The sequence below is a fragment of the Streptomyces sindenensis genome (genome assembly GCF_014649035.1).
Classification (GTDB): Bacteria; Actinomycetota; Actinomycetes; order Streptomycetales; family Streptomycetaceae; genus Streptomyces; species Streptomyces sindenensis.
Genome location: NZ_BMSG01000006.1, coordinates 113967 through 169384, shown reverse-complemented (window position 1 = coordinate 169384; position 55418 = coordinate 113967). Strand labels below are relative to the sequence as shown.

At 72.6% G+C, this 55418-nt stretch carries 51 protein-coding genes and 1 tRNA gene (2 of these 52 cut by a window edge); 22 read left to right on the top strand and 30 right to left on the bottom strand.

From position 1 onward, the window contains the following. Positions 1 to 1159, top strand: partial view of a bifunctional 3'-5' exonuclease/DNA polymerase gene (locus IE145_RS10325; protein ID WP_189520614.1) — the 3' portion only. The gene continues 533 nt to the left of window position 1, outside the view; 1159 of the gene's 1692 nt are visible here — the last part of the coding sequence; its start codon lies beyond the left edge, outside the window; the stop codon is at positions 1157 to 1159. A 107-nt stretch (positions 1160 to 1266) separates the two neighbouring features. On the opposite strand, the gene IE145_RS10320 is transcribed toward IE145_RS10325, so the two are convergent. The 4 genes from IE145_RS10320 to IE145_RS10305 all read right to left on the bottom strand — a co-directional run bounded on the left by IE145_RS10320 (position 1267) and on the right by IE145_RS10305 (position 5342). Further along, positions 1267 to 2184 (bottom strand): hypothetical protein, encoded by a 918-nt coding sequence (locus tag IE145_RS10320; protein WP_189520613.1) that lies wholly within the window; start codon positions 2182 to 2184, stop codon positions 1267 to 1269. Between the two features lie 89 nt (positions 2185 to 2273). Next, positions 2274 to 2783, bottom strand: a complete 510-nt coding sequence (locus IE145_RS10315) for a SigE family RNA polymerase sigma factor (RefSeq protein ID WP_189520612.1) — start codon at positions 2781 to 2783, stop codon at positions 2274 to 2276. A gap of 173 nt (positions 2784 to 2956) precedes the next feature. Next, positions 2957 to 3817, bottom strand: a complete 861-nt coding sequence (locus IE145_RS10310) for a dioxygenase family protein (protein ID WP_189520684.1) — start codon at positions 3815 to 3817, stop codon at positions 2957 to 2959. A gap of 145 nt (positions 3818 to 3962) precedes the next feature. Continuing rightward, the gene (locus IE145_RS10305; RefSeq protein WP_189520611.1) at positions 3963 to 5342 is read right to left on the bottom strand and encodes a carbohydrate-binding protein; all 1380 of its coding nucleotides are present in this window, start codon (positions 5340 to 5342) and stop codon (positions 3963 to 3965) included. 204 nt (positions 5343 to 5546) lie between these two features. Here IE145_RS10305 and IE145_RS10300 point away from each other — a divergent pair, with 204 nt between their 5' ends. Next, a complete protein-coding gene (locus tag IE145_RS10300) occupies positions 5547 to 6227 on the top strand; it encodes a phosphotransferase (RefSeq protein WP_189520610.1) in 681 nt (226 codons plus the stop codon). Between the two features lie 258 nt (positions 6228 to 6485). Here IE145_RS10300 and IE145_RS10295 read toward each other — a convergent pair whose 3' ends face one another. Both IE145_RS10295 and IE145_RS10290 read right to left on the bottom strand, forming a co-directional pair. Beyond that, positions 6486 to 6767: a DUF3263 domain-containing protein gene (locus IE145_RS10295; protein ID WP_030720653.1), complete on the bottom strand. Its 282-nt coding sequence runs from the start codon at positions 6765 to 6767 to the stop codon at positions 6486 to 6488. 104 nt (positions 6768 to 6871) lie between these two features. Further along, positions 6872 to 8152 carry an ABC transporter substrate-binding protein gene (locus tag IE145_RS10290; protein ID WP_189520609.1) on the bottom strand — a complete coding sequence of 427 codons (1281 nt, stop codon included), beginning with the start codon at positions 8150 to 8152 and terminating at the stop codon, positions 6872 to 6874. A gap of 433 nt (positions 8153 to 8585) precedes the next feature. Here IE145_RS10290 and IE145_RS10285 point away from each other — a divergent pair, with 433 nt between their 5' ends. The 3 genes from IE145_RS10285 to IE145_RS10275 all read left to right on the top strand — a co-directional run bounded on the left by IE145_RS10285 (position 8586) and on the right by IE145_RS10275 (position 11998). Next, positions 8586 to 9479 (top strand): ROK family protein, encoded by an 894-nt coding sequence (locus tag IE145_RS10285; RefSeq protein WP_229825494.1) that lies wholly within the window; start codon positions 8586 to 8588, stop codon positions 9477 to 9479. Then, positions 9479 to 10636, top strand: a complete 1158-nt coding sequence (gene nagA / locus IE145_RS10280; protein ID WP_189520607.1) for an N-acetylglucosamine-6-phosphate deacetylase — start codon at positions 9479 to 9481, stop codon at positions 10634 to 10636. Before IE145_RS10285 ends, nagA begins: the two co-directional genes overlap by 1 nt. Before the next feature lie 435 nt (positions 10637 to 11071). After that, a complete protein-coding gene (locus IE145_RS10275; RefSeq protein ID WP_189520606.1) occupies positions 11072 to 11998 on the top strand; it encodes a 1-phosphofructokinase family hexose kinase in 927 nt (308 codons plus the stop codon). A gap of 75 nt (positions 11999 to 12073) precedes the next feature. Here IE145_RS10275 and IE145_RS10270 read toward each other — a convergent pair whose 3' ends face one another. Together IE145_RS10270 and cdgB are read right to left on the bottom strand one after the other, a co-directional pair. Next, entirely contained in the window at positions 12074 to 13078 is a 1005-nt protein-coding gene (locus IE145_RS10270) for a carbohydrate-binding protein (protein ID WP_189520605.1), read from the bottom strand. A 144-nt stretch (positions 13079 to 13222) separates the two neighbouring features. Then, positions 13223 to 14881, bottom strand: coding sequence for a diguanylate cyclase CdgB (gene cdgB, locus IE145_RS10265; protein ID WP_189520604.1), 1659 nt, complete (start codon positions 14879 to 14881; stop codon positions 13223 to 13225). A 385-nt stretch (positions 14882 to 15266) separates the two neighbouring features. On the opposite strand from cdgB, the gene IE145_RS10260 reads away from it, so the two are divergent. Then, positions 15267 to 15773 (top strand): flavin reductase family protein, encoded by a 507-nt coding sequence (locus IE145_RS10260; RefSeq protein WP_189520603.1) that lies wholly within the window; start codon positions 15267 to 15269, stop codon positions 15771 to 15773. A gap of 84 nt (positions 15774 to 15857) precedes the next feature. Here the strand turns inward: IE145_RS10260 and arfB are convergent, their stop codons facing one another. Then, positions 15858 to 16292, bottom strand: a complete 435-nt coding sequence (arfB, locus tag IE145_RS10255) for an alternative ribosome rescue aminoacyl-tRNA hydrolase ArfB (protein WP_189520602.1) — start codon at positions 16290 to 16292, stop codon at positions 15858 to 15860. Positions 16293 to 16475: 183 nt separating this feature from the next. Here arfB and IE145_RS10250 point away from each other — a divergent pair, with 183 nt between their 5' ends. After that, positions 16476 to 17051: a TerD family protein gene (locus IE145_RS10250; RefSeq protein ID WP_006125579.1), complete on the top strand. Its 576-nt coding sequence runs from the start codon at positions 16476 to 16478 to the stop codon at positions 17049 to 17051. A gap of 331 nt (positions 17052 to 17382) precedes the next feature. Beyond that, positions 17383 to 18996, top strand: a complete 1614-nt coding sequence (locus IE145_RS10245) for a M4 family metallopeptidase (RefSeq protein WP_189520601.1) — start codon at positions 17383 to 17385, stop codon at positions 18994 to 18996. Positions 18997 to 19024: 28 nt separating this feature from the next. On the opposite strand, the gene IE145_RS10240 is transcribed toward IE145_RS10245, so the two are convergent. From IE145_RS10240 to IE145_RS10230, 3 genes are all read right to left on the bottom strand, one after another. Continuing rightward, entirely contained in the window at positions 19025 to 20425 is a 1401-nt protein-coding gene (locus tag IE145_RS10240) for a M1 family metallopeptidase (protein WP_189520600.1), read from the bottom strand. A 71-nt stretch (positions 20426 to 20496) separates the two neighbouring features. Beyond that, positions 20497 to 21819 carry a YncE family protein gene (locus IE145_RS10235; protein ID WP_229825473.1) on the bottom strand — a complete coding sequence of 441 codons (1323 nt, stop codon included), beginning with the start codon at positions 21817 to 21819 and terminating at the stop codon, positions 20497 to 20499. A 44-nt stretch (positions 21820 to 21863) separates the two neighbouring features. Beyond that, positions 21864 to 22418 (bottom strand): GlcG/HbpS family heme-binding protein, encoded by a 555-nt coding sequence (locus IE145_RS10230; RefSeq protein WP_189520599.1) that lies wholly within the window; start codon positions 22416 to 22418, stop codon positions 21864 to 21866. Positions 22419 to 22661: 243 nt separating this feature from the next. Here IE145_RS10230 and IE145_RS10225 point away from each other — a divergent pair, with 243 nt between their 5' ends. From IE145_RS10225 to IE145_RS10210, 4 genes are all read left to right on the top strand, one after another. Further along, positions 22662 to 24113, top strand: coding sequence for a sensor histidine kinase (locus IE145_RS10225; protein WP_229825472.1), 1452 nt, complete (start codon positions 22662 to 22664; stop codon positions 24111 to 24113). Further along, positions 24110 to 24754 (top strand): response regulator, encoded by a 645-nt coding sequence (locus tag IE145_RS10220; RefSeq protein ID WP_189520598.1) that lies wholly within the window; start codon positions 24110 to 24112, stop codon positions 24752 to 24754. Before IE145_RS10225 ends, IE145_RS10220 begins: the two co-directional genes overlap by 4 nt. Before the next feature lie 109 nt (positions 24755 to 24863). Beyond that, a complete protein-coding gene (locus IE145_RS10215) occupies positions 24864 to 25709 on the top strand; it encodes a hypothetical protein (RefSeq protein WP_189520597.1) in 846 nt (281 codons plus the stop codon). A 259-nt stretch (positions 25710 to 25968) separates the two neighbouring features. Then, positions 25969 to 26466 carry a hypothetical protein gene (locus IE145_RS10210; protein ID WP_189520596.1) on the top strand — a complete coding sequence of 166 codons (498 nt, stop codon included), beginning with the start codon at positions 25969 to 25971 and terminating at the stop codon, positions 26464 to 26466. A 21-nt stretch (positions 26467 to 26487) separates the two neighbouring features. On the opposite strand, the gene IE145_RS10205 is transcribed toward IE145_RS10210, so the two are convergent. Next, complete coding sequence (locus tag IE145_RS10205) at positions 26488 to 27171, bottom strand: pentapeptide repeat-containing protein (protein WP_189520595.1); 684 nt, start codon at positions 27169 to 27171, stop codon at positions 26488 to 26490. Between the two features lie 102 nt (positions 27172 to 27273). Between IE145_RS10205 and IE145_RS10200 the strand changes: the two genes are divergently transcribed. Next, complete coding sequence (locus IE145_RS10200) at positions 27274 to 28539, top strand: NAD(P)-binding protein (protein ID WP_229825471.1); 1266 nt, start codon at positions 27274 to 27276, stop codon at positions 28537 to 28539. Between the two features lie 107 nt (positions 28540 to 28646). After that, the gene (locus IE145_RS10195; protein ID WP_189520594.1) at positions 28647 to 29633 is read left to right on the top strand and encodes a zinc-binding dehydrogenase; all 987 of its coding nucleotides are present in this window, start codon (positions 28647 to 28649) and stop codon (positions 29631 to 29633) included. A 26-nt stretch (positions 29634 to 29659) separates the two neighbouring features. Here IE145_RS10195 and IE145_RS10190 read toward each other — a convergent pair whose 3' ends face one another. Beyond that, on the bottom strand, positions 29660 to 30580 hold the full coding sequence (locus IE145_RS10190) for an aminoglycoside phosphotransferase family protein (RefSeq protein WP_373296583.1): 921 nt from the start codon (positions 30578 to 30580) through the stop codon (positions 29660 to 29662). Positions 30581 to 30718: 138 nt separating this feature from the next. Between IE145_RS10190 and IE145_RS10185 the strand changes: the two genes are divergently transcribed. Next, positions 30719 to 32119 (top strand): NAD(P)/FAD-dependent oxidoreductase, encoded by a 1401-nt coding sequence (locus IE145_RS10185; protein ID WP_189520592.1) that lies wholly within the window; start codon positions 30719 to 30721, stop codon positions 32117 to 32119. Between the two features lie 116 nt (positions 32120 to 32235). Here IE145_RS10185 and IE145_RS10180 read toward each other — a convergent pair whose 3' ends face one another. Then, positions 32236 to 32682 (bottom strand): MarR family winged helix-turn-helix transcriptional regulator, encoded by a 447-nt coding sequence (locus tag IE145_RS10180; protein WP_010056729.1) that lies wholly within the window; start codon positions 32680 to 32682, stop codon positions 32236 to 32238. A 141-nt stretch (positions 32683 to 32823) separates the two neighbouring features. On the opposite strand from IE145_RS10180, the gene IE145_RS10175 reads away from it, so the two are divergent. Next, positions 32824 to 34290: an MFS transporter gene (locus tag IE145_RS10175; RefSeq protein WP_189520591.1), complete on the top strand. Its 1467-nt coding sequence runs from the start codon at positions 32824 to 32826 to the stop codon at positions 34288 to 34290. Positions 34291 to 34483: 193 nt separating this feature from the next. On the opposite strand, the gene IE145_RS10170 is transcribed toward IE145_RS10175, so the two are convergent. From IE145_RS10170 to IE145_RS10145, 6 genes are all read right to left on the bottom strand, one after another. Next, on the bottom strand, positions 34484 to 36139 hold the full coding sequence (locus IE145_RS10170) for an FAD-dependent oxidoreductase (RefSeq protein ID WP_189520590.1): 1656 nt from the start codon (positions 36137 to 36139) through the stop codon (positions 34484 to 34486). 9 nt (positions 36140 to 36148) lie between these two features. Beyond that, positions 36149 to 37063: an AurF N-oxygenase family protein gene (locus IE145_RS10165; protein ID WP_189520589.1), complete on the bottom strand. Its 915-nt coding sequence runs from the start codon at positions 37061 to 37063 to the stop codon at positions 36149 to 36151. 257 nt (positions 37064 to 37320) lie between these two features. Continuing rightward, a complete protein-coding gene (locus tag IE145_RS10160) occupies positions 37321 to 38112 on the bottom strand; it encodes an ABC transporter permease (protein ID WP_189520588.1) in 792 nt (263 codons plus the stop codon). Further along, positions 38109 to 39107: an ATP-binding cassette domain-containing protein gene (locus IE145_RS10155; RefSeq protein WP_189520587.1), complete on the bottom strand. Its 999-nt coding sequence runs from the start codon at positions 39105 to 39107 to the stop codon at positions 38109 to 38111. Before IE145_RS10155 ends, IE145_RS10160 begins: the two co-directional genes overlap by 4 nt. Positions 39108 to 39148: 41 nt before the next feature. Continuing rightward, a complete protein-coding gene (locus tag IE145_RS10150) occupies positions 39149 to 40039 on the bottom strand; it encodes a DUF4097 family beta strand repeat-containing protein (protein WP_189520586.1) in 891 nt (296 codons plus the stop codon). 286 nt (positions 40040 to 40325) lie between these two features. Beyond that, complete coding sequence (locus tag IE145_RS10145) at positions 40326 to 40850, bottom strand: toxin-antitoxin system HicB family antitoxin (RefSeq protein ID WP_189520585.1); 525 nt, start codon at positions 40848 to 40850, stop codon at positions 40326 to 40328. 332 nt (positions 40851 to 41182) lie between these two features. Here IE145_RS10145 and IE145_RS10140 point away from each other — a divergent pair, with 332 nt between their 5' ends. Together IE145_RS10140 and IE145_RS10135 are read left to right on the top strand one after the other, a co-directional pair. After that, positions 41183 to 41923, top strand: a complete 741-nt coding sequence (locus IE145_RS10140) for an FHA domain-containing protein (protein WP_189520584.1) — start codon at positions 41183 to 41185, stop codon at positions 41921 to 41923. Beyond that, positions 41920 to 42789: a protein kinase domain-containing protein gene (locus IE145_RS10135; RefSeq protein ID WP_189520583.1), complete on the top strand. Its 870-nt coding sequence runs from the start codon at positions 41920 to 41922 to the stop codon at positions 42787 to 42789. Before IE145_RS10140 ends, IE145_RS10135 begins: the two co-directional genes overlap by 4 nt. Before the next feature lie 200 nt (positions 42790 to 42989). Here IE145_RS10135 and IE145_RS10130 read toward each other — a convergent pair whose 3' ends face one another. Next, positions 42990 to 44024, bottom strand: coding sequence for a helix-turn-helix domain-containing protein (locus IE145_RS10130; protein WP_189520582.1), 1035 nt, complete (start codon positions 44022 to 44024; stop codon positions 42990 to 42992). 152 nt (positions 44025 to 44176) lie between these two features. After that, positions 44177 to 44250, bottom strand: a tRNA-Thr gene (locus IE145_RS10125). 175 nt (positions 44251 to 44425) lie between these two features. On the opposite strand from IE145_RS10125, the gene IE145_RS10120 reads away from it, so the two are divergent. The 3 genes from IE145_RS10120 (at position 44426) to IE145_RS10110 (ending at position 47008) form a co-directional block, all read left to right on the top strand. Continuing rightward, entirely contained in the window at positions 44426 to 45562 is a 1137-nt protein-coding gene (locus tag IE145_RS10120) for an ABC transporter ATP-binding protein (protein WP_189520581.1), read from the top strand. A 233-nt stretch (positions 45563 to 45795) separates the two neighbouring features. Next, positions 45796 to 46209 carry a hypothetical protein gene (locus IE145_RS10115; RefSeq protein ID WP_069739788.1) on the top strand — a complete coding sequence of 138 codons (414 nt, stop codon included), beginning with the start codon at positions 45796 to 45798 and terminating at the stop codon, positions 46207 to 46209. Positions 46210 to 46291: 82 nt separating this feature from the next. Then, positions 46292 to 47008, top strand: coding sequence for a nucleotidyltransferase family protein (locus IE145_RS10110; protein WP_189520580.1), 717 nt, complete (start codon positions 46292 to 46294; stop codon positions 47006 to 47008). Between the two features lie 138 nt (positions 47009 to 47146). Here the strand turns inward: IE145_RS10110 and IE145_RS10105 are convergent, their stop codons facing one another. The 7 genes from IE145_RS10105 to IE145_RS10075 form a co-directional block, all read right to left on the bottom strand. Continuing rightward, entirely contained in the window at positions 47147 to 48772 is a 1626-nt protein-coding gene (locus IE145_RS10105; RefSeq protein ID WP_229825470.1) for a DoxX family membrane protein, read from the bottom strand. A gap of 172 nt (positions 48773 to 48944) precedes the next feature. Then, a complete protein-coding gene (gene rlmB / locus IE145_RS10100; protein ID WP_189520579.1) occupies positions 48945 to 49901 on the bottom strand; it encodes a 23S rRNA (guanosine(2251)-2'-O)-methyltransferase RlmB in 957 nt (318 codons plus the stop codon). Between the two features lie 120 nt (positions 49902 to 50021). Next, the gene (gene cysS / locus IE145_RS10095; RefSeq protein WP_189520578.1) at positions 50022 to 51422 is read right to left on the bottom strand and encodes a cysteine--tRNA ligase; all 1401 of its coding nucleotides are present in this window, start codon (positions 51420 to 51422) and stop codon (positions 50022 to 50024) included. A 147-nt stretch (positions 51423 to 51569) separates the two neighbouring features. Beyond that, a complete protein-coding gene (locus IE145_RS10090; RefSeq protein ID WP_189520577.1) occupies positions 51570 to 51974 on the bottom strand; it encodes a PPOX class F420-dependent oxidoreductase in 405 nt (134 codons plus the stop codon). A 404-nt stretch (positions 51975 to 52378) separates the two neighbouring features. Beyond that, on the bottom strand, positions 52379 to 52903 hold the full coding sequence (gene ispF / locus IE145_RS10085; RefSeq protein WP_189520576.1) for a 2-C-methyl-D-erythritol 2,4-cyclodiphosphate synthase: 525 nt from the start codon (positions 52901 to 52903) through the stop codon (positions 52379 to 52381). Next, entirely contained in the window at positions 52893 to 53660 is a 768-nt protein-coding gene (ispD, locus tag IE145_RS10080; RefSeq protein WP_189520575.1) for a 2-C-methyl-D-erythritol 4-phosphate cytidylyltransferase, read from the bottom strand. The genes ispF and ispD overlap by 11 nt, the downstream gene beginning before the upstream one ends. A gap of 351 nt (positions 53661 to 54011) precedes the next feature. Beyond that, positions 54012 to 54494 (bottom strand): CarD family transcriptional regulator, encoded by a 483-nt coding sequence (locus IE145_RS10075; protein WP_003953493.1) that lies wholly within the window; start codon positions 54492 to 54494, stop codon positions 54012 to 54014. 723 nt (positions 54495 to 55217) lie between these two features. On the opposite strand from IE145_RS10075, the gene IE145_RS10070 reads away from it, so the two are divergent. Then, positions 55218 to 55418, top strand: the 5' portion of a protein-coding gene (locus IE145_RS10070) for a DUF461 domain-containing protein (protein ID WP_189520574.1). 522 nt of this gene lie beyond the right edge of the window; only the first 201 of its 723 coding nucleotides appear in the window; the start codon lies at positions 55218 to 55220; its stop codon lies off the right edge, out of view.

The following is a 55418-nucleotide window of genomic DNA, read 5'->3' as shown; positions in this document are numbered from 1 at the left end:
GCTGCCCTGGCGCGCCGACGTCCACCGGGAGCTGCTGATCGGGCTGCTGGGCGAGCGGTACGCGGGCGGCGGCGAGCCCCGCAGACTCGCCGAGCTGGCGGACGAGGTGTCGGCCGCGTTCGGCAGACGCGTGCGCCCGGATCTGCCCGCCGATGTGGTGAAGGCGTTCGCCCAGGCGGGGATGCCGGTGAAATCGACCCGGCGGTGGGAGCTGGCGGAGCTGGACCACCCGGCGGTCGAGCCGCTGATCGCGTACAAGAAGCTGTACCGGATCTGGACCGCGCACGGCTGGTCCTGGCTCCAGGACTGGGTGCGCGAGGGCCGCTTCCGCCCGGAGTACCAGCCGGGCGGCACGGTCAGCGGCCGCTGGACGACCAACGGCGGCGGGGCGCTCCAGATCCCCAAGGTGATCCGGCAGGCCGTGGTCGCCGATCCGGGGTGGCGGCTCGTCGTCGCGGACGCCGACCAGATGGAACCCCGGGTGCTGGCCGCGATCTCCCGCGACCGGGGGCTGATGGAGGTGGCCGGACATGACGGCGACCTCTACAAGGCCCTGTCCGACCGGGCGTTCTCCGGCGACCGCGAGCACGCCAAGCTGGCGCTGCTCGGGGCCATCTACGGCCAGACCTCCGGCGACGGGCTGAAGAACCTGGCCGCGCTGCGCCGCCGCTTCCCGCTGGCCGTCGCGTACGTCGACGACGCGGCGCGGGCGGGCGAGGAGGGGCGCGTGGTGCGGACCTGGCTGGGCCGCACCAGCCCGCCGGTCGTCTCGGCGGGCCAGGACGAGGAGGCGGGCATCCCCCAGGAGGGCCCGGAGGGCGCCGGTGACGCCGGAGGCCCCGCCGGGCCCGGGGGCGGCGCGGCCCGGGCCCGGGGGCGCTTCACCCGCAACTTCGTGGTGCAGGGCAGCGCGGCCGACTGGGCGCTCCTGCTCCTGGCCGGGCTGCGCCGGACCCTCTTCGAGCAGGGGCTGCGGGCGCAGCTGGTGTTCTTCCAGCACGACGAGGTGATCGTGCACTGCCCGGCCGAGGAGAGCGCCGCCGTCGCCGAGGCGATCCGCGCGGCGGGCGAGCTGGCCGGGCGGACCGCTTTCGGCCCGACGCCGGTGCGGTTCCCCTTCACGGTGGCGGTCGTGGAGCGGTACGCGGACGCGAAGTGACCGTCCGGACGAGGACGGCCGGGGCAGCGCCCCGGACACGTCCTGGGTCCTGCCGTCACACTGCCGTCTGCGCGCTCCGGGCGACGACGGCAGTGTGACGACAGGGCCTAGCGCTGCTGGAGCTTCGGCCACTCCGGGCTGAGGACCAGGGCGGTGAGCTGGTCCATGGTGAGCGCGGGCGCCTTGCGGGTGGCGGGGCTCGACTGCTCGCCGGAGTTGAAGGCGGAGACGACGACCCGCATGCCGTCCGGACGCATGCTGTCGGCCGTCCACATGACGACCCCCGGTCCGCCCTTCTCGCCGGGCTTCTTCGACGTGGCGAGCAGAGTGCCGTCGGGCAGCGTGGTCGCGTCGCCGTAGAGCTGGTGGGCGACGTCCCGCATGTCGGGCTGCACATTGATCTGCACGAGGGAGCGGCCCTTGCCGTCGTTCACGACGACCGAGGCGAACTCGCCCCCGCTGTCCGTCACGTCCGTCACGGTCAGCCCGTCCGGCAGCAGGGCGCGGAAGGTGGGCATCAGCAGCGTGTAGTCGATCGGCGGCGCCGGAATCCCGGCGTCGTGCGTCCCGCGCGAGCCGGGGCCCGGGTCCGGCGAGGGCTCACCGGTGCCCGCGCCCGCCGTGGGGGTGGCGGTGGCGCCGTCCGCCGGCGCGTCCGAGGGCGAGGGGGTGGCCTTCGTCGCGGTCTTCTCGGGCGGGCGCGTCGCCGTGGGCGTGACGGCGTCCGTGGCGGGTGCCGTCGTGGGCGTCGCGGTGTGCGCGGCCGGGGCGCTGCTCGCGACGTTCACCCCGTCGCCGGAGGTGCCCAACTGCCCGGTGGCGAAGGTGACCCCGCCGCCGACGAGGGCCAGGGTCAGCACGCTTCCGGCCACGGCGGCGACGCGGCGGCGGCGCACGGTGCGCCGCCCGTGTTCCAGGGCGCCGTCCACCAGGGCGGCCCGGCCGGACAGCTCGAAGGTCTCGCCGGCGCGGCGCAGTTCCGTACCGAGGCTGTCCTCGAACGGGAACTCGTCTTCGCTGGGCATGGGAAACCACCACTTCTCGTACTCGTATCGGATTGCTCGACAGTTTCGACGGCCCGCGGGGGCCTGAGGGCGGGGAGTGCGCGCGTGCGTCAGCGGGCGGCGAACTCCGCAATGCTGCCGCCCAGGTGTTCCCGCAGCCGTCCGAGCGCCCGCACACAGCGGGTCCGGACGGCGGCCGGGCTGGCCTGGAGGGCGGCGGCGGTCTCCTCGATGCTGCGGTCCTCCCAGTACCGCAGGACGACGACCGCGCGGTCCTTGGGGGCCAGTTGGGACAGGGCGCGCAGCAGCGTCAACCGCAGCGCCGGGTCGTCGCGGTCGCCCGACGCGCCCTCGGGCACGTCGGCCAGCGGGCGTTCGCTGGTGGAGCGGCGCCGCCGGTGGGTGAGGAACGTCCTCACCAGCACGGTCTGTGCGTACGCCGCCGGGTTGTCGATCCGGCGGGCGCGGCCCCACGTCACATACATCCGGCTCAGCGTCTCCTGCACCAGATCCTCGGCGAGGTGCACATCGCCGCTGGTCAACAGGCAGGCCGAGCGGAACAGATGGCCGGCCCGGCCGGCCGCGAACACTCTGAACTCGTCGGTACGCGCAACCTTCATGTTCTCCCCCGTAGACCCGCCGTTCCGCCCTTCCTCCCTTACGACGCGACGGGGCCGGGCAAATGTTTCAGGCGGTCCGCGAGAACTTTTCCGAGGCACGCGGAAGCGCCCCGTTCACGCGCCGGACGGCGTGAACGGGGCGCGGGCGGTGGTGCGCTCGCCGTCTCTGTCGTCTACCCGCGTTCCCACAGCGCGGGGACGCTCGGCGGCTCCCAGCCGGAGACGGCCTGGTGCGCCTGCAGACAGCGGTAGGCGACCCCGCCGTAGGTCACGCGGTCACCCGCGCGGTAGGAGGTGCCGGCGGCCCAGCTGGTCCCCGGCTCGGTGGGTGGATCGGTGGGCGGGTCGGTCGGCCCGGGCGTCTGGGCGACGTCCAGGACGAAGTCGAAGGTGCCCTGGCGCCCGTTGCCCACGTTGCGGACGTTCATCAGCAGCTCGGGGTCGAACAGGGCGTCGGTGTTGTTGCGCGGCTCGTTCGGGAAGTACAGCTGGGTGGTGAGGATGCGCCCGCCGGGCGCCTGCGCCTTCACGTGGATGTGGCGCGTACGGCCCGGGTAGAGGCCCGGCACGATCGTGGTGAGGCTGAACGAGCCGTCCGGGCCGGTGAACTGGTGCCCCCGGAAGTTGAACCGGGCCATGTCGTAGGCCCCGTTCGTGTCCGCCTGCCAGAAGTCGAGCAGGGCCCCGGAGATGGGCCGGCAGGCCCGGCCGAAGACGTAGCCGCTCACGGTGAGCGGTACGCCGGGGGTGCTCGGGGTCACCAGGCTGGTGCGGCGCGGCGAGTTGGGCTTGAAGTACGGGCCCTCCATCTGCGGCGGCGTCAGGTCGTCGCCGTCGTCGCACTCCGGGGTGAGGGCCAGGGGCCCGTCCCCGGTGGCGGCGGCGTCGCGGGCGAGGGCGACGCCTCCGCCGGCGAGCAGGGGCGCGGCGCTCGCGACCAGTGCGGCCTTCAGGAGACCTTTGCGGCTGATCCGCCGCCGGCCGCCGGACGCCTCGTCGGGCGCGTTGGGCTCTTGGGGGGTCGCGTTGTCCATGGGTGGGGTCATGACGTCTTCCTCGGAGTCCTCGGGGAGCCTCGACGCGGGGAGGCGGGAGGCGGGGAGGTTCAGGAGGTGCTGTTACGGGGGTGCCGGGCCAGGCCCGGGACGGCCGGATCGCGCCGGACCGGGCCCGGGGCGGTCAGACCCGCTGCCAGAGCGCCGGAACGGCGTCGGGGGTCCAGCCGGGCTGGGCCGTGTGGGCCTGGAGGCAGCGGTAGGTCGCCCCGCCGTACGTCACCGTGGCTCCGGCGGCGTACGCGGTGCCGGCCGCCCAGGTGCCGCCCGGCGGGTCGGTCGGCGGGTCGGTCGGCGGCGTGGTGGGCGGGTCGGTGGGCGTACCGCTGGTGACCAGGGTCAGCCCGTACGCCTGGAGCAGCGGGTTGAGCGGCTGGAAGTACGTCGTACCGCCCGACGAGCAGTTGCCCGAGCCGCCGGAGGTGACGCCCTGCGCCTGGTTGCCGGAGATGTACGAGCCGCCGGAGTCGCCGGGCTCGGCGCAGACGCTGGTGCGGGTCACGCCGGAGATGGTGCCCTCCGGGTAGGTGACGCTGGTGTTGAGCTGCTGGATGGTGCCGCAGTGCCAGCCGGTGGTCGAGCCGGAGCGGCAGACCGAGGCGCCGACGACGGCGGCGGTGGATCCGGCGACGGTGACGTCGCCCCGGCCGTAGCCGTTGACCGTCGGGCGCGGGGTCCAGTTGGCGTTGGTGGCGACCCAGGCGTAGTCGCGGCCGGGGAAGGTGGAGCCCTGGAAGGTGCCCTGGGCCTGCTGGTTGAAGCCGTTGGTGGTGGTGCCGACCCGGCCGCAGTGGCCCGCGGTGGCGAAGCCGTTCTGGGTGCCGCGCTTGACGGAGAAGCCGATGGAGCAGCGGCCGGAGCCGTTCATGTAGTACGCGTCGCCGCCCCGGAGGTCGGCGAAGGTGCGGGGCTTCTCGGCGGTGCGGGCGACGGTGACGAGGGCGCTGTCGACCCCGGCCGCCTTGAGGAACGCCGTTCCGGCCGCGGTGCTCGCGGCATTCACGACGACCCGGTTGGCCGCGATGTCGACGTACCAGACGGGCACGTCCTCGGGCGCCTTGCGCAGCGCGACCTTGTCGAGGGCCTTCTTGACGCCTTCGAGCCGGTCCAGGCTGTGGCCGACGACCTCGGCCCTCGCCCCGGCCTCGGTGATCCGGGCGGTCTGGGAGGCGTCGGTGGTGGCGACGGTCAGGGTCGCCTTCGCACCGCTGACCCGGGCTCCGGCGTAGCTGGCGCCGAGGGACTTCTCCAGCCCGGCGGCGACGGCGGCGGCGCGGTACTCGTTGGCTATCCGGCTGCGGGCGTCGTCCGCGTCCAGGCCGAGATCGCGCTCCATGGCGGCCAGCAGCCCGGGCGACAGGCTGTCGGCGGAGACCGGTGGGACGGTGGTGCCCGCGGGGTCGGCGGACGCCACGCCGGTCAGCCCGGCGAGGGCGAGCGCGCCCACGGCCACCGTGGCGGTGCCGGCGACGAGGGCGCGTCTGCGGAGCGTGGTTCTCTCCACGTGACTCTCCTTGGTTCAGGGGTGTCCGGGTCCGGCGGGGATTGGTCCGGACCAGGGAATTGCCGAAACCGTAGCGGCGGTGACACCCGGCACAGGAGATCCCGTTCACCCCCTCCCTCCGCGTTATGGGGGCCGGAGGCCCCCAGGAGGCGGGAGGGAAGAGCCGTCTCCCCTTCGACGGGGCGCCCGGGTAGGTTCGCCCTCATGCACACAGGGCAACTTCTGGGCTCGGGACGCACCGCCGACGTGTACGCACTCGACGGCTCCTGGGTCCTTCGCCGCTACCGGGACCGCTGCGACACCACGGAGGAGCTGGCCGTGATGAGTTACGTCGCCGCCTTCGGCTTCCCGGTGCCGCGCATCGGTCCGCCCGCCGAGGGGGCCCGCCCCACGGACCTGGTGCTCCAGCGGCTGACCGGCCCGACCCTGGCCGAGGCCCTGCTGGCGGGGCGGCTGGGGGCGGCCGAAGCGGGGGCCCTGCTCGCCCGTCTGCTGCGGGAGTTGCACGCGATACCGCCCCGGGTCTCGACGAACCCGGAGGACTGCGTGCTCCATCTGGACCTGCATCCGGAGAACGTGATGCTGACGGACCAGGGCGCGGTGGTGATCGACTGGTCCAGCGCGGCGGAGGGCCCGCCCGGCCTCGACCGGGCGATGTCGGCGCTGATCCTGGCCCGGGTCGGGCTGGACCCGGCGTTTGCGGCCGGGGCCGACGTACGGCCGCTGCTGGCGGCGTTCCTCGCCGAACTCGCCGACGACGGCGGCGCGTCGGCCGCCGATCTGGAGCTGGCCCGGGCCCGCCAGCAGCAGAACCCGTATCTGACGGAGGACGAACGGGGCCGTCTGGACAGGGCGGTTGACCTGGTGCTGGACGCCTCGCCGTAGATCCGGCGCCTACGGGAGATCGAGCCCCTCAGGCGATTGAGGAGCGGGCGGTTGAGGGGCGGAGACCCGGGAACGGGGGCCCGGGAACGGGGGGGACCCTGGAGCGGAGGCCCGGGAACGGAGACCCCGGGAACGGGAGCCCGGGAACGGGGGGACCCCGGAGCGGAGACCCGGGAGCGGAGACCCGGGAGCGGGAGACCCCGAGAGCGGGGGACCCCGGGAACGGAGACCCGGGAGCGGAGCCTCCGGCAGCACCCCTCAGCGCCGCCCGCGCCGCGCGTCCCGCACCCGCCGCAGCCGGTTCACCGTGACCGGGTCCTCCCGCAGCGCCCGCTCGTCCTCGATCAGCGCGTTCAGCAGCTGGTAGTAGCGGACCGGCGAGATCCCGAGCTCCTCGCGGATCGCCCGTTCCTTCGCCCCGGGACCCGGCCAGGGCCGCCGCTCCAGCGCGAGCAGGGCCCGGTCCCGTACGGACAGCTCGTCCGCACCGGGCGCGGGCGCGGCCGGTGCGTCGTGGGGCTCGTGGTCGGGGGCGGTCATATCAACCAACCTAATACCCGCCCCCGACACCCACGCGCTGCCGCGACACCGCGCACACGGTCCGGAACCGCGGCCCGGCGGCCTCCGCCACTCCGCGGCCTCCGCTACTCCGCGGCCTCCGCCTGCGCCGCCTCGGCGGATATCTCGCCGAGGATGCTTTCGGGGTTGCTGCCCGGCGCGACCGCGTTGCCGATCTTCTTCTTGATCGCGTCGCTGACCGTGGCCCAGGACGTCTTGCCGAACGGGGGCAGCGTCGAGTTGGGCAGCGCGACCAGGAACTCGTGCAGCTTCTCGTGCTTCTTGTCGGTCTCCATCGCGGCGGAGGCGCTGCCGGTCACCGGGAGGAGGTCGTACTGCTCGGCGAACTCCAGCACGTTCTCGTCGGAGTAGGCGTAGTCCAGGAACGCGCCGATCTCCTTGCGGTGGCCGTTCTCCTTGAAGCCCATCATCCAGTCGGCGACGCCCATGGAGCCCTCGGTCGGGCCGTCGGCGCCGGGCAGCGGCACCATGCCGACCTTGATGCCCTTGGCCTCGGCCTCGTCCATCAGGGTGGGGTGGCCGTTGAGCATGCCGACCTGGCCGGCGGTGAACGCCTCGAAGGCCTTCGCCCGGTCCAGCTTGCCCGGCGCGACCGGGCCGGTGAGGCCCTTGCCGACGAGGTTGTCCCGCAGCCAGCGGAACGTGGCGACGTTCTCGGCCGAGTCGATGTCGTACGAGCCGACGTCGTCCGTGTAGCCACCGTTGCCGCTGAGCAGCCACATCAGGGTCTCGGCCTGGGCCTCCTCCTGGCCGAGCGGCAGGGCGAAGGGGTAGTCGACGCCCTTCGCCTTGAGGGCCGCGGCGTCACTGCTGATGTCGTCCCAGGTCTCGGGAGCGTCCAGGCCCGCCTGCTCGAACAGCTTCTGGTTGTAGAAGAGCAGCCGGGTGCTGGCGACGAAGGGCAGGCCGTACAGCGTGCCGTCGACCTTGCCCGCGTAGGTGAGCGAGGGCAGGAAGTTCGCCGTGGTGCGGATCGCGAGCATCTCGTCGGCGGTGTAGAGCTTGCCCGTCTTGGCGTAGTCCGCGTACGCGCCGATCTGGGCGATGTCCGGGGCGTTGCCGGCCTTGACCATCTCGCCGACCTCGCGGTCGACGTCTTTCCAGGAGAGGACGGTGACATCGACCTTGATGCCGGGGTGCTCCTTCTCGAAGCCCGAGGCCACCCCGCTCCAGTACTTCTCGGAGCTGTTCTCCGGGCCGGTGCCGTAGTCGGCGGCGACCAGCTTGAGCGTGACGTCACCCGAACCGGCATCACCGCCGCCACAGGCCGACAACGTTGCCGTCATTCCCAGCGCGGCCACCGCCGCGGTCAGACCCAAAAAGCGCCGCTGCACAGCCTCGCCCATCCTCATCGATCGCCTTGCCCACGGACGGCGTGTACGGCGTGGGCCGCCGGCCTCGTGCGGCCGCGGCAGCGCCGCCCTGTCCTGGGCACCGTCCGGATGAACAGCGATTTTCCCCCATTGGCGACGCGAAGGTCTACACCACCGGCGTATCGCTTCGGCAACGCATGTGGGCCCTGCGGGCCACAACTGCCTTGCGCGTACTGGAAGTCGGAGCCCTCGGACCGTATCTTGGTCCAGACCTTTGGACCGGACCCCCGCCGATCCGGACTCCCCATACGGGACCTACCGGAATAAAAAGGTCCGTTCTTCACCTGTTCATCATTTTGTATGGGTGCGCAACAAACCGCGCTAGTGGACTAGACCTTTTGGGGGTCGGCGGGCGAAACTGTCTCCCGTGAGACATGTCATCGCCCTCGATGTGGGCGGCACCGGAATGAAGGCCGCACTGGTCGGGACCGACGGCACCCTCCTTCACGAGGCGCGGCGGGCCACCGACCGGGAGCGCGGCGCCGAAGCGGTCATCGAGTCGATCCTCGCCTTCGCGGCGGATCTGCGGGCCCACGGCGAGGAGCACCTCGGCGAGAGCGCCGTCGCCGCCGGGGTCGCCGTGCCCGGCATCGTCGACTCCGCCAAGGGCATCGCGGTGTACGCCGCGAACCTGGGCTGGCGCGACGTACCGCTGCGCACCCTGCTCTCCGAGCGGCTGGGTGCCATCCCGGTCGCCCTCGGCCACGACGTCCGCACCGGCGGGCTCGCCGAGGGGCGCATCGGCGCCGGGCGCGGCACGGACCGCTTCCTGTTCGTCCCGCTCGGCACCGGGATCGCCGGGGCCATCGGCATCGCGGGCGCCATCGAGGCGGGCGCCCACGGGAACGCGGGGGAGATCGGCCACATCGTCGTCCGCCCGGACGGACCCGGCTGCAGCTGCGGCCAGCGCGGCTGTCTGGAGACGCTGGCCTCCGCCGCCGCGGTGACCCGGGCCTGGGCCGCCGCGTCCGGGGACCCCGGGGCAGACGCCGCGGACTGCGCGAAGGCCGTCGAGTCGGGCGACCCGGCGGCGATCGAGGTCTGGCGGAACGCGGTCGACGCGCTCGCCGCGGGCCTCGTCACCGCGCTCACCCTCCTCGACCCGGGCACACTCATCATCGGTGGCGGTCTCGCCGAAGCCGGGGAAACCTTGTTCACACCACTGCGTGCGGCCGTCGAGGAACGGGTCACGTTCCAGAAGCTGCCCCACATCGTCCCGGCGGCCCTCGGGGACACCGCCGGATGCCTGGGCGCGGGGCTGCTCGCCTGGGATCTACTCTCCACGGAGGTTTCCGCCTGATGGCCGGACGCGCAGCAGACAGCACCGTTCTCGCCGGCGCCCGGGTGGTGCTCCCCACCGGCATCGTCGAGGACGGCCGGGTGACCGTAGAGGGAACCCGCATCGCCGCCTCCGCACCCGAGGGCGCCCGGACCGTCGACCTCTCCGGCCACTGGGTGGTCCCCGGCTTCGTGGACATGCACAACCACGGCGGCGGCGGGGCCTCCTTCACCTCCGGCACCGTGGACGAGGTCCTCACCGGCATCCGTACGCACCGCGAGCACGGCACCACCACGATGGTCGCCTCCACCGTCACCGGCGAGATGGACTTCCTCGCCCGGCGCGCGGGCATCCTGTCCGAACTGGTCGAGCAGGGCGATCTGGCCGGGATCCACTTCGAGGGCCCCTTCATCTCGCCGTGCCGCAAGGGCGCGCACAGCGAGGAGCTGCTCCGCGACCCGGACCCGGCCGAGGTCCGCAAGCTGGTGGACGCCGCGCGCGGCACCGCCCGGATGTTCACCCTCGCCACCGAACTGCCCGGCGGCATCGACTCCGTACGGCTGCTCGCCGAGCACGGGGTCATCGCCGCCATCGGCCACACGGACGCGACGTACGAGCAGACCGTCGAGGCCATCGACGCGGGCGCGACCGTCGCCACGCATCTGTTCAACGCGATGCCGCCGCTCGCCCACCGCGAGCCCGGCCCGATCGCCGCCCTCCTGGAGGACGACCGGATCACCGTCGAGCTGATCAACGACGGCACGCATCTGCACCCGGCCGTCCTGGAGCTGGCCTACCGCCACAAGGGCGCCGACCGGGTCGCGCTGATCACCGACGCGATGGACGCGGCCGGCTTCGGCGACGGCTCCTACGACCTCGGGCCGCTCGCGGTCGAGGTCAAGGACGGCGTCGCCCGGCTGGTGGAGGGCGGCTCGATCGCCGGCTCCACGCTCACCCTGGACACCGCGTTCCGCCGGGCGGTCACCCTCGACCGGATCCCGGTCGAGGACGTCGTCCGGTCCATCTCCGCCAACCCGGCCCGGCTGCTCGGCGTCGACGACCGGGTCGGCTCGCTGGATGCGGGCAAGGACGCCGACCTGGTGGTCCTCGACGAGGACTTCGACCTCAAGGGCGTCATGCGCAAGGGCGAGTGGATCATCGAGCCGAAGACGGCCTGAGGCGCGGAGCGACAGAAGCGACAGAGGTGTCCGGTCAGGAGGGAGCCACAGCGCTCCGGGTGTGCACGGGCCTGGCCGGGCCCTCGTCCTCCGGCAGCCCCGCGGGGACCCAGCCGTCGGGGAAGGGAGAGGCCGGCGATCCGGCCGTCCGGCAGGCAGTCCACACCGCCCTGCCCGACGTGGCTCTCCACCTGCGCGTCCGAAGCCCCGCCGCCGAGGAACCAGTCCGCCGCCTCGTCGCCGATGAACGCTCGGGGCTGGCGACTGTCACCGCTCCGCCCCCGTCCGCCGAGCGGGCCGGCGCGTAACGAAGCGATGGCGGTCGCCCCTCGGGGCTGGGCCGACCGCCCCGCCTTTGACATGATCATCGGAAAAGGCGTGCCGTCACCCGGCGCGAACCGCCGGGAGCATTGACCGAGGGAGGGACCGGACCAGGTGATCCTGACCGTCACCCTGAACACCGCGCTCGACGTGACGTACACCGTCGACGCGCTCGTCCCGCACGGCAGCCACCGGGTCGGCGAGGTCATCGAGCGCCCCGGCGGCAAGGGCCTCAACGTCGCCCGGGTGCTGGGCGCGCTCGGCCACGACGCCGTGGTCACCGGCTTCGTCGGCGGTGCGAACGGAGACGTCCTGCGCGGCCTCCTCGCGCCGCTCCCGCCGCGCGACGCCCTCGTCGAGGTCGCCGGGAACACCCGCCGCACCCTCGCGATCACCGACCGCTCGACCGGCGACACCACGCAGCTCAACGAACCCGGGCCGCAGGTGAGCCCCGCCGAATGGGCCGCCTTCCTGCGGACGTACGAGGAGCTGGTCGCCGGGGCGGACGCGGTCGCGCTCTGCGGCTCGCTGCCGCCCGGCATCCATGTCGGGGCGTACGCCGAACTGGTCCGGATCGCCCGCGCCGCCGCCGTACCCGTGCTCCTGGACACCAGCGGCGAGCCGCTGCGCCGGGGCATCGCCGCCCGCCCCGACCTGGTCAAGCCGAACGCGGAGGAGCTGGCCCGGCTGACCGGCTCCCGCGAACCGCTGCGCGCGGCGGGGGACGCCCGCCGCCGCGGGGCCCACGCCGTGGTCGCCTCGCTCGGCCCGGAGGGGGTGCTGGCGCTCACCCCGGACGGCGTCTGGCGGGCGGCGCCGCCCGCCGCCGTGCGCGGCAACCCGACCGGTGCGGGCGACTCGGCGGTCGCCGGGCTGCTGTCCGCCCTGGCCGAGGGGCTGCCCTGGCCGGAACGCCTCGCCCGGGCGGTGGCCCTGTCGACGGCGACGGTGCTGGCCCCGACGGCCGGCGAGTTCGACGCGGCGGCCTACGCCGAGCTGCTGCCGCGCGTCACGGTGGAGCCGCACGTTCCGGCGCCCTGACCCACCGGACACGCCGACGCCCCGGCCACCGGGACGGTGATCGGGGCGGGAGCAAGCGGTCGGCGGCCGGCCGTACTACTCGATGTGGCCCGCCTTGAGCTCCAGCTGGTCGAGGTTGGCGTCGCACTGGTCGCCTTCCTCACAGGACAGCTTGAGGGTGTTGGTGCCCTTGTCGAGCTGGACGTACGCGTAGGTGTTCGTCCAGCCCTTCTCCAGGTCGCCCTCGGGAGCCTTCGCGAAGTTCTCCATGTTGATGGAGCGGGGCTCCTGCGCGTTGACCGTCAGGGTCGTCTTCGCGTCCTTGCCGGGCACGCCGTAGGTCACGTACAGGGTGTACGCGCCGGCCTCGGGCACCTCGACCGTCCAGGTGGCCGAGCGGCCGACCTCGTTGAGGTTGATGTAGTTGCCGTTCGCGCTCTTGGCGCCCTTGACCGTGGAGTCCAGGGCCGCCGTGCCGCCCAGCGTCAGCGTCGCCGCGTCCTGCTTCGGCAGCTCGACCGGCTTCGAGGTCTCCTTCGGCTTCTCCTTCTCCGGCTTCTTCGACTCCTCGACCTCGTCGGCGGGGCCCTGGGAGGAGGACGCCTCGTCGCTCTTGTCGTCCTTGTCGCCGTCGTCGCCCGTGAGCAGGGCGGCGCCGATGCCGATGAGGACGACCGCGACCACGGCGACCGCCGCGATCAGGAGCGCCTTGGTGTTCGGGCCGCCGCGGCCCGTGCCGCCGCCGTGGCCGCCCTGGGCCGGGGGCTGTCCGTGGGACGCGCCGCCGGGGTAGGTCTCGGGGGCCGCGTACTGCGGGTTCGGCCGGTTGTACTGCTGCGCGGGCTGGCCGTAGGCCTGCTGGGGCGGGTAGCCGTACCCGCCCTGCTGCTGCGGCACCTGCTGCTGGCCGTACTGGCGCTCACCGACGGCACGCACCTGGTTGTAGGACGTTCTGGGCACGCCCGGCTGCGCGGCCGGACCCGGGTAGCCGTAGCCGCCCTGGCCGGGCGCCTGGGCACCTGCCGCCTGTCCGTCCGCGTACAGGTAGCCGAACGGATCGTCGTCCTCGGGCTTGCTCGCGCCGTTGTTTCCGGCCGTCATCCCTGGGTCACTCCTCACCATCTCGCCAGCCGTCGCCGACCGGCCGAGCCTACCTCGAACGGAGCAGCCCCCGAATTGCGCTCGCCCGCCGGGGCGGCCTCGGAGGAACGGGTGCGGGGCAGGACGAGAAACGGGCCGTGAACGTCATCCGGCTCTGCGGTGAACCTTCGACCGGGACCGTTTTTCCACGTACATCCGCTGGTCGGCGGAGCGCAGGACCTCTTCGACGGTCATGCCGCACTCGGCCCAGCCGATGCCGAAGCTCGCCCCGACCCGGACCGCGCGACCATCGACCCTTATGGGCGGAATGATGGCATTTCTCAGGCGAACGGCCAGGTCAGCGGCGTCCGCCGCCCCGAGGCCGTCGGCGAGAACGACGAATTCGTCACCCCCGAGCCGGGCGACCGTGTCGCCGTCCCGCACACACGTGCTCAGCCGCCGGGCGACCTCGATGAGCACGGCGTCACCGGTGTGGTGCCCGAAGCGGTCGTTGATGGACTTGAAACCGTCGAGGTCGCAGAAGAGGACCGCGAGCCCCTTCGTCCCGTCGTCGTGCTCCGGATCCGGGGCCACCGTGTGCACATGGTGGTCGAAGGGCCCGCCGCCGGGGATCGCCTCACCCTCGTAGCCGTCGGCCTGGTAGCCGTGGGTCAGGGACGACTCGACGTCCCCGTACGCCGCGTCCAGCGCCTCGATCGCCGTCGCGGCCGGGGAGGAGTTCGGCCGCTCGCAGATCCGGGCGCTGAGCCGCGACTTCAGCTCGGCGCTGTTGGGCAGCCCGGTCAGCGCGTCGTGCGAGGCGCGGTGGGCGAGGTTCAGCTCGTGGCGCTTGCGCTCCTCTATGTCCTCGACATGGGTGAGCAGGAAGCGCGGCCCGTCGGCGGTGTCCGCGACGACCGAGTTGCGCAGCGAGACCCAGAGATACGTGCCGTCCCGGCGGCTGAGGCGCAGCTCGGCCCGGCCGCCCTCGGCGGAGGTGCGCAGCAGGGTGCCGATGTCCTCGGGGTGGACCAGGTCGGCGAAGGAGTAGCGGCGCATCATGGAGGCCGGGCGGCCGAGCAGCCGGCACAGGGCGTCGTTGGTCCGCAGCAGCCGGCCCTGCTGGTCGCCGCCCATCTCGGCGATGGCCATGCCGCTGGGCGCGTACTCGAAGGCCTGCCGGAAGGACTCCTCGCTGGCCCGCAGCGCCTGCTGCTCCCGCTCCAGGCGGACCAGGGCGCGCTGCATGTTGGCCCGCAGCCGGGCGTTGCTGATGGCGATGGCGGCCTGGGAGGCGTACATCTGGAGCGCTTCGCGCCCCCATGCGCCGGGGCGGCGTCCGTTGCGCGGCCGGTCGACGGATATGACCCCGAGGAGGTCGCCCCCGCCCGCCGACGCGTACATCGGGGCGTAGAGCCGGTCGAGCGGGTGCCACTCGTCGTCGAACCGGGGTTCGGGCCCCTCGGTGTGCCACTGCGGTACGTCGTCGTCGAGCAGGACCCAGCCCTCGGTGTGCGGGATGAAACGGAGACCGCCCCAGGCCTCGCCCATGGAGAGCCGGCGGTTCCAGGAGTCGCGGGAGCCGACGCGGCCGGTGATCAGGGCCTCGGCGGCGGCGTTGCCCGCGAAGGCGGCGATGACGAGGTCGCCTTCGGGCCGGACCAGGTTGACGCAGGCCAGCTCGTAGCCGAGGCTCGCGACGATCCCGTCGGCCACGCTCTGGAGCGTGTCGGCCAGACTCCTCGCCGTGTTGAGATCGGCGACGGCCTGATGCAGCTGCCGCATGGTCGCCAGGCGGACGTACGGCTCCGACTCGGCCTCCATCGCTCGCACCCCCGGGACCTCGACAGCAACTCCAGGTTTCATATCGACGTACTTGTTGCAGTGTCACCGCCACTGAATCACAGTGAGCTGTGCACCCGGTACACAGGGTCAGCAGAAAATGGACTCTGTGACTCAAGTCACAACAGATGCCCGGGGGTGTCGGTGACTCAGGGCCACGACGATCGTTCCGCGGTCACCGGGAGGGACGGGTTCCCCTTGTGTGCGCCCGCGCACGCCCCGCCCCCGCCGCTTCCCTTCCGGGGTCCTAGGACCCGCCTGGTCCCCTGGCCCGATGCGGCCGTCCGGCCCCCGCGGTTAGCGTCGGAGCGTGCTCAACACGAAGCCCCCCACCCCGCGCCCCGAGACCGTCCCCCATGCTGAGGGAGTGAGCAACGACGAGTTCCGCGCCGCCCTCGCGCGGCTGGCCGCCGGGGTGGTGCTGGTCACCGCCCAGGAGCCGCCCCTCGACGAGGACGGCCGGGGCGAGGACGTGGGCATGACGGCGACCGCCTTCATGTCCGTGTCCCTGGAGCCGCCCCTGGTGATGGTGAGCCTGCGCAACGGCTCCCGGATGGACGACCTGCTGGAGGAGCAGCCGCTGTGGGCGGTCTCCGTCCTGGCCGCGAGCCAGCGGCACATCGCGGGCCGGTTCGCCATGAAGGGCCGGATCAGCGACCGGCTGCTGTTCGAGGACATCGCGTACGTACGGGGCGAGGTGACGCGGGCGCCGCTGATCGGCGGGGCGCTGGCGACGCTGGAGTGCCGGACCGAGCAGCGCGTGGTGGCCGGGGACCACACCCTGGTGATCGGGCGGGTGCTCACGGCGGAGCTGCCGAGCCCGGAGGGCGATCCTCTGACGTACTTCAAGGGGCGCTACCGGCAGCTGGGCTGACATCCCGTTCCGGGGCCGGGCCGGGCCGGGACCGCGTTCCGGAACGTGGCCGACGCGCCGCCCGGGGCGGGGCGTGGCCGCGGGCTACCAGTCGCGGCCGGAGCGACCGCGCTTGGTGTCGCCGCGCTGCTTCTTCTCGCGCAGCCTGCGCTCGTTGATCCCGCGCGGGATCTTCCGCTTGATCCGGGGCTTGGGCGGCGGCGCCGTGGCTCCGGCGAGGAGGGCGGCGAGCCGCACGGCGGCCGTCTCGCGGTTGCGCCACTGGGAGCGGTGCTCGGAGGCCCGTACGGAGACCACCCCGCCCACCAGCCGGCCCGCGAGCCGCTCCAGCGCCCGCGCCTTCCACACCTCGGGGAGCGCGTCGGTCGCGGCCAGGTCGAAGCGCAGCTCCACCTGGGAGTCGCTGGTGTTGACGTGCTGACCGCCGGGCCCGGAGGACCGCGAGAAACGCCACATGAGCTCGGCCTCCGGGAGGGAGACCGAGCCGCGGATGACATAGGGCCCGGACATGACACCCATGGTCCCTCCCCCGCACCCCGCCCGTCACCTTCTTTTGCGCTGCCCCGGCCCCCGCGTCCGGAGGAAGTTCGTAAAGAAAGTAAAGCGAGCAGGAACCTCGTGGTCCGCCGCACGCGTTATGACGGGTGACGGTAGCTTTCGTGATGGCACGAAGCCCGCACACGACGAGGAAAGGGACTTCCCATGGCAGTAAGCCTGTCCAAGGGCGGCAACGTCTCGCTCACCAAGGAGGCACCGGGCCTTACCGCCGTCACGGTCGGCCTCGGCTGGGACGTCCGCACCACCACCGGCACCGACTTCGACCTCGACGCCTCGGCGATCGCGGTCAACGCGGGCGGAAAGGTCGTCTCGGACGGCCACTTCGTCTTCTTCAACAACAAGTCGACGCCGGACCAGACCATCGTGCACACCGGTGACAACGTCACGGGTGAGGGCGAGGGCGACGACGAGCAGATCAACGTCAATCTGGCGGGCCTGCCGGCCGACGTGGACAAGATCGTCTTCCCGGTCTCCATCTACGACGCCGAGACTCGCAGCCAGAACTTCGGCCAGGTCCGCAACGCCTTCATCCGCATCCTCAACCAGGCCGGCGGCGCCGAGATCGCCCGCTACGACCTGAGCGAGGACGCCGCCACCGAGACCGCCATGGTCTTCGGCGAGCTCTACCGCAACGGCGCCGAGTGGAAGTTCCGCGCGGTCGGCCAGGGGTACGCCTCCGGCCTGCGCGGCATCGCCCAGGACTTCGGCGTCAACCTCTGACGCGTCGCTCCCGAGCGCACACCAGTCTCACCGGAGCCCCCGGCCGCGATCGCGGCCGGGGGCTCCGGCGTGCGTGCGCCACCGTTTGTCCGGCCCCGCGTGGATGAGCCACCGCCCACCCGGCCCGGCCTGGGTGAGCCTCCGTCAAGCCGCCTCCACCGCACCGCTGAAACCCGCCACTTCACCGAATACCGGACAGCACGACACCCCATTCGTACAAGAACTGGTCAAAAACTTGTGAGGCAATTGTCGGCACACCGTCAACTTCGCTCATTCGATGGCACGCTCTCCGCTCGTAGTCCCCCCACAGGACGACCGACGGAGAACACACATGAACCTCCACATAACCCCCCACAACTCCCGCGCCCCGCGCCCCACGCGCCGACTCGCAGCACTCGCGGCCGTGGCCGCGATGGTCGTCGCCGGTGTCCAGGCCGGATCCGCCGTCGCCGGGCCCGACGACGACGGCCGCACCACCGCGGCGAAGCCCGCCACGGCCACCGCCCTCGGCGTGAACCCCGCCGCGCAGCGCGCCACGGCCATCAAGTCGGCCCAGGCACAGGCCGCCTCGGCGGCCAAGGCCCTGAAGCTCGGCGGCCAGGAGAAGCTGATCGCCCGCGATGTCATCAAGGACGCCCGGGGCGCCGTCCACACCCGCTACGAGCGCACCTACGACGGCCTGCCCGTCATCGGCGGCGACCTCGTCACCCACACCACGGCCGCCGGCAAGCTCCGAAGCGTCGACAGGGCGACCGACGCGAAGATAGCCGTGGCGTCGACGACGCCGAAGCTGAAGGCGGCGGCGAGCGCCCGCAAGGTGATCTTCGCGAGCCACGGCGGTGAGCCCGTCCTCGCCTGGGAGACCGTCAAGAAGGGCGTCCAGAAGGACGGCACGCCCAGCCGCGTCCACACCATCACGGACGCCACGACCGGAAAGCAGCTGCACAGCTACGAGGCGATCGAGACCGGCACCGGCAACAGCCAGTACAGCGGCGAGGTCGAGATCACCACCACGAAGTCCGACGCGGGCTTCGAGCTGACCGACGGCGAGCGCGGCGGCCACAAGACGTACGACCTCAACCAGGGCTCCTCCGGCACCGGCGACCTCGTCACGGACGACGACGACACCTGGGGCGACGGCACCGGCGAGGACCGGCAGACCGCCGCCGTCGACGCCCACTACGGCGCCGCGAAGACCTGGGACTTCTACAAGTCGGCGCTCGGGCGGGACGGCATCGCGGGCGACGGCAAGGCCGCCTACTCGCGGGTCCACTACGGCGAGAACTACGTCAACGCCTTCTGGGACGACAGCTGCTTCTGCATGACGTACGGCGACGGCGCGGGCAACAAGAACGCCCTCACCTCGATCGACGTCGCGGCCCACGAGATGACCCACGGCCTCACCTCCGCCACCGCCGACCTGGACTACGCGGGCGAGTCCGGCGGCCTCAACGAGGCGACCAGCGACATCCTCGGCGCCTCGGTGGAGTTCTTCGCCGACAACGCCTCGGACGCCGGGGACTACCTCATCGGCGAGAAGATCGACATCAACGGCGACGGCACCCCGCTGCGCTACATGGACCAGCCCTCCAAGGACGGCAACTCCGCGGACTTCTGGGACGAGAACCTCGGCGACCTGGACGTCCACCACTCCTCCGGCGTCGCCAACCACTTCTTCTACCTGCTCGCCGAGGGCAGCGGAAAGAAGACGATCAACGGCGTCGAGTACGACTCCCCGACCTCCGACGGCTCGACGCTGACGGGCATCGGACGGGAGAAGGCGTACCAGATCTGGTACAAGGCGCTCTCGGTCTACATGACCTCCACCACCGACTACGCGGGCGCGCGCGTCGCGACCGAGAAGGCGGCGACCGACCTGTTCGGCGCGGACAGCGAGGAGCTGAAGGCGGTCTCGGCCACCTGGACCGGGGTCAACGTCAAGTAACCCCAGCCGTACGGACCACGGAAGCCGGTCAGCCCTTCCGGGCGGGCCGGCTTCCGCCGTACAGCCAGGCGTCCCACAGCCCGCCGAGGTCCCGGCCGGTCTCCTCCTCCACGTACGCGGTGAAGTCGTCGGTGGAGGCGTTGCCGTGCCGGTACTTCGCCGTCCAGCCCCGCACCAGCGCGAAGAACGCCCGGTCGTCGTCCATGGCGAGCCGGACGCGGTGCACGACCATGGCTCCGCGCCCGTAGACCGGCGGGTCGAAGAGGTCGGGGGCGGCGGGCGGCCGGGCGGGCGGAAACGCCCAGTTGGCATCGTCCTCGTACGCCTCGTCGAAGCTCTCCTCGACCGGTACGTCGTCGTGGTCGGCGGCCCAGAGCCACTCCGCGTACGTGGCGAAGCCCTCGTTCAGCCACATGTCCCGCCAGGTCCTGGGGGTGACGGAGTTCCCGAACCACTGGTGGGCCAGCTCGTGGACGAGGAGCCCGGTGCCGGGCGGGCCGGGGAAGACGGGCCGGTTCTGGGTCTCCAGGGCGTACGCCGCATCGCCCGTGCGCTCCACGATCGCCCCGGCGGAGGTGAAGGGGTACGGCCCGAATCTGGCCCGCGACCACGCCAGCACCTCGGGGATCCGGGCCAGTACGTCCTCGCTCGCCGCCGCCGACTCGGGGTCCACGGCGGTGAACAGGCGGATGCCGTCGGGGGTGCGCGCCTGCTCGGTGGTGAACCGGCCGACGGCCACGGTCGCCAGATAGCTCGCCATCGGTTCGGTGGTCCGCCAGTGGTAGGCGGTGCGGCCGTCCTCCGTACGCCGGGCGACCGGCTGCCCGTTGGAGACCGCCGTCAGCGGATCGGGGACGGTGACCTCGATGTCGTACGCGGCCTTGTCGCTCGGGTGGTGGTTGCCGGGGAACCAGGCCATGGAGCCGGTCGGTTCGCCGAGGGCGACCGACCCGTCCGCCGTCCGCAGCCAGCCCTCCTCGTCGCCGTCGGCGTCGGTGACGGCCTGCGGGGAGCCGGAGTAGCGCACGACCGTGGTGAACGTGCGCCCCTCGCGCATCCGGTCGTCGACCGACGCGTCGGGGCGGATCGTCAGCTCCTTGCCCGCCCGGTTCACGGCGGCGGGCTCCCCCTCGACGGTGGCGCTCTCCACGTCGAGCCCGGCGAGGTCGAGGTGGAAGGCGCTCAGGTGCTGGGTGGCGCGGGCGGTGATCGTGGCCGTGCCGCGCAGCCGGCCCGCGGCGGGGTCGACGTCGAGCTCCAGGCCGTAGTGGGTGACGTCGTAGCCGCCGTTGCCGAGCCCGGGGAAGTACGGATCGCGCAGACCGACCGCGCCCGGGGTCCCCTCGACACCGCCGGTGCAGCCCGAACCGAGAAGCGCGAGAACCAGGGCGAGGAGAAGAGGGGAGGCGGCCGGGGTGCGGGGGTTCACCGGTCGATTTTAGGGCGATTCCGGTGCCGGAAGGAGCCGCCCGCCTCGGGGGACGAGCGGGCGGCTCCGGTTCAGAGGACGGCGATACCGAGGGGCCGGTTGCCTGCCGTCAGGCGGACGGGCTCGCTCTCCTCGTCGTCCAGGTCGACGACGGTGATCCCGTTCCAGTAGCCGTCGCGGGTGAACCCGCCGGTGACGTACACCGTGCGGCCGTCGGCCGAGACCGCCACGTCCTCGTGCGGACCCTCCAGCACAACGACCCGCTCCGAGCCGTCGGGGGCGCGGACGGTGAGCGAGGGGCCCTCGTCGTCCGAGCCGATCGGGCCGGTGCCGACGACGAGGAGGGTGCCGTCGGGGGTCAGCGTCGCGCCGTGCTGGTGGGTGTCGGCGGTCATCCGCTCGATCGTCACCTTCCCGGTGCGCGGGTCGAGCACGGCCAGCCGCTCCCCCTCGAACGGCAGCAGCAGCTTGCCGTCGGCGGGGCGTACGACGGCGTAGTGCGGCTTCAGCCAGGAGCCGAGCCCGCCCTCCGTGCCGTACGGGGCGACCTCCATGCGCCGGGTCTTCAGCATGTCCGCGTCGACCGCCGTCACGTCGAAGGAGTCGTGGGCGGTGGCGTACACCTCGCGGCCGTCCGGTGAGACGTCCACGTCGAAGGGGCGCATGCCGACCGGCGCGGTACCGGTGACCTCGCGGGTCGCGGTGTCGATGACCTCGACCGTGCCGTCCTCGCCGGGCACGTTGACCCCGACGTAGACGCGGCTGCCGTCCGGGGCCAGGGCGATGCCCATGCCGCCGCCCCGGTACTCGCCGGTCGTGACGGGGCCGGACTCCGTCGCGTACGGGATCAGCGCGATCCGGGTGCGCTGCCGGGTGTCGACGACCGCGACGCCCTCGGCGGTGGCGACCCAGGCCCGCCCGTCCTCGCCGACGACGAGTCCGTAGGGCGCGGTCCCGGCCTTCACCGAGGCGATGGGCGCGCCGCCCTTCCCGGAACCGTCCCGGCCGGGGTCGACGAACGTCACGGTGTCGCTGCCGAAGTCGGCGACGAGGAGGGTGCCGTCGGGGGTGCGGCCCTCGGGGGCACGGGAGGGGCCGGGGGTCGCCACGGTGCCGGACGCGGCGGACGAGGCGTCCGGGGCGCCCGGGTCCGCTTCCGTGGTGCCGGTGGCGCACCCGGCGAGCAGGGCGGCGGCGACGAGGGCGAGACCGAGACAGCGGGCGGCGCGGGGGCGGGCCGCCCCGACGTGGTCGCCGAGGGCGGCGGGGAGCGGCGGCGTACGCGACTCCTCGTCGCGGACGTCGACCCGTGCGCCGCCCTCGATCGCGGTGCGCACCCGGCCGGTGCCCCCGGTGCGTGCGGTGGTGAGCGGATCGTGATCGAGGGCGTTCATGGGTCTTCCTTCCGCGGGGGGCTTCCGCTGCCGTACGGGCGGGACTACCGGGCGAGCGAGGCGACGCCCGCCCGGGCGAACTTCTCGTCGAGGTCTCCGCTGGGCGCGCCGGCCACGCCGATGCCCGCCACCGGGGCGCCCTTGGCCTGGACCGGCGCGCCGCCGCCGAGGAAGAGGGTGCCGGGGATGTCCTTCAGGTTCGGGGCCTGCTCCAGGCGCTTGACCAGCTCGGAGGTGGGGGCGTTCCAGGAGACGGCGGTGTACGCCTTCTTCACCGCGGACTCGGGGGACTGCGGTCCCGCGCCGTCACCGCGCAGCGAGACGATGGTGTTGCCGTTGCGGTCGACGACCGCGACGGAGATCCGCTGGTTCTCCTTCTTCGCCGCGTCCAGCGTGGCCTGCGCGGCCTTGGTGGCGGCGTCCACGGTCAGGTGCGTCGTCTGCTGGAGGTTGCGGTTGCTCGTGTCGGCCTGGACGGCGGCGGGGGCGGCCGCCGGGGAGGAGGCGCTCGCGGACATCGCGCCGAACGTGCCGGCCCCGAGGGCGGCGACGACGACGGCGCCGGTGACGACACGGGTGCGCGGCGACAGCTTCTTCATGGTGGCTCCTTGGTGATCCGGGTCGGCCCGGTGGCGTGGGGTGCGAGGCGGTCCGGAGTGGTCCGGGCGTTTCGCTCTGGTATTGATCCTCCCGGCGGATCCGGCCCCGTACGGTCGACGTACCGGCTGGAAGCGGCGGGCGGGACGGTCGACGCCCCCGTCAGCCGATCGGTTGATGCGAGGGGGGCCGGATCGGTCCACCATGGAGAGGTTTACGCAGGTCAGCGACGGAGTGAGAGGGACGTGGTGGAGCACCGCAGCGGTTCGCCGGACCACGGCCCCGGCATCGGCCCGGATGCCGGAGGCGTCCCCGGGGGGCCGGCCGGCGGCGGCACCGGGGCCGAGCGGCCCGGGGACGAGCGGCCCGGGGACGAGCAGCCCGGGGACGAGCAGCCCGGGGACGAGCAGCCCGGGGACGAGCAGCCCGGGGACGAGCAGCCCGGGGTCGAGCGGCCCGGGGTCGAGCGGCCCGGGGACGCCGGGTCCGGCCCCGACGCCCGCTGGCTCGCCCTCCTCATGCACGCCGCGTTCTTCCTGCTGCTCGGCGCGTCGCTGACCCGGTTCCTGATGCGGCACCCCGGCGAGGCCCGCACCCCGTGGATCATCGCCCTGTCGGTCACCCTGGCGGTGCTGTACCTCCTCGGCCCCGTCCTCGGCTCGCGCCCCACGCCGCGCCGGCTCGCCCGGCTCGCGGTGCTCGTCGTCGTCTGGATGGTGCTGGTCGTCCTGGCGCCGAGCTTCGCGTGGTGCGCGGTGCCACTGTTCTACACCGGGCTCGGGATCCTGTCACCGCGCGCCGCCCTCGCCCTGGTCGCCCTGCTCACCGTGTTCGTCGTGGCCGCGCAACTGCGGCTGGCCGACGGCTTCGACCCGAACCTGGTCCTCGCCCCGCCCGCCGTCGCCGCCGTGGCGACCGCCGTCTTCGTCCATATGCAGCGCCAGGCGGTACGGCAACGGGAGCTGTCGGCCCGCCAGCGCGAGCTGATCGACGACCTGCTGCGGACCCGGCGCGAACTGGCCGCCACCGAACGCCGCGAGGGGACCCTCGCCGAGCGCCAGCGGCTCTCCATGGAGATCCACGACACCCTCGCGCAGGGCCTGTCCAGCCAGCAGATGCTGCTCCAGGCCGCCGACCGCACCTGGAGCGCCGACCCGGACGCCGCCCGCCGCCATGTCCGTACGGCCACGGGCATCGCCGAACGCAACCTCGCCGAGGCCCGCCGCTTCGTCCACGACCTGGCCCCCGCCGACCTGGCGGAGGGCGGCGGACTGGAGGCGGCCCTGCACGCGCTGGCGGCCCGCGAGAGCGCCCAGGCGGAGGGCGCGCTCACCGTCCACTGCCATGTGGAGGGCACCCCGCACGCCCCGCTGCCGGACCGGGTGCAGTCCGCCCTGCTGCGCATCGCCCAGGGGGCCCTGGCCAATGTGCGGGAGCACTCCGGGGCGAGCGCCGCCGGGCTGACCCTGACGCATCTGGACGACCGGGTGGTCCTGGACGTCGGCGACAACGGCCGGGGCTTCACCGCCGACCCCGAGGGTGTGCGCGGCGCCCGCACCGTACGCGGCCACGGGCTGCCGGCGATGCGGGCCCGGGTGCGGCAGCTCGGCGGAACGCTCACCATCGAGTCGGCGCCGGGCGAGGGCACCGTGCTCTCCGCCGAGGTTCCGCTCACCACCACGGAGGACCCCACATGACCGAGGCGTCGCCGCCCCCCGCCCGCGTCCGCATCCTGCTCTGCGACGACCACGTGGTGGTCCGGGCCGGGCTGCTCGCGCTCCTCGGCAGCGAACCGGACATCGAGGTCGTCGGCGAGGCGGGCAGCGGCGAGGAGGCCGTGGTGCTCGCCGCCCGCCTGAAGCCGGACGTCGTGCTCATGGACCTCCAGCTCGGCGAGGGCATCGACGGCGTCGAGGCGACCCGCCGCATCGCGGCCGACGGCACGGTCCACGTCCTGGTGCTGACCACGTACGACACCGACGCCGACATCACCCGGGCCATCGAGGCGGGTGCCACCGGCTATCTGCTCAAGGCGGAGCGCCCGGAGGAACTGTTCGCCGCGATCCGGTCCGCCGCCCAGGGCCGCACCACGCTCTCGGCCCCCGTCGCCAGCCGGGTGATGGCCCGGATGCGCAGCCCCCGCCCCAGCCTCACCGACCGCGAACGCGACATCCTGGCCCAGCTCTCCCAGGGCCTCGGCAACCGGGACATCGCCCGCGCCCTGTTCATCAGCGAAGCCACGGTCAAGACCCACCTGGGGCGGATCTACGACAAGCTCGGCGTCGACACCCGGGCGGGGGCGGTGTCGGTGGCGAAGGAGCAGCGGCTCCTGCCCTGACGGGGGCCCGGACGGCCCGGGCCGCGCCCCGGGTGGAGCAGTGCTGCTGGCAGGGCCGGGGAACCCGGCGGAGGCTGGAGGCGGACCCGAAGGGAAGCGGGGAACACCCATGGCCGAGGACGCTCCGCCCCGGTCCGCCGATCTCAAGGGCGGGCCCGGCCACACGATCCTGCTCGCCCTGCTCCTCGCGGTCCCGGTGGTGAAGGTCGCGTACACCGTCGGGGGCGGCGGCTCGGCCCGTGACGTGTTCGTCGGCATGGAGCCCGCGAACTGGCCGGACGTCCTGATCGGCATGGTGCTCACCGATCCCCTGCTCGCCTCCGTCCTCGCCGTCGTCGTCTCCCGGGTGGTGTTCGCGATGTTCGCGGCGCGCGGCGCGATCCCGCGGGGCGGCGGCCTCCTGCGCGCGCTCCAGCGGACGGCGCTGACCCTCGTGAACCCGGTGGCGATGGGCGTGGTCGACGCGGCCTTCTTCGGGCCCTGGTGGGGTCTGGGCACCGGGCTCGCCGCCTACGTGCTGCGCAAGGGCGTCGTCGTGGAGTACCTCACCGGCCGACGGCGGCCCCACGGACACCGTGCGAAAAACGGCGCGCACCCCGTCGCCGCGGGCGGGCCGCACCCCGGCCCGGCGGTCGGCCCGCACCACGACGACCACCGGCCGCCCCCGTGGCTGCGCCGGGCCGCGGCCTTCGAGCAGTGGGTGGCGCTGGGGCTGACCGCCGTCGCGCTCCCGGTCCTGGCGTTCGTCTCGGCGCTGGACGGACGGGCCTGGACCTCGATCGTCCGCTGCGAGGTCACCGACGGCGCCCGGACCGAACGCGACCGCCTGATCGAGCTGAGCCGCAAGGGCAACGGCGTGGTGGGCTGGAACCTGGACGCCCACGAGATCTCCAACGGCCAGGGGTGCACGGGCGAGGAGAGCCTGTACGTTCGCGAGCCGTGGTGGCGCTCCTGACCCCGCCGACGGACGACGGGACCACCGAGCCACCAGGCCACCGGGGCCGACGTGCCCTTAGGCGCGAGAGAGGGCCACCGGGGTCGCCCCGGTCACCCCGGCCGCTCGGACCACCGGGTCACCCCGGCCACCTGGACCACCCCGGCCACCCCGGTCACCCCGGCCGCTCGGACCACCGGGTCACCCCGGCCACCTGGACCACCCCGGCCACCCCGGCCACCCGGATCGTCCGGGGCACCCGGCATGACACCATCGGCGTGTGCTCGACATCGGCTACTCCCTCTCCCGTCGCTTCCCCGATCCCCCGCAGACCGACTACCGCCGTGCGGACGTCCGGGCGCTGCGGCACGATCTGTTCTCCGGCGACGTCTACCTCGCGGACACGAAGGCGGACCGCGAGCTGTCCACAGCCTGGGGATGGGTGCCGGTGCTCGACTTCGCATGGGCGCTGTGCGACATCGTCGAGCGGATCGACCAGGACCCGCGCGGCAACCGCTCGCACCGGCGGCAGTACGCGGAGCTGGACTTCACCGAGTCCTCGGACGTCATGATCTTCGAGCGGCGCTTCGGCTGGGTGGACATCGAGGCGGACTGGATGCCCGGCGACGAGCCCCCGCTCACCTTCGGCCACTCCCTCCTGCGCCGCGAGGCCCGCGACTTCCTGCACGACCTGATCGCCGACCTGGCCGACCTGCACGACGGCCTCGCCGACAACCCGGTGATCTGGGACCTCCAGGCCCGCTTCCCCCGGATGTGAGGCCGTGGAGGAGGGCCACCCTCACACCTCCACCCGCACCCCGATCTGCGCCGCGAACGCCGGAGCCAGCTCCATCAGCTGCGCCGGGCTGATCACCGCGCCCGCCAGCCGGTCCACGCCCCGGGCGATGTCCAGCTCGGCCACCGCGCGCAGGTCCACCGACTCCATCCGGGCGCTGCTGAAGTCCGCCCGCTTCAGCACACAGTCCCGGAACTCGACCCGGATCAGGTGCGCGTCCCCGAAGTCCGGCTCGGCCAGCACGCAGCCCTCGAAGACGACGTCCTTCAACCGGGCCCTGCGCAGATTCAGGTAGTCGATCTTGCCGCCCCGCACCACCACCCGCTCCAGCACCGCCCCGTGCAGCTGCACCCCGCCCAGGCGGGCGTCCACCACCTCCACGTCCCGCAGCGACGCCTCCGCGAGGTCCGTGCCCACGCCCCGTACGCCCGTCAGCACCGCGTCGATGAAGCGGGACCGCGCCAGCTCCGCGCGGTCCAGGGCGCAGCCGTCCAGCGCGCAGTCCATGAACCGGGCTCCCCGGCCCGAGGCGTCCGTCAGGTCCACCCCGTCGAACCGCACCCCGTCGTAGTCGCCGTCGGGCTCCAGGCCGTCCCCGTCCCACAGAACGAGCGGGGGCAGCCGCACCTCCGGCCGCCGCGCCGCCGTCACACCCGTCGTGCTCTTCTTCCTGCCGCTCACTGCCATCCCCCCATCGTGACGCAGACCACTGACAGCGCCCCGCCGCCGATGTCACGGGCCGCCGCCCCCGGTCCGTCACATCATCAAAGAGGCGAAGGAGATCCAGCCATGGGACACACGGAACGCACGGACCACACAGGGCGCACGGGGCACACGGGGCAGCCGGGGCACACGGGGCACACGGGCCGGATTCACGTCGTCGGCGGGGGCCTCGCCGGGCTCACCGCGGCGATCACCGCCGCCGAGTCCGGTGCGCGCGTCACCCTGTACGAAGGACACCGGAACCTCGGCGGCCGGGCCAGGACGGCCGACGGCCCGTACCGCACCAACGAGGGGCCCCACGCCGTGTACCACCGCGGGCCGTTCGGCACCTGGCTGGCCCGGCGCGATCTGCTCGGTCCCGTCGTCTCCGTACCGCCCCTCGAAGGGCTCCGCTTCCGCTTCCGGCGGGGTGGAGCCCTCCGCAAGCTGCCGCCCGCCGCCCTGCTCCGGCTCTCCCGCCAGGACCCCCTCACCGCCCCGGTGGACAGCACCTTCCGGGAGTGGGCCACGGGCCAGGTGGGCGGGGCGGGCGCCCGGGCCGCCGCGAACTTCGCCGCCGTCGGGCTCTTCCACCACGACCCCGGCGCCCTCTCGGCACGGTTCGTCCAGGAGCGCCTGGGCCGGCTGACCTCCCTTCCGCCCGAGGCCCGCTACCCGGTCGGCGGCTGGGGCCGGCTCGTCGAGCGGATGGCCGCGCACGCCCGGGGCCTCGGGGTCGCCGTCGAGACGGGCGCCCGTGTCGACACCCGTACGCTCGGCGACCTGGCCCGGACCGGACCGGTGGTCGTCGCCACCTCCCTCGGCTCCGCCCGTGCCCTGCTCGACGACGCCTCCCTCACCTGGGAGAGCGGCCGCACCGTCCTGGTGGACCTGGCGGTACGCACCCGGCGCGGCGACGCGTTCATCGTGTCGGACCTGGACGCGCCCGGCTGGCTGGAGCGGTTCACCGCCCAGGACCCCTCGCTCGCCCCGGCCGGCGAACAACTGCTCCAGGGCCAGTTCGCGATCGGCCCCGACGCACGGCGGGCGGAGGGCGTCGCCCGCGCCGAGGCCCTCCTCGACCTCGGCTTCCCCGGCTGGCGGGAGCGCACCACCTGGCGCGTAGAGGCCCTCGCCGACGGCCGCACCGGAGCCGTCGACCGCCCCGGCACCACCTGGCGGGACCGGCCCTCCGTGGTCCGGGGCGACGGCATTTTCCTGGCGGGCGACCAGGTCGCCGCCCCCGGGCTCCTCGGCGAGGTCTCCTTCACCAGCGGCCTCGAAGCCGCGACGCTCGCGGTGAAGGCCGCCCGACGGTGCTCCGGATCCGGGGTTGACCTCAACCGGACCTGAGGTACGAGGGTGGGGGCGAGGGGGTGTTCCGGCGGATCAGGACCGGAACCCCCCGGCCCGCCGCAGCGGTGGCGAGCCCGCCAGGACCGCGACCAGGGGAGCCCTTCATGCACGCCGTACGCCTCCACGCCTTCGGCCCCGCCGAGAACCTCGTGTACGAGCGGACCGAGGACCCCGTCCCCGGTCCCGGCCAGGTCCGTATCGCCGTGGCCGCGGCCGGGGTGCACCTCCTGGACACGGTCCTGCGGGAAGGGGAGCCGGGCCCCTTCCCGGCCCCCGCCGACCTGCCGACCGTCCCCGGCCGCGAGGTCGCCGGGACCGTCGAGGCGGTGGGCGAGGGCACCGGCCCCGGCTGGCTCGGCAAGCACGTCGTCGCCCACCTCGGCCCGGCTCCCGGCGGGTACGCCGAACTCGCCGTCACCGACGCCGGCCGGCTGCACGAGATACCCGAGGGGCTCGACGCCGCCGCGGCCGTCGCCATGATCGGCACCGGCCGCACCACCCTCGGCGTCCTCGGGTTCACCCCGCTCGGCCCGGACTCCGTGGTCGTCGTCACCGCGGCGGCGGGCGGCATCGGCACGCTGATCGTCCAGTACGCCAGGAACGCGGGCGCCACCGTGATCGCCCTGGCCGGGGGCCCGGCGAAGGTGGCCCGGGCGACGGAGAACGGGGCCGGCCTCGCCCTCGACTACACCCGCCCCGACTGGCCGCGCCGTGCCCGGGAGTACCTCGACGCGGCGGGCCTGCGGGCCACCGTCGTGTACGACTCCGTCGGCGGGGCCACCGCCCGCGCCGCGGTCGGTCTCCTCGGCCCCGGCGGGCAGCACGTCGTCTACGGCTGGTCCGGCGGGGAGCCGCTCGCCCTCACCGCCTCGGAACTGGCCGAACGCTCCATCACATCGACGCCCGTCCTCGGCCCGAGGATGATCGAGCGGGGCGGCGGCCTGCGCACCTTGGAGACCCGCGCCCTCGCCGAGGCGGCGTCCGGCCGGCTGCGCCCCGCCGTCCAGCGCTTCCCGCTCGCCGAGGCCGCCGCCGCACACCGCGCGCTGGAGACCCGGGCCACGATGGGCAAGGTGGTCCTGGAGCCGTGAGGGCCGGGCAGGGTCCGGCGAACCGGTCAGGCGCGCCCCAGCAGCCGCCGTGCGATCTCCGCGTGGTCGGGGGCCAGCCGGACTTTCCCCTCCTCTGCCCCCCACAGCCCGTTCTGGAGCACCCGGCCCAGCGTCCAGGCCCGTGCCCGCTCGCGCTCCAGCCCCAGCGCCTCCGTCAACGCGTCGAACCGCCACACCACCTCGTCCGCGTCGAAGAGGTTGTCCAGCGCCGGGAACAGCTCGAATCCCGGATCCCCCGCCAGCGGCTTCGGGTCGAGGGCGATCCACTCCCCCGCCCGCCCCGCGTCCGCGCGCCCGGCCAGGATGTTGTCGTAGTGCAGGTCCCAGTGCAGCAGCCGGTCCCCCGGCTCCCCCGCGACCTCCCGCACCGCCGCCGCGCAGTCCGCCAGCAGCCGCCGGTCCGCGGCGTCGGCCGGCAGGCCCAGCCGCTCCGGCACCGCCGCGAGCATCCGCTCCACCAACTCGCCCAGCGTGCGCAGCCCTTCGGGCGCGGGGACCGCCACCAGCCGGGCCAGCACCGCGCCGAGCGCCGTCACCGCGCCCCGCACATCGGCCTCGCCGGACAACGGCCGCCGCTCGTCGAGCCGTTCCAGCAGCAGCGCACCGCTCTCCGGGTCGTGGTCGAGCAGCTCCACCGCGCCGGCGCCCGCCGCCGACCAGGCCCGCAGGGCGACCGGTTCGCCCGCCGTCTCCTCGTCCACCGCCTGGAGCTTCAACGCGGCGGGCCGCCCGTCCGCCTCCCGCACCACCGGCAGGACCAGGGCGCACATCCCGTACAGGGAGGGGCCGTCCGGCCTCAGCCCCCACCGCTCCAGGCACCGCTCGGCGAGGTCCGGCAGGGCGGCGACGAAGGCCCGCCCGGCCGCTCCGTTGAAGCGGGACTGGGTCGCTGCGAGTTCCTCGGGGACGCCGATCACCCGACCGATCCTAGAGAGGCGCGGGCCTCGGGGCGGAGCGTTTTCCGGGCACCGGAAAGGGCGCGGAAGACGAAACGGCCCCGCGCGCAGTAACGTCCCGCCACACGTACGCTCGGCATCTCACCGGACAGGGACACCAGGGGCATCATGAGCACCGTCAGTACCGTCGTCGGCGGCATATCGTTCTGGTACGCACAGGAGGGCACCCCTGCCCCGCGCGAACCGCTCCCCGGCGACACGAGCGTCGACGTCTGCATCGTCGGCGGCGGCTACACCAGCCTCTGGACGGCGTACTACCTGAAGAAGGCCGTCCCCTTCCTCAACATCACCGTCCTGGAAGCCAAGTTCTGCGGGTACGGGGCCTCGGGCCGTAACGGCGGCTGGCTGTACAACGGCATCGCGGGCCGCGCCCGGTACGCCAGACTGCACGGCCACGACGCCGCCGTACGGCTCCAGAAGGCGATGAACGACACCGTCGGCGAGGTCGTCAGGACCGCCGCCGAGGAGAAGATCGACGCGGACATCCACCAGGGCGGTGTCCTGGAGGTGGCCCACACCCCGGCCCAGCTCGCCCGCCTGAAGGACTTCCACAGCGTCGAGGTCGCCTTCGGGGAGACGGACCGGATCCTGCGCGGCGCCCGCGAGACGGCCGAGCGCGTCCGGGTCACGGGGGCCGTCGGCTCGACCTGGACCCCGCACGGCGCCCGGCTGCACCCGGTCAAGCTGGTCAAGGGCCTCGCCGACGCGGTGGAGGCGCTCGGCGTCACCATCCACGAGTCGACCCCCGTCACCGAGATCAAGCCCAAGCACGCCGTCACCCCGTACGGCACGGTCCGCGCCCCCTACGTCCTGCGCTGCACCGAAGGTTTCACCGCGAGCCTCAAGGGCCAGAAACGCACCTGGCTCCCGATGAACTCCTCCATGATCGTCACCGAGCCGCTGCCCGCCCGGATCTGGGACGCGATCGGCTGGGAGGGCCGCGAGACCCTCGGCGACATGGCCCACGCCTACTTCTACGCCCAGCGCACCGCCGACGACCGCATCGCCCTCGGCGGCCGCGGCTACCCGTACCGCTTCGGCTCGGCCACCGACCACGACGGCCGCACCCGGGCCTCCACCGTCACCGCCCTGCGCGACCTGATGGTCCGGCTCTTCCCCGTCACGGCGGGCGTCCCCGTGGCCCACGCCTGGTCGGGCGTCCTCGGCGTCCCGCGCGACTGGTGCGCCACCGTCACGCTCGACCGGTCGACCGGCCTGGGCTACGCGGGCGGTTACGTCGGCTCGGGCGTCGCCACCGCCAACCTCGCCGCCCGCACCCTGCGCGACCTGATCCAGCAGGACTCCGGACAGGCCGGCCCCACCGACCTCACCACGCTGCCGTGGGTGAACCACAAGGTCCGCCGCTGGGAGCCCGAACCCTTCCGCTGGCTCGGCGTCCACGGCATGTACGCGGCCTACCGCGCCGCCGACCGCCGCGAGACGACCTCGCCGCGCCCCGGCACGGACCCCATCGCGAAGGCGGCGGACCGTATCGCGGGCCGCCACTGAGACCACTGCCGTGCGCCGCTGCCGTCCGCGACGGGGGCCGTTCCCGTACGCGGCTGACGCCGTTGCCGTCCGCGACGGAGGCCGTTCCCGTACGCCGCTGACGCCGGGGTCCGCCGTCAGTCGCGGGGCCAGGGCCGCCCGTCGAGGCGTTCGATGGAGAGGTTCAGCCGGCTGAGGGAGGCGGCGAGCTGCTCGGCCTCCTCCGGGGTCCAGTCGGCGAGAACCTTGGCGAGGCCCGCCACGTTCCGGCTCCGGTCGCTGTCGAGGCGGCGTTCGCCCTCCTCGGTGATGGCGAACTTCCGGGCGATCCCGCCGTCGGGGTCCGGGATGCGCTCGACGACCCCGGCCCGCAGCATCGCGGCGGTCTGCCGGTTGAGCGTGGAGGCGTCCAGCCGGAAAGCGTCGCCGAGCTGGCCGATGGACATGGGCCCCTCGACCTGGATCCGGCTGAGCAGGATGTAGGCGGAGCGGTCGAGCTGCCAGTCCACGCGCGGGGTGACCATGTGCATGTAGCGGCCGAGCAGCATCGTCTCGCGTTCGATCCGGCCGATGGGCTTGTCCACGTGCTCTTCCTCCGTTGACCAGGTCTCACGATAGATGTGCATAATGCACATGCTATGCATGATGCATATTCCATGTATCTCGCATAGCCGGACACCGCATGCGCGTCGACCCGCCCGGAAGGGCAAGAGGGAGCAGTACCCGTGGAGAGTTCACCCCCCGCACCCCGCCCGGGAGGCATCGTCGGCATCCTGGCCTTCGCCGGGATCGTGGCGGCGCTCACGCAGACCCTGGTGGTGCCGCTGATCGCGGAGCTGCCGAAGCTGTTCGACACCTCCGCGTCCAACGCCTCCTGGGTGATCACCGCCACCCTGCTCGCCGCCGCCGTGGCCACGCCCGTCGCCGGCCGGCTCGGCGACATGTACGGCAAGCGGCGCATGCTGCTGCTCTCGCTCGTCCCGCTGGTCCTCGGCTCGGTGGTCTGCGCCCTCTCCTCCTCCGTGGTCCCGATGATCGCCGGGCGCGGCCTCCAGGGCCTCGGCATGGGTGTGGTCCCGCTCGGCATCAGCCTGCTGCGCGACGTGGTCCCGGCCGAGAAGCTCGGCCCGTCCATCGCGATCATGAGCGCCTCGATGGGCGTGGGCGGCGCGCTGGGCCTGCCGTTCGCCGCCGCCATCGCGGAGAACACCAGCTGGCGGGTGCTGTTCTGGGTGGTCGCCGTGCTGGCCCTCGCGGTCGGCGCGCTGATCCTGGCCCTGGTCCCCGGGGACCGCCCGGCCGCCCGGTCCGGACGCTTCGACCTGCCCGGGGCCGTCGGCCTCGGCGCCGCGCTGATCTGCCTGCTGCTCGCCGTCTCCAAGGGCGCCGACTGGGGCTGGGGCAGCGCGACGACGCTCACGCTCTTCGCCGCCGTGTTGGTGCTGCTGCCCGCCTGGGGCTGGTGGGAGCTGCGGCTGGCCGACCCGCTGGTCGACCTGCGCGTCACCGCCCGCCCCCAGGTCCTGATGACGAACACCGCCTCGATCCTGGTCGGCTTCGCGATGTACGCCCAGTCCCTCGTCGTGCCCCAGCTGCTCCAGCTGCCCGGCGCCACCGGGTACGGCATGGGGCAGTCGATGCTCGCGATGGGCCTGTGGATGGCCCCGGCGGGCCTGATGATGATGGCGATGTCCCCGGTCGGCGCGAAGCTGTCCGCGGCCAAGGGCCCGAAGGTCACCCTGGCCGTCGGCAGCCTGCTCATCGCCGCCGGCTACGGCCTGTCCGTACCGCTGATCGGCTCGGACTCCCCGTGGAGCCTGCTGGTCGTCACCCTCGTCTGCAACTCTGGCGTCGGCTTCGCGTACGGGGCGATGCCCGCACTGATCATGGGCGCGGTGCCGCAGTCCGAGACCGCGTCGGCGAACAGCTTCAACGCCCTGATGCGCTCGATCGGCACGTCGTTCGCGGCGGCGGTGATCGGTGTGGTCCTGGCCCGGATGACCACGGACTTCGGCGGCTTCCCGCTGCCCTCCGAGGACGGTTTCCGGGCCGCGATGCTGATCGGCTGCGGGGTCGGCCTCGCCGCCGCGGTCGTCGCCGCGCTCATCCCCGTACGCCCGGCGTCCGCGACGCCCCGGCCCGCCGCCACCGGACCGGCGGAGATGCCGGAGCCGTCGGAGGCCAAGGCCTGAGGGGCTTCCGGCCATGGCGTACGGCCCGGAACAAGGCGGCAGGAACTGCCTTGCTCCGGGCCACCGGGTCAGCACTCAGCAGGTCAGCGGGTCGGCACTCAGCAGGTCAGCGGGTCAGCGGCCACCGGGTCAGCAGGCCAGCAGGCCAGCGGGCCAGCGGGTCAGCGGGTCAGCAGGTCAGCAGGTCAGCAGGTCAGCAGGTCAGTCGCAGCAACCGTCCCGACCTCGCCGTGGCCACCAACTCCTCGACGGTGGCGAGCTTCACCCGGGGCCGGCCGTCGCGCCGCCCCCGGTCCCGTTCGGCACGGTCGATCGCGGCCAGGCCCCGGGCGTCCACGACCCGGCGGTTGCGCTGCCGGGCGAGCCGCCGGAACGCCCTGGCGTCGCCCTTCGGCGCGGGCAGCTCCCCGGCGACCGCGTCGGCCAGGAGCGTGCCGACCGTCTCGGCCGCGCAGGTGCGGTTGGCGCCGATCCCGCCGGACGGCCCCCGCTTGATCCAGCCGACCACGTAGCTGCCGGGCAGCCCGGCCACCCGGCCGCCCTGGTGCGGAACGGTGCCCGAGTCCTCGTCGAACGGCAGCCCGGGGACCGGGAGTCCGCGGTACCCGATGGCCCGCAGCAACAGCCCGGCACTCAGGTCCACCGTGCCGCCGCCGTCCGTGACGCGTACGGAGCGCACCCCGCCGCCCCCGCCCGGGATCTCCACGACCTCGGAGTGGAAGCGGAGCACGATCCGGCGCCCGCCGTCCGAGGGGGACGCGGCGTCCGTCCGGACCCGGGCGAGCCCCTGGAGCACCCCGGCCCGGTCGCCCGCCCCGGCCGCGTCGATCGCCGCCGCCGTCCGCGGATCGTGGTCGTCCACCACCAGCTCCACGCCCGGCACATGCTTCAGCGCGAGGAGTTCGGAACGGGTGTACGCGGCGTCCTCGGGACCCCGCCGCCCCAGCACCACCACCTCCCGGACCCGGCTCGCCCGCAGCGCGTCCAGGGCGTGGGCGGCGATGTCGGTGGCCGCGAGCGCCTCCGGGTCGGCGACCAGGATCCGGGCGACGTCGAGAGCCACATTGCCGTTGCCGACCACGACGACCCGCTCGGCGGAGAGGTCGACGCCCTGCGCGACGGCCTCCGGGTGGGCGTTGTACCAGGCGACGAACGCGGTCGCCGACAGGCAGCCGGGCAGCTCCTCCCCCGGCACCCCGAGCCGCCGGTCCGTGGAGGCGCCGACCGCGTAGATCACCGCGTCGTGGTGGGCCGCCACCTCCTCGGCCGTGACGTCCCGGCCCACCTCGATCCCCAGGTGCATCCGGACCCGGGGATGGGAGTGGAAGCGGGAGAAGGTGTCGCCGACCTTCTTCGTCGCGGGGTGGTCGGGGGCCACCCCGTACCGGACGAGCCCGCCCGCCACCGGCAGCCGGTCGATCAGGGTCACCTCGGCGGCGGTGTGCAGCAGCAGGTCCTGCGCCGCGTACATCCCGGCGGGCCCGGTGCCGACGACGGCCACCCGCAGCGGCCCGAAGTCGGACGGCAGACTCCGCTCGAAGACCGGATCGCCCCAGACGTGGAAGTTCGGCCCGTCCGCCTCCGGGGCGGGCTCGCCGCCCTCGTAGTAGGCGGCGTTGATGTCCGCGTACTCCCGCTGCCCGTCCGACAGCGAGTCCACCGGGAAGATCGCGTCCACCGGGCAGGCGTCCGCGCACGCCCCGCAGTCGATGCACGCCCGGGGGTCAATGTGCAGCATCTCCGTGGAGCCGAAGGCGCGTTCCTCCGGCGTCGGGTGGATGCAGTTGACGGGGCACACGGCCACACAGGTGGCGTCGTTGCAGCAGGTCTGGGTGATCGCGTAGGTCATGGCCCCGGCTCAGATCAGGTTCGCGCGCTTGTAGAACGCGAGGGCGGGCTTGGTGAGCAGACGGGCGGAGGCCAGGAAGTCCATCAGACCCGAACAGCTGGACCGCATCATCGACTTGTGGTGCTCATTGGCCTTGGCGGCGGCCAGCGCGCGCCGCTTGTCGAGGCCCGCCTTCCGGTAGACCTCCGGGTTCACCATGCTGGTCACGATGAAGTACGAGGCGACGGCGACGACGAACGCGTTGATCTGCCGCCGCGCCCACCCCGCGCCCTCCAGCCGCTTGAGGGTCTCGTCCCGGGCGAACTTCATGTGCCGGGACTCCTCCACGACGTGGATGTTGTTGATGGTGCGGACGAACGGCACGACCCGCTCGTCGCGCATCCAGTCCCGCTGCATCACGTCGAGGACCTCCTCGGCGACGAGGATCGCCGCGTACGCCGCCTCGCCGAACGCCAGCGTCTTGAACGCCCGGCCCAGCTCCATCACCGCGCGGCGCGGCCGGTAGTGGGGCGCGCCCAGCTTCTGCGCGCCGCGCGCGAACATGATCGAGTGCCGGCACTCCTCGGCTATCTCGGTGAGCGCCCACTGGAACTCCGCGCCCGCCGGGTTCTTCATGTAGATGTCCCGCAGCACCATCTGCTGGAGGATCATCTCGAACCAGATCCCGGTGCTCGCGACCGAGGCCGCCTCCTGCCGGGTCAGCTCCTTGCGCTGCGCCTCGGTCAGCTCGCCCCAGTAGGCGGTCCCGTAGAGACTGCTCCACTCGGGGCTCGCGCCGTGGAACTCCTTGTCCAGCGGCGTCTCCCAGTCCACCTCGGTGGCCGGGTCGTACGCCAGTTGCGCGGCCGAACCGAGCAGCCGCCGCGCGACGTCGTCGCCCTCGGGACTTTCCTGGACCTTCGACGGAACGGTGCTGCCGGCCATGCTGCGGCTCCTTGGGTCGAGTGCGGTGATCCTTGATCGTGGTGATGTGCGTACGTCGACAGCCGTGCTGTTACGGGCGTACGGAGCCGGGGACGACGGCCCGCACCGCCACCCGAGCACTCCACCCGCTTGTTAGACGCAAGGTATAACAAGGATCCCGGGCCGCCTACCCCTCGGTAGAAATCGGCCCGGGACCTCACCACATCTCCGCACATCTCCACGCGGAGCAAGGGAACTTCACCCCCCGGCCCGCCCGGCTACCGGGGATCCCGCGCGAACTTCGCGGTCGCCCAGAAGTAGCCGAGGACCACCAGACCGACGCTCCAGCCGACTGCCAGCCAGCCGTTGTGGCCGATCTCGGTGCCGAGCAGCAGGCCGCGCAGGGTCTCGATCGCCGGGGTGAAGGGCTGGTACTCCGCGATCGGCCGGAACCAGCCCGGCATCGTCTCCACCGGGATGAAGGCGCTGGACAGCATCGGGAGCAGCACCATCGGCAGGGCGTTGTTGCTGGCCGCCTCCGCGTTCGGGCTGATCAGGCCCATGCCGACGGCGACCCAGGTGAGGGCGGCGGAGAAGAGCACGAGCAGCCCGAACGCGGCCAGCCACTCCAGGACCGTGGCGTCGGTGGACCGGAAGCCGATGGCGACGCCGACCGCGCCGACCACGACCACGCTCAGCACGCTCTGGAGCACGCTGCCGACGACATGTCCGACGAGCACCGAGCTGCGGTGGATGGCCATCGTGCGGAAACGGGCGATGATGCCCTCGGTCATGTCGTTGGAGACGGACACCGCGGTCCCGACCACCGTGGAGCCGATGGTCAGCAGCAGCAGCCCCGGCACGATGTAGGCGATGTACGCGGAGCGGTCGGCCCCCGCGCCGCCGATGCCCGCGCTCATCACATCGCCGAAGATGTAGACGAAAAGCAGCAGGAGCATGACAGGCGTGAGGAGCAGGTTGAGGGTGAGGGAGGGGTAGCGCCGGGCGTGCAGGAGGTTGCGGCGCAGCATGGTGTTCGTGTCGCGGACGGCGAGGGTGAGCGAGCTCATCGGACGGTCTCCTTCGGCTGGTTGTTCCGGGCGGGGGCGGCGGCGGTGAGGGCGAAGAAGACGTCGTCGAGGTCGGGCGTGTGCACGGTCAGCTCGTCCGCCTCGATACCGGCCGAGTCCAGCCAGTCGAGGATGGAGCGCAGTTCGCGCTGGCTGCCGTCGCTGGGGATCTGGAGCGCCAGCGCCTCGTCGTCGCGCGCGGCGTCGCGCAGGGCGGAGGCGGCGGACCGGTAGTTGTCCGGGTCGGTGAAACGGAGCTTGACGTGCCCGCCCGGGACGATCCGCTTCAGCTCCTCGGCACTGCCCTCGGCGGCGATCTTCCCGTCGTGCAGAACGGCGATGCGGTCGGCCAGCTCGTCGGCCTCCTCCAGATACTGGGTGGTGAGGAAGACGGTCACACCATCGGCGACCAGCTCGCGGACGATGCCCCACATGGTGTGGCGGGAGCGGGGGTCCAGGCCGGTGGTCGGCTCGTCGAGGAAGATGATCCGGGGCCCGCCGACCAGCGTCATGGCGATGTCGAGACGGCGCTTCATGCCGCCGGAGTAGCCGGCGGCGGGCTTCTTCGCCGCCTCCACCAGATCGAAACGCTCCAGGAGTTCGGCGGCCAACCGCCGCCCCTCACGCCTGGACAGATGGTGCAGGTCCGCCATCAGCAGCATGTTCTCCTCGCCGGTGATCAGCCCGTCGACGGCCGAGAACTGCCCCGTGACCCCGATCGCGGCCCGCACGGCCTGCGGATCGGCGGCCACGTCATGTCCCCCGACACTCAGTTCACCGGAGTCGGCGGTGATGAGGGTGGAGAGAATCTTGACGGCGGTGGTCTTGCCCGCGCCGTTCGGGCCGAGCAGGGAGAACACCGTGCCCTGCGGCACCGACAGGTCGATGCCGTCGAGCACGACCTTGTCGCCGTAGGACTTGCGCAGTCCGGTGGCGCTGATCGCCTGCGTCGCGGCCTGGGCGGCACGCGGCACAAAGGCCCGGTTGACAGTCATGTTGGTTCCCTTTCGCAAGCGGTGAGGAGAACGGGGCGGGGTCAGGCGCGGCGGACGATGATGTCGCCGGCCCCGCTGCGGGCGTGCACCTCGACGGTCTCGTCGGAGTCCTCGGGACCGGCGGCGGCGCCGAGCGAGTTGCGTACGGTGCCGAACCTGGGGTTCAGGTCGAGCCAGGCGGCGGTGCCCTCGTGGATGCCCACTTCGAGGTCGCCGACCGACGTCCGCAGGGCGGTCCGCCCCCGGATCACGTCGCCGACCCGGATCCGGCCGTTGGAGGACGTCGCCTCCACCCCGGCGTGGGCGACGCCGATCTCGATCCGGCCGTTGGCGGACTTGGCGACGACCTCGCCGTGCGCGACGCCCACCGAGATGTCGCCGTTGGCCGCGTTGACCTTCAGCTCCCCGCCGACCTCGTCGATCTCGGTCGTACCGTTGCCGTTCTTGACGACCGCGGCCCCGGCGACCGAGCCGATCTCGACCCGGCCCGAGCCGACGGCCTCGGCGTTACCGGTGCAGCGCCCCAGGCGGAGATCGCCGTGGTCGGTGGTGAGCTCGACGAGAGCCGCCTCGTCCACCTGGAGGTCGCCGAGCGAGGTCTTCAGCCGCACCTCGCCGAGGGGCCCTTCGCAGAAGAAGCCGCCCAGGGCGGAGGTGCCCCGCACGTCGGAGCCGGCGGGCAGTTCGATGCTCACCACGACGGAGCCCGGCTTGCCGAACAGGGTCCGCTTCTTCGGGGTCCTGACGGTGAGGCGACCGCCCGAGCAGGTGACCTGGGTCTGCCGCACGGCGCGTACGTCGTCCTGGTCGGCGCCGTCGCCCGGCAGCACCTCGACGACCGTGTCGGTGCGCTTGCCTGCGGTGATCCGGGCGGTACCGGCGTCCAGCTCCACGACGGCGGAAATCGGCTCAGGGGTTTCGAAAGAAGGCATGGCTGTCCCGTCCTCTTGGCTCGGTGAGTTGATGAGCGATCAGTGGTGATCGATGGGGAACGTCGGCCGGATCGGCGATCCGCCGGTGAAGTGAGGTGTGAAGCGGCGGCTGCTAGGTCCTGTCGTCAAACTGCCGTCGTCGCCCGGAGGGCGGCCGCGCGGCGTCCGGTGCGTGCGATCGCAAGGCGCCTGAATGGTCTTGTAGCGGAGCTACCAGGGCATTTGGGCAACGCCGCGAGCGTGCGTGCCGGGCGTCGCGCGGCAGACGGCAGTGTGACGACAGGACCTAGCGGACCCAGCCGGTGAAACCGCGACCGCCCGAGTCCTTGCCCCGGCCCGGTGCGCTCGCGCGCCCCCCGCCGTCGAGGGCGACGGACACGGCTCGTACGAGCCAGGCGTTGACCGACAGCCCCTCCGCCGCCGCCGCGCTCTCGGCGCGGCCCTTGAGGTGGGCGGGGAGGCGGAGGTTGATCCGGACCATGGTGCCGTCGTCGGCCTCCACGGCGGGCGGCGCGGCCACGACGGGAGCCACCACGGGTTCCCGCTCCTCCCGCACCGGCTCGGGTGCCGGCGGCGGCGTCACCACGAACTCGGGATCGAGCCCGCGCAGCCGTACGTCGACCGAGCCGGGAGCCAGCTCCCGGGTGACGTCGCTCATGGCGGCGGAGAGCACGTTGAGCAGGGTCAGCCGGGCAGCGGATTCCAGCGGAACACTGAGCCGCTCGGCGAGGGCACGGGCTTCGTCGCCGCCGGCATCCGCGGCGACGGCGAGTTCCCGCCGGAGATTGTCGACGTAGGGGGTGAGGTCCATGACGCCATCATGGCACACGAATGGCACCACGTCGAGCCACTTTGGCGCCTCGCCTCTAAAATGGCCTCTGACCTGCAAATACTCGACCATCATGCACGCGATGACACCACGGAGGCGCCCCGCACACCCCTAGATGGCGCCACACTGACACCACAGGACGCCACGTCGGCACACGCGGGTGCCTCCGCGTGGCACACCCAGCCCCCGAACCGCGCCCGAACACCGCCACGCCGAACCCGGCACCCCTTTACCCCGTACGCCGACCTCGCCTAATCTCCCCCCTGTTGGACCGGGGGAGGGTGGCCCTCATGGCTTGACGAGGGGACAAGTCCATGTACAGCGTCATCGTCGTACCTCCGGCATGCGCGCACCCGGACGGCCAGATCACCATCGCCTCCGGCGAAGACCTCACCTTCGGCCGACGAGAGACACCCGACGGCCTCACCATCACCCACGAAGGCGTCCCCCGCATCGCCGGGACCATCACCGCACAACACGACTTCTGGCTCCTGACCAACCGCAGCACCGACCAGACCTACGTCGTGGAGAACCCCGAAGGCGCAGGCGAGCACATCAAAGTCGCCCCCGGCCGCATCAACGCCCCCGTGGCCTTCGAGTTCTCCCGTGTCGTCCTGCCCGCCGCAGGCGACCTCCTCACCTTCGACGTCTGGGCGCCCCGCCAGAACTTCACCGGAGCCGAACCCCACGACCTCCCCGGCTCCGCCACCACACCCGCCTTCACCCTCGACCGCACCAAACGCTACTTCGCCGTCCTCGCCGCCCTCTGCGAACCGCGCCTCCGCGGCGAACCCCACGCCCCCACCCCCGCCGTCGACCACCTCGTCCAACGGCTCCGCCCCACCTGGCCGACCGTCAAGCGCTCCGCCGTCTACTGGAACATCGACTACCTCGCCCTCAAACTCCGCCTACGCCCCGGCCCGGACACCGCCGAACCCGGCCGCCGCGCCAACGGCAAGAAGGAAACCCTCGCCTCCCTCGCCCTCCGCTTCGACCTCGTACGCGAGGACGACCTCATCGTCCTGGCCTCCCCCGCCCACGAGGGATGCGAATGAGGACCGGCCCGCACACCGTCACCGTCCCCCGGGGCCACCGCATCGGCGACTGGAACGTCGACCGCCCCCTCGCCTCGGGCGCCTTCACCACCGTCTACGCCGCACACCGCACCCACGGCGCCCCCAGAACCGCCGCCCTCAAGTTCTGGCCCACGGCCACCCCCACCCCCCGCCGCCCCCACCTCCTCCACAGCCTGATCCGGCGCGAGGTCGAACTCCTCCACCACCTCCGCTCACCCCGGCTGATCCGCCTCTACGACACCCTCACCGCCCACGACCCCCGACACCCGCACCTCCACGGCGCCACCGCCCTGATCCTCGAACGCGCCCGCTCCTGCCTGCACACCGCACCGCCCCCCGCCGACCCCGCAGCGACCCTCACCCAGATCTGCGAGGGCCTCGCCCACCTCCACGAAGCGGGCTGGATCCACGGCGACCTCAAACCGGCCAACATCCTCGTCATGGCCGACGGAACCGTACGCCTCGCCGACTTCAACACCGCCGCCCGCCTCGAAGGCACCCACGCCTACGCACCCCCCTTCACCAACCGCGACCACACCCCGCCCGAACAGCTCTGGCCCGAGATGGACGAACGAGGCACCCCCGTACAGCCATCGGTCGACATATGGGCCTTCGGCGTCCTCGCCCACACCCTCCTCACCGGCACCCACCCCCTGCCCGGCACCACCACGGCCGCCCGCTGCAACGCCGCGATCCGCTACGCCCGCGCAACCCAGCGACTCAAGCTGTCCACCGCCCTCCCGCCGACCTGGCAGAAAATCATCCGCGACTGCCTGGCCCGAACACCCACCGACCGCCCCGACGCCCGCACCCTGCTCCACCGCATACGCCACGCCCCCCACTGACCTGCACCTTTGCGCTCAGGCACAAAAGCATGGCCCGGCCCGCCCCACCCGGGCGACAGTGGAACCGGCGGTCCGCCACCGTTCTTCGCCCCCGCCAAAGTGGACCGGGGGCACCACCCGAAGAACGGTGGCGCGACCAGACCCGTCAGCTCAACTCAGCTCAGCTCAACTCAGCTCGACTCAACTCAGCTCGACTCAACTCAACTCAGCTCAACGCGACCGTCCGCAGCCGCCTCGCCCGCCGCGCTCCGGGCCGCACGCAGAACCGACGCACCGGCGGGGGTGAGCGTATGCAGAACCGCCGGCCCGATGCGGGCAGTCGTCAGGAGCCCCGCATCACGCAGCACCGTGGCATGCCGACTGGCGGCGGACGCCGAGACCCCGGCCGCCCGGGCGATCTCCCCCGTGGTGGCACCACCGGCCGCCGCCCGCAGAGCCACCGCCCGGACCCGCCCGAGCAGATTGACCAGAGACCGCTCAGGATCCTCTGCCCGCAAGGGGCGCGCCGCGGGCTCGTGCAGCAACGAATACCAGAGCACCGGCGGCAGCCCCGGATCAGCGAAGGCGACCGGCTCCCCCCAGTTGAAATACGAAGGCACCAGGGTCAGCCCACGCCCGTTCAGATACAGGTCCCGGTCCCGCGTCTGCCGCGGATACGCGACCTCCAACACCGGCGGACACCACCGGAACATGGCCCCGAGCCCCGCGAGCATGCCCTCGACCCCACCGTGCAGCAGGCCCCGCCCCCGTACCGCCCGCTCGGCCTCGATCCGCGCCTGAATCCGCTCCTGATGCGGCACGACAACGGCACCGTAATAGGCCCGCAGCACCCCCACGAACTCCTGGCGCACCTCCTGCTCGGCCAGCCGCCCCGCCCACCCCGGTGCCCCGATGAGCCGGTCCAGCATGCCGACCTCCTCCACGACCCGCTCCGCCGGCGTGGCCAGCAACGCCTCCACCCCCGCTTCCAGCCCCTCCACCCCGGAGGACGGCGTCAGAAAGTCCGGGTAATAGGCGGCCCGGGGGTACAGCGGCAGCAGAACACCCCGCAGAGCCCGCTCCAGCCCCTGCTCCCGCAGCTCCTGCCGCGCCGCCCGGTACCACCCGGCGTAGGCCCAGCGGCCACGGCTGGACTGCAGCCGGTGCATGCTCGCGGCCACCTCGAACAACGGGTCGGGAGCGGCGGCCAGCCGGGTCCTGGCCAGATCCGCGTCATTGAAGTGAATGCGGAGCATGTGGTTTCCCCCATGGAGTTCGGACCTCGCCCGTGACCGTAGGGGAACGCGATAAGGGTCCGATGGACGGCGCATGAACGAGGCTGCGCCGCCCCCGGCGGACCAACGGCAGAAGCCCAGGCCGGAGGGGATCCGGCCTGGGCTTCACGGTGAGCCCCCTGTCGGATTCGAACCGACGACCTACGCATTACAAGTGCGTTGCTCTGGCCAGCTGAGCTAAGGAGGCGTGCCGGAGCAGTCTAACCAACGCCGGGCCTTCGCCGTCCGCGATTTCGTGTGCTCCAGGCTACTGACAGATCGGGAAACGCCAGGTAGCGTCACCGCAGGTCCCCACAGTGGACCAGACCACTCCCTACTCGGATCGTCCGGCACGTTCCTGCCGGTTGAGGAGAAGATCCATCATGGCCAGTGTCACGTTCGACAAGGCGTCCCGCGTCTACCCCGGCTCCACCAAGCCGGCCGTGGACCAGCTCGAGATCGACATCGCGGACGGTGAGTTCCTCGTCCTCGTCGGTCCCTCCGGTTGTGGCAAGTCGACCTCCCTGCGCATGCTCGCGGGTCTCGAGGACGTCAACGGCGGCGCGATCCGTATCGGTGACCGCGACGTCACGCACCTGCCCCCGAAGGACCGGGACATCGCCATGGTGTTCCAGAACTACGCGCTCTACCCGCACATGACCGTCGCGGACAACATGGGCTTCGCGCTCAAGATCGCCGGTGTGAACAAGACCGAGATCCGGGCGAAGGTCGAAGAGGCCGCCAAGATGCTGGACCTCACCGAGTACCTGGACCGGAAGCCGAAGGCGCTCTCCGGTGGTCAGCGTCAGCGTGTGGCGATGGGCCGGGCCATCGTGCGGGAGCCGCAGGTCTTCCTCATGGACGAGCCGCTGTCGAACCTCGACGCCAAGCTGCGTGTCTCCACCCGTACGCAGATCGCCTCGCTGCAGCGCCGTCTCGGCATCACCACGGTGTACGTCACCCACGACCAGGTCGAGGCCCTCACCATGGGTGACCGGGTCGCGGTGCTGAAGGACGGGCTGCTCCAGCAGGTCGACTCGCCGCGCAACATGTACGACCGCCCGGCGAACCTCTTCGTCGCCGGCTTCATCGGTTCGCCCGCGATGAACCTCGTCGAGGTCCCGATCACCGACGGCGGTGTGAAGTTCGGCAACAGCGTGGTGCCGGTGTCGCGTGAGGCGCTGAGCACCGCGATGGACCGTGGTGACACCACCGTCACGGTCGGCATCCGCCCGGAGCACTTCGACATCGTCGAGCACGGTGGCGCCGCCGCGAAGGCGCTGACCAAGGACGCCTCGGACGAGCCGGCCGGTCTGGCCGTCTCCGTCAACGTCGTCGAGGAGCTGGGCGCCGACGGGTTCGTCTACGGCTCCACGCGGGTCGGCGGCGAGCACAAGGACCTGGTCGTCCGTGTCGGCGGCCGGGCCGTCCCGGAGAAGGGCACCGAGCTGCACGTCCTCCCGCGCCCGGACGAGCTGCACGTGTTCGCGACCTCCACCGGCGAGCGGCTCACCGACTGACCCGCCCCTGCCGTACGCACGGCCCCGCGTCCACCGGCAACGCCCGGTGGACGCGGGGCCGTTTGCGTGGTCCCGGCGGGTTTGGGTTTCGGCGCCGGGTGGCGTCAAATACCCCGGCACACTGGGCATTTCACCCCGGTCCGTCAACCTCGTATTCGAAAGGACGCGTCGAACCATCCCCCGCGAGGGTGACGAATTGTCGCCAAGTCATCACCGGCCGCTACGCTCGCTGCGTGACCCACACCGCGCGCCGCATCGGCCGATCCCTCGCTCTCGTCCTGCCCGTCGTCATGGTTCTGTCCGGGACCCTCGCGGTCACCAGCGTTCCGTGGGCGGCGTCGGACAAGGACTCCCAGCTGCTGGCCGCCTCCTCGGAGACCGTGTCCAAGCCCGCGAAGCCGCACGCCCCGCAGGACGTCCTGCGCGAGAAGCTGCTCGTGGAGCTCCAGGAGAAGGACCCGGGCGCCGCCCTCACCGGTCTCCAGCGGGCCGTCGAGCAGCGTCCGTCGCTCGCCCGTCACTGCATGTCGATCGCGAAGGCGCTCGGCAAGGCGGCCGTCGAGCAGTACGGCCCGACCCGGGCGCACCGCTTCTCCCGGCCGGTCTGCGACACCTCGTTCGCCTCGGGCGTCGCCCAGTTCAGCTGAGCCCCGGAGACCGAGCCCGACGGGGAGGCGGTCGCGTCGCGCGCCGCCTCCCCGTCGGCGGGCACCGCATATCGTGCCTGCCATGCATACCTATCCGACGCAGGCCGTGATCCTTGCCGGTGGCCAGGGGTCGCGGCTGCGGCCGTACACCGACGACCGCCCCAAGCCGATGGTCGAGATCCCCGGGACCGGGACTCCGATCATCGGCCATCAGCTGTCCTGGCTGGCCGCCGAGGGGGTCACCGACGCCGTGGTCTCCTGCGGGCACCTGGCCGAGGTGCTCCAGGAGTGGCTGGAGGAGGCCGTGCTGCCGCTCCGGGTCACCACTGTCGTGGAGACCGAGCCCCTGGGGCGCGGCGGCGGGCTGCGGTACGCGGCCGAGCGGCTGCCCGACGCCGATCAGCCGTGGTACGCCACGAACGGTGACATCTGGACCCGTTTCTCGCTGCGGGAGATGGCTGCCTTCCACGCGGAGCGTGACGCCACCGCGACCCTGGCCCTCGCCCGGCCGCGCATCCCGTGGGGTGCGGTGGAGACGGACGCGTTCGGGCACATCACCGACTTCATCGAGTCGCCGCCGTCGCCGTATCTGATCAACGCCGGGGTGTACGTGTTCTCATCGGCGTTCACGACGTTGCTGCCGGACCGCGGCGACCATGAGCGGACCACGTTCCCCCGGCTCGCGCGCGAGCGCCGTCTGGCCGGGTATCCGCTGCCGAACGGGGCGTACTGGCGGGCGATCGACACCGCGAAGGATCTGACCGAGGCGGCCCGCGAGCTGGGGTCCCGGGGAGCCTGACAGTCGCTCGTACGCCCGCGCACGACGTAGGCGGGCACACGACCTACGCGGGCACCCGACGTACGCACGCATACCAAGGGCGGCGCCCGACCGGTGGGAGAACCGGTGGGCGCCGCCCTTGTCGCGTGGTCGTGCGGGTCAGCCGAGGAGGCCGCCGATGGGGTTGCGGCCGCCGCCCGAGGTCGAGCCCTCACCGCCGGAGGAGGTCGAGCCGCCGGTGGGCGCCGGTTCGCCGCCGCCGCCGGAGGAGTCGTCGCCGGTGGAGCCGGAGGAGGTGGGTCCGGCGCTGGTGGCGGCCGGGGGCTGCTGCGGGGTGGACTGCTGCGGGGGCTCCTGGCCGGTGCCCTGCGTCTCGCTGGGCTGGGTGCCCGAACCGGTGCTCTGGCCGCCGGAGTCGCGGGTCGCGCCCGGGGTGACCTGGCCGGTGGCGGGGGTGGTGGCCGTGCCGGAGCGGCTGGGCTCCGGGCGGCGCTCCTGCTCCGGGGTGCGGGAGGCCTGGCGTTCGCCGGTGGATTCCTGGGGCAGCGGCATGCCGGGGAGGCGGTTGGTGGGGTTGTCGTTGCGGCCGGGGACGGTGACGACCTCGGTGGAGCGGACCGCGCCGCCGAGGATGGAGCCGATGAGGAGGGTGAGACCGACGACGACGGTCGCGACGACGGTGCCCCGGCGCAGGACCCTGCGGCGCAGGTCCCAGAGTTCCGAGCGGGGGCCGAGCTTGCGCCAGGCCTCTCCGGCGAGGCGGCCGTCGACGGAGTAGACGGGGGCGCCCGCGATGACCAGTGGGCTCCAGGCGGCCAGCAGGATGATGTCGGGGGCTTCGTACACGGGGACCTGGCGCCAGCTGACCGTCATCAGCAGTGCGGCGGAGAGCAGGGCGCCGAACGCGGCGGCGACCCGCTGCCAGAGGCCGAGGACGGTGAGGACGCCGACGACGACCTGGAGGAAGGCGACGGTCAGTCCGGCGCCGACGGGGTGGGAGAGGGCGAAGTCGCGCAGGGGTTCGGCGACCGCCCACGGGTGGAGGGAGGTCAGCCACTTGACCATCGAGCCGCGTTCGCCGCCGTCGAAGTAGACGGGGTCGCAGAGTTTGCCCATGCCGGCGTAGATGGAGATGAAGCCGAGGAGGACCCGCATGGGGAGCAGGACGACGCCCAGGTTCATCCGGTGGCCGGGGTAGTAGGCGTGCCGGACGGGGTCGCCCGTGCCGCGCCGGGCGCGGGCGTCGGTGGCTTCGGCGGAGTCCGGGGAGTCGGCGTCGTCGTAGCCGTCGCCGGGTCCGTCGAGCGGGTCGTCGTACGCGCCGACGGCCTGCCGCATGGGTGGCAGCAGGGGGCCGGTGCGTCCCGGTCGGTGGGGGGCGGTCAGTACGGGGTTGGGCTGCGTCTCCTCCAGGAGCGGGATGACCTGGGTCGCGCCCGCTTCGTGGCCGAGCCCGCCGCCGGGGGGCGCGCCGAGTCCGGCGTCGAGGTGCCCGGCGGTGGAGTTGCGCACGGCCTGGAGGAGGCCCGTCGCGCCGGGGTCGCCGGGGGCGGACTTGCCGCTCCAGACGACGGGTGCCCGCCTGCGGCCGCCGCCGGCGCCGCTCATGGCGGGGATGCGGGCCGTTTCCGCGGGGGCACCGCGCAGCCGTGCGCGCTGGCCCGGGGCGAGCTGCACCCGGAAGCTGGCGTGGTTGACGATGACCTGCGCGGGGTCGCTGTCCACCTTGGTCATGCTCAGGGCGGGTTGCTCGTCGAACCGAGGCGTTCTGGTGTCCACACTCATCTAACCGAGTGATGTGTGTTTAGGACACTGCCTCGACCGCACCGGATGTGTCCGAGACCCGTCAAGATCAGGCCAAACTCGGGCATCCTGGATGGATGTTCGGCGCTCGCGCGTCAACTCGCCCGACGGGCGGGTCTGTCGACGGGCGAACGCCGTACGTTCCAAGGCGCTCCTAGGCGCGGCGGCGGGCCACCTCGTACAGCACGATGCCCGCGGCGACACCGGCGTTGAGCGACTCGGCGCCGCCCGGCATCGAGATCCGTACCCGGTAGTCGCAGGTCTCGCCGACGAGGCGGCCGAGGCCCTTGCCCTCGCTGCCGATGACGATGACGACCGGGCCGTTCAGCTCTTCCAGGTCCTCCACCGTGTGCTCGCCGTCCGCGGCCAGGCCGACGACGGTGAGGCCCGCCTTCTGGTAGCCCTCCAGCGCGCGGGTGAGGTTGGTGACCCGGGAGACGGGGGTGCGGGCGGCCGTGCCGGCGGAGGACTTCCAGGCTCCGGCGGTCATGCCGGCCGCGCGGCGCTCGGGGACGACGACGCCGTGGCCGCCGAACGCGGAGACGGAGCGGACGATGGCGCCGAGGTTGCGCGGGTCGGTCACGCCGTCGAGCGCGACGATCAGCGGGTCCTCGTGGTTGTCGTCGGCGGCGGCGAGCAGGTCGTCCGGGTGCGCGTACTCGTACGGCGGGACCTGGAGGACGAGGCCCTGGTGGTTCAGCCCGTTCGTCATCCGGTCCAGCTCGGGGCGCGGGGCCTCCATCAGGTTGATGGTGCCGCGGTCGCCGGCGAGCTTGAGGACGTCGCGGACGCGCTCGTCGTTGTCGATGTACTGCTGGACGTACAGCGTGACGGCGGGGACGCCGTCGCGCAGGGCCTCGTAGACCGGGTTGCGGCCGACGACCATCTCCGAGGTGCCCTTGGCGCCGCCGCGCCGGGGCGCGGGGCGGCGGGCGGCGGCCTGCTTGGCCTGGGCGTTGGCGACCCGGTTCTTCTTGTGTCCCTTGCGGGCGGAGGCGGGCGGGGTCGGGCCCTTGCCCTCCAGGCCACGGCGTCGCTTGCCACCGCTGCCGACCTGCGCGCCCTTCTTGTTGGACGTGCGGCGGTTCCTGCGCTGGCTGTTCCCGGCCATGACCTTGACCTACCTGTTCCTGTAACTCTGCGATCCGCATGCGGATGTGGATCGTGTACGTCTCATCAGTGTGCCGCCCGGATCGCCGGGCGGCACCATTGCCCTGCTCAGAGGGTGCGCTCAGCGCGGTCCCAGCGTCCACCGGGGTCCGGTGGGGCTGTCCTCGATGACGAGGCCGGACTGGCCCAGCTGGTCCCGGATGGCGTCGGCGGCGGCCCAGTCCTTGCGGTCGCGGGCCGACTGGCGCTGGTCGAGGACGAGGCGCACGAGGGTGTCGACGACGCCGTGCAGGTCCTCGCCGCTGTCGCCCTCGCGCGCCCACTGCGGGTCGAGGGGGTCCAGGCCGAGGACGCCGAGCATGGCCCGGACCTCGGCGAGGCGGGCCGCGGCGGCTTCCTTGTCGTCGGCGGCCAGTGCGCTGTTGCCCTGGCGGACGGTGGTGTGGATGATCGCCAGCGCCTGCGGGACGCCCAGGTCCTCGTCCATCGCCTCGGCGAAGGCGGGCGGCACCTCGGCGGCGGGGGCGATGGTCTCCCCCGCCTTCTCGGTGACGCGCTGGATGAAGCCCTCGATGCGGGCGAACGCGGACTCGGCCTCGCGCAGGGCCTCCTCGCTGTACTCGATCATCGACCGGTAGTGCGGGGTGCCGAGGTAGTAGCGCAGGACGATGGGGCGCCAGTGCTTGACCATCTCGCTGACGAGGACGGAGTTGCCCAGCGACTTCGACATCTTCTCGCCGGCCAGGGTGACCCAGCCGTTGTGCACCCAGTAGTTGGCGAACGTGTCGCCGTAGGCCTTGGCCTGGGCGATCTCGTTCTCGTGGTGCGGGAAGATCAGGTCGATGCCGCCGCCGTGGATGTCGAACGCGGAGCCCAGGTACTTGTGGGCCATCGCGGAGCACTCCAGGTGCCAGCCGGGGCGGCCGCGGCCCCACGGGGTCTCCCAGCTGGGCTCGCCCGGCTTCACGGCCTTCCACATGGCGAAGTCGCGCGGGTCGCGCTTGCCGGTCTCGCCCTCGCCGGAGGGCTGGCGCAGGTCGTCCAGCTCCTGGTTGGAGAGCTCCAGGTAGCCGGGGAGGGAGCGCACGTCGAAGTAGACGTTGCCGTCGGCCTCGTAGGCGTGGCCGCGCTCGATCAGGCCGCGCATCATCTCGATCATCTCGGGGACGTGACCGGTGGCGCGGGGCTCGTAGGTGGGCGGCAGGCAGCCGAGCACGTCGTAGCCGTCGTTGAACGCGCGCTCGTTCTCGTAGCCGATGGACCACCACGGGCGGCCCTGTTCGGCGGACTTCGCGATGATCTTGTCGTCGATGTCGGTGACGTTCCGGATGAACGTGACGTCGTAGCCGCGGTAGGTGAACCAGCGGCGCATGATGTCGAAGTTCAGGCCCGAGCGGATGTGGCCGATGTGCGGTGCCGCCTGGACGGTGGCGCCACAGAGGTAGATCGAGACACAGCCCGCGGTGAGCGGGACGAAGTCACGGATCTGCCGGGCGCTGGTGTCGTGCAGGCGAATAGTCACGCCTCAAGGGTAGTAGGCCGACACCAGTGCCCCGCGACCCTTGGGGATCGCGGGGACAACTTTCTGGTACCGGGTTGGGTTCCGGACATCCCTCAGAGCGTTTTTTGGCCGTACGAGGACGCGGGACAGTCGGCGGAGCCCCGGGGCTCAGATGCTGCCGACGACCTTGCGCGGCGAGATCCGGACGACCACGCGGGGGTCGTCGGCGCCGGAGTTCGGGTTGAAATCGGCGTACGGCTTGCCGGTGTACTTCACCGAGAGCTCGTCGATCAGCTCCTGTCCGCCGTCCGTCGTCAGGGTCGCCTCGCCGCGGATCTCGGCGTAGCTGTACGGGGCGTCGAAGGGCTGGACGACGACGGTGACGCGCGGGTCGCGGCGGAGGTTCTTCTCCTTGCGGCGGCCGACGGTGGTGGAGATGAGGACGTCGTCGCCGTCGCGCTTGACCCAGACGGGGGAGACCTGGGGGCTGCCGTCGGGCTGGATGGTGGCGATGTTGACGAACACGGGGGTGTCGAGCAGGTTCTTGAGCTCGGTGGAGAGTGCGGCGGTCATGCGTACGTCCTCCTGTGCGCTGCGGGTTCGGTGGCACCGGTCGGGTGTTCCGATGCTGCTCCTACCCGGCAACCGCGCCCGTTCCCGCTTCCTTCCCGCCGCGTCCCGCCGGAAGGGTGAACGCGAGGGCCGCCCCGGCCGGCAACCCGCTGCGAACACCGCCCACTACCCACCGCCCACCGCACGGGCGCGGGCGCTTCGAGGAGGGCGCCGGTCGCCGCGCCGCCCCCGAACACGGCGAGCCCGGAGACGGAGGAGAGTCCCCCGGGCGCGGGCAGGCGGCCTCAGGGCCGAGAGTGCCGGCGTGCCAGGGGGGTGCTTGACGTGCTCCTCGGTCCGAAGCCCGAGGATTCCGGCCTTCCCCTGCCGGATGCTGTGCCGCAAGCGGGAGGTACGAACGGGACCTAGGGGACCCGGTAGACCAGGGCGGTGGCGATGCCCGCGATGCCCTCGCCGCGGCCGGTGAAACCGAGCCCGTCGGAGGTGGCGGCGGAGAGCGAGACCGGGGCGCCCACGGCGGCGGACAGCACCTTCTGGGCCTCCTCGCGCCGCTTGCCGATCTTCGGGCGGAGGCCGACGACCTGGACGGCGACGTTCCCGATCTCGAAGCCTCCGGCGCGGACGATCCGGGCGGCCTCGGTGAGCAGGGTGATGCCCGCGGCCCCGGACCACTCGGGGCGGCCGGTGCCGAAGTGCTGCCCGAGGTCGCCGAGGCCGGCGGCGGAGAACAGCGCGTTGCAGGCGGCGTGCGCGACGACGTCGGCGTCCGAGTGGCCGGCCAGCCCCGGGCCCTCGCCCTCCCACTTCAGGCCCGCGCACCACAGTTCGCGGCCCTCCTCGAAGGCGTGGATGTCGGTGCCGATGCCGACGAGCGGGATGACGGGGGCGGGCCCCGTCGCGGAGGCGGTCGCGGGCGTGTCAGAAACCATCGTTGGCCCTCCTGCGGGCGAGTACCGCTTCGGCCAGCACCAGATCGAGCGGCCGGGTCACCTTGAACGCTTCTTCGTGGCCGGGGACGACGACCACGGGCCGGCCGAGGCGTTCCACCATCCCCGCGTCGTCCGTGGCCCCCTCGCCGTCGACCGCGACCTCGGCGTGGGCCCGCTCCAGCGTGCCCCGGTCGAAGCCCTGCGGCGTCTGCACCGCGCGCAGCCTGGCGCGTACGGGGGTGGCGAGCACCGGCTCCGGCTCCCCGGGCGTGGCTGCGGGCTCGACCTCCTTGACGGTGTCCGCGAGCGGCAGCGCGGGGACGACGGCGGCCGCCCCGTCCCGTACGGCGGCGGCGACGGCGTCCACCGTGTCGACCGGCACCAGCGGGCGGGCGGCGTCGTGGACCAGGACGACGGCGACGTCCTCGGGCAGCGCTTCGAGGCCGAGGCGGACGGACTCCTGGCGGGTCTCACCGCCCGGGACCACCAGGTAGTCGGTGCGCTCGGGCAGTGCGTGCTCGTCGAGGAGGTGCTTCACCTCGGGCGCGCCGTCCGGCGGGGCGACGACCACGACGAGGGAGACGGCACGGGACGCGGCCATGGCGCGAACGGCGTGGATCAGCATGGGGGTCCCGCCGAGCGTCCGGAGGGCCTTGGGCGCGCCCGGACCGAGCCGCACACCCCGCCCGGCCGCGGGAATCACCGCGGCCGTACGGGGAGGGCGCGGCCGGTCGGTCGGGGGTGGCGTCGATGACATCGGTTGCACTCCGAAGGTCCGAAGGTTCGGCAGGTTTGTTTCCACGACCGACATGGGTAGGGGCCCAGCGAGCCGGGTGTGACACCCTGACTCGCACCGGGCCCCTTCCGTGAGCACCCGCCCGGTCGAGTACGGGCCGCATCGGGCTCACGCAGCACGGGGGCCGCCCTCACTCGACGGCCCCTTCCCCACGCACACGGATTCGGTTCGTTCACGGATTCCGGCACCGATTCCGATACCGCGGCAGATTCGGGTCCGGGTCCGAACATGCCGCAGCGCCCGACGACACAGCGTAAAAACGACTGGTCAGCGGGCACCGCGGCACATGCATACGACCGGTGCGATCCGGTTTCAGGACGCGAGGACCTCGTCGAGCAGGGCCTCGGCCTTGTCCTCGTTCGTGTTCTCCGCGAGGGCGAGCTCGCTCACCAGGATCTGGCGGGCCTTGGCGAGCATGCGCTTCTCTCCGGCGGAGAGACCGCGCTCGCGCTCCCGGCGCCACAGGTCGCGGACGACTTCCGCGACCTTGATGACATCGCCGGAGGCGAGCTTCTCGAGATTTGCCTTGTAACGCCGGGACCAGTTCGTCGGCTCCTCGGCATACGGCGCACGCAGCACCTCGAAGACCCGGTCCAGCCCGTCCTGCCCGACCACGTCGCGCACGCCTACGAACTCCGCATTGTCCGCCGGCACACGGACCGTCAGGTCGCCCTGGGCGACCTTGAGCACCAAGTAGGTCTTGTCCACGCCTTTGATCTGGCGAGTTTCGATAGCCTCGATCAGCGCGGCCCCGTGATGGGGATAGACCACGGTGTCGCCAACCTTGAACGTCATGTGACAGGTACCCCTTCCGTGGCTATCCAGAGTAACACGAGAATCGCCTCCCCTGAATGGCGTTTTCGCAGGTCAGGGCATATCTCGGGGCTTGACAACAGCAACACGAACGTGCTGCGGAAGGCATCCGGAAGACGGTATTCGCAGGTCGGAGCCACTGTGCGCCCGGAGCGAAACATCCACGTCACACGGCCCGGAAGCCTTGCAGAAGAGGGCGAAAGTCCCGTTTTGTCGGTTTCGAGATAGCGATCTTTCCCTACTCCGTTCGGTGATCGCTCACTCGTGCGGGCGTAACTGTCCGGCCGCAATGAATTTGATCAAGCCAAGTGCCGGTCGGCGCTTTCCGTTGCTGAACACGCGGAACACGAAGGCGAAGAAGCCGTGAACCGGAAAGGGAGGAAGAAGCGGTGAGGCGCCCGTGAAGAATTGATCACGCGGATTATGTGAACGGCGCATGACCTACCGGCTGGTAGAACACCCTCTCGGCGGCCCCGCCCCCGACCGCCGTTCGGGCTCCGTCGACCGCCACTCGGGCCCCCTCGACCACAGCTCGGGCCCATGCCCGGCCGACGCGACACCTCCTAGAGGCGGGTCGGGTGCAGGGCGGGCGCGGCGGCTCGGTAGCCTAAGGCCGCTGACACACCCTTAGGGCGGCTTTACACCACCGCTCGACGCTCGACGTCCGAAGTCCGCAGTCCGAACGTTCAAGGAGTTGCCGCCGCCGTGAGCCGCAGCCTTCGACACGGCGCTCTCGCCGCCACCGCCACCGCGCTCTCGATCTTCTCCCTGTCCGCCTGTGCGGCGGGCAACAACGCCGAGACGCTCAAGATCCGGCCGGACAACCCGGCCACCTCGGTGGGCAACATCAAGGTCCAGAACGTCAACGTGATCACGCAGCCCGGCGCCGGTACGGACGGCCCCGCC

What these genes read in the sequence shown, in the direction of transcription:
- IE145_RS10320 (WP_189520613.1), bottom strand. Translation starts at nt 2,184, where the DNA reads ATGCCCAGCGAAGACGAGTTCCCGTTCGAGGACAGCCTCGGTACGGAA.
- IE145_RS10315 (WP_189520612.1), bottom strand. Translation starts at nt 2,783, where the DNA reads ATGAAGGTTGCGCGTACCGACGAGTTCAGAGTGTTCGCGGCCGGCCGG.
- IE145_RS10310 (WP_189520684.1), bottom strand. Translation starts at nt 3,817, where the DNA reads ATGGACAACGCGACCCCCCAAGAGCCCAACGCGCCCGACGAGGCGTCC.
- IE145_RS10300 (WP_189520610.1), top strand. Translation starts at nt 5,547, where the DNA reads ATGCACACAGGGCAACTTCTGGGCTCGGGACGCACCGCCGACGTGTAC.
- IE145_RS10295 (WP_030720653.1), bottom strand. Translation starts at nt 6,767, where the DNA reads ATGACCGCCCCCGACCACGAGCCCCACGACGCACCGGCCGCGCCCGCG.
- IE145_RS10290 (WP_189520609.1), bottom strand. Translation starts at nt 8,152, where the DNA reads ATGGGCGAGGCTGTGCAGCGGCGCTTTTTGGGTCTGACCGCGGCGGTG.
- IE145_RS10285 (WP_229825494.1), top strand. Translation starts at nt 8,586, where the DNA reads ATGAAGGCCGCACTGGTCGGGACCGACGGCACCCTCCTTCACGAGGCG.
- nagA (WP_189520607.1), top strand. Translation starts at nt 9,479, where the DNA reads ATGGCCGGACGCGCAGCAGACAGCACCGTTCTCGCCGGCGCCCGGGTG.
- IE145_RS10270 (WP_189520605.1), bottom strand. Translation starts at nt 13,078, where the DNA reads ATGACGGCCGGAAACAACGGCGCGAGCAAGCCCGAGGACGACGATCCG.
- cdgB (WP_189520604.1), bottom strand. Translation starts at nt 14,881, where the DNA reads ATGGAGGCCGAGTCGGAGCCGTACGTCCGCCTGGCGACCATGCGGCAG.
- arfB (WP_189520602.1), bottom strand. Translation starts at nt 16,292, where the DNA reads ATGGGTGTCATGTCCGGGCCCTATGTCATCCGCGGCTCGGTCTCCCTC.
- IE145_RS10250 (WP_006125579.1), top strand. Translation starts at nt 16,476, where the DNA reads ATGGCAGTAAGCCTGTCCAAGGGCGGCAACGTCTCGCTCACCAAGGAG.
- IE145_RS10245 (WP_189520601.1), top strand. Translation starts at nt 17,383, where the DNA reads ATGAACCTCCACATAACCCCCCACAACTCCCGCGCCCCGCGCCCCACG.
- IE145_RS10235 (WP_229825473.1), bottom strand. Translation starts at nt 21,819, where the DNA reads ATGAACGCCCTCGATCACGATCCGCTCACCACCGCACGCACCGGGGGC.
- IE145_RS10230 (WP_189520599.1), bottom strand. Translation starts at nt 22,418, where the DNA reads ATGAAGAAGCTGTCGCCGCGCACCCGTGTCGTCACCGGCGCCGTCGTC.
- IE145_RS10220 (WP_189520598.1), top strand. Translation starts at nt 24,110, where the DNA reads ATGACCGAGGCGTCGCCGCCCCCCGCCCGCGTCCGCATCCTGCTCTGC.
- IE145_RS10215 (WP_189520597.1), top strand. Translation starts at nt 24,864, where the DNA reads ATGGCCGAGGACGCTCCGCCCCGGTCCGCCGATCTCAAGGGCGGGCCC.
- IE145_RS10205 (WP_189520595.1), bottom strand. Translation starts at nt 27,171, where the DNA reads ATGGCAGTGAGCGGCAGGAAGAAGAGCACGACGGGTGTGACGGCGGCG.
- IE145_RS10200 (WP_229825471.1), top strand. Translation starts at nt 27,274, where the DNA reads ATGGGACACACGGAACGCACGGACCACACAGGGCGCACGGGGCACACG.
- IE145_RS10195 (WP_189520594.1), top strand. Translation starts at nt 28,647, where the DNA reads ATGCACGCCGTACGCCTCCACGCCTTCGGCCCCGCCGAGAACCTCGTG.
- IE145_RS10185 (WP_189520592.1), top strand. Translation starts at nt 30,719, where the DNA reads ATGAGCACCGTCAGTACCGTCGTCGGCGGCATATCGTTCTGGTACGCA.
- IE145_RS10170 (WP_189520590.1), bottom strand. Translation starts at nt 36,139, where the DNA reads ATGACCTACGCGATCACCCAGACCTGCTGCAACGACGCCACCTGTGTG.
- IE145_RS10165 (WP_189520589.1), bottom strand. Translation starts at nt 37,063, where the DNA reads ATGGCCGGCAGCACCGTTCCGTCGAAGGTCCAGGAAAGTCCCGAGGGC.
- IE145_RS10160 (WP_189520588.1), bottom strand. Translation starts at nt 38,112, where the DNA reads ATGAGCTCGCTCACCCTCGCCGTCCGCGACACGAACACCATGCTGCGC.
- IE145_RS10155 (WP_189520587.1), bottom strand. Translation starts at nt 39,107, where the DNA reads ATGACTGTCAACCGGGCCTTTGTGCCGCGTGCCGCCCAGGCCGCGACG.
- IE145_RS10150 (WP_189520586.1), bottom strand. Translation starts at nt 40,039, where the DNA reads ATGCCTTCTTTCGAAACCCCTGAGCCGATTTCCGCCGTCGTGGAGCTG.
- IE145_RS10145 (WP_189520585.1), bottom strand. Translation starts at nt 40,850, where the DNA reads ATGGACCTCACCCCCTACGTCGACAATCTCCGGCGGGAACTCGCCGTC.
- IE145_RS10140 (WP_189520584.1), top strand. Translation starts at nt 41,183, where the DNA reads ATGTACAGCGTCATCGTCGTACCTCCGGCATGCGCGCACCCGGACGGC.
- IE145_RS10135 (WP_189520583.1), top strand. Translation starts at nt 41,920, where the DNA reads ATGAGGACCGGCCCGCACACCGTCACCGTCCCCCGGGGCCACCGCATC.
- IE145_RS10130 (WP_189520582.1), bottom strand. Translation starts at nt 44,024, where the DNA reads ATGCTCCGCATTCACTTCAATGACGCGGATCTGGCCAGGACCCGGCTG.
- IE145_RS10120 (WP_189520581.1), top strand. Translation starts at nt 44,426, where the DNA reads ATGGCCAGTGTCACGTTCGACAAGGCGTCCCGCGTCTACCCCGGCTCC.
- IE145_RS10110 (WP_189520580.1), top strand. Translation starts at nt 46,292, where the DNA reads ATGCATACCTATCCGACGCAGGCCGTGATCCTTGCCGGTGGCCAGGGG.
- IE145_RS10105 (WP_229825470.1), bottom strand. Translation starts at nt 48,772, where the DNA reads ATGAGTGTGGACACCAGAACGCCTCGGTTCGACGAGCAACCCGCCCTG.
- rlmB (WP_189520579.1), bottom strand. Translation starts at nt 49,901, where the DNA reads ATGGCCGGGAACAGCCAGCGCAGGAACCGCCGCACGTCCAACAAGAAG.
- IE145_RS10090 (WP_189520577.1), bottom strand. Translation starts at nt 51,974, where the DNA reads ATGACCGCCGCACTCTCCACCGAGCTCAAGAACCTGCTCGACACCCCC.
- ispF (WP_189520576.1), bottom strand. Translation starts at nt 52,903, where the DNA reads ATGGTTTCTGACACGCCCGCGACCGCCTCCGCGACGGGGCCCGCCCCC.
- ispD (WP_189520575.1), bottom strand. Translation starts at nt 53,660, where the DNA reads ATGTCATCGACGCCACCCCCGACCGACCGGCCGCGCCCTCCCCGTACG.
- IE145_RS10075 (WP_003953493.1), bottom strand. Translation starts at nt 54,494, where the DNA reads ATGACGTTCAAGGTTGGCGACACCGTGGTCTATCCCCATCACGGGGCC.